Raw genomic sequence first — 57325 nt, 5'->3', positions numbered from 1 at the left:
GGACAACAAAGCGGCGGAGGAGAAATTCAAGGAAGCCTCCGAGGCCTACGAGGTGCTATCCGACAAAGACAAGCGCCAGATCTACGATCAGTATGGTCACGCGGGCATCGATCAGCAATTCGGCAACGGCGGTTTCAACTGGGATAATTTCAGCCATTTTGAAGACATCAGCGACCTCTTTGGCGGCGGTGGCTTTGGCTCCATCTTCGAAACCCTCTTCGGCGGGGGATTTGGCGGACGAGGCGGAGGCCAGCAACGCTCCAACCGGGGCAGCGACCTGCGCATCGAGCTCTCACTCAGCCTTAAAGAGATCGCCCTCGGCACCGAAAAAACCGTCAAGATCAACGCCAAGGAAGCTTGCGACGTCTGCCACGGCAGCGGCAGCGCCGACGGCAACACCGAAACCTGCAGCCAATGCCGCGGCACAGGCCAGGTGCGCACCGTGCGCCAATCGCTGTTCGGGCAGATGCAGACTGTCTCCGAATGCCCTTCCTGCCGCGGTGAGGGCAAGATCATCCGCAACAAGTGCAGCAAATGCTACGGCGAGGGGCGCATGGCCAAGACCAAAGAGATCAAGGTCAAGATCCCCGGCGGCATGGAGGAGGGACAGATCCTGCGGGTGCGCGGACAGGGCCATATTGGCCCGCGTAATGGCCCCCACGGCGATCTGCTGGTACAGGTGAACGAAAAGCAGGACGACCTCTTCGAACGCCACGGCAACAACGTGGTCCTCGACTTCCCTGTGCATTTCACGCAGGCGGTGCTGGGCGACGAGATCATCGTGCCCACCCTCACCGGCAAAGCCAAGATGAAGATCCCTGCCGGAACGCAGAGCGGACGCGAATTCCGCCTCAAGGGCGAAGGCATCCAGGGCTTGTACAGCGATTCCCGCGGAGACCTCATCGTGCGGATCAACGTGCACACGCCCAGCCGGCTCTCCCGCGAGGAAAGCGACCTTTACAAACGTCTGGCGGAGCTGAACAAAAAGCGCGAGCTCAAGCCGGGCAAGAGTTTCAAGGAAAAACTGAAGGATTTCTTCACTTAAAAGGCTTGGCGCGATGCCTTCGGTTTACTTTGCCGGACTCGAAAAACTGCATGCTGGCGAGCTGGTCAGGCTTGAGGGCGAGGAATTCCATCATCTGGCGCGGGTGGCCAAACGCAGGCTGAATGAGACGTTGCTTCTGAATTCAGGCCAGGGCGCTCTCGCGCAGGCGGTGGTGGAAAGCCTGGAGCCGCGCTCGGCCCAGCTGCGGATCACAAAAATCGTGCTTCAGAAGGAGCGGCGGCATCCCTACGCGATAGCTTTCGCCCTCCTCAAGAACCGCCACGACGAGCTTTTGGTGGAGAAATGCACCGAACTCGGCGTTGCGGCCTTGTTCACTCTCATCACGGAGCATTCGGTGCGCCAGGCCGCGGACAACACGGTGTCGCGCTTCGGCAGGATAAGCCTCGCAGCCGCCAAACAGTGCGACAACCCCTGGCTGCCCGAGATACATGAACCGCTCAAGCTTGCAGCCGCGCTGCCGGCCATTCGCGCTGCTGGCTATACTCCCATCCTTTGTTCCGAACGCCGTCCAGATCGCTGGTTGCATCATCTGAGCGGGGAAGAGGTAGGCCGGCCCTGTTTCCTGATCGGTGCTGAAGGGGGATGGAGCGAGGCGGAATTCAGGCTGATGGAGGGTTTGACGGAGATCACTTTGGGCAAACTGGTCACCCGCGCGGAGACTGCCGGAATCGTGATCGCCGCGCAGTGGCAGGCTTTCGCCGATCGCTGGGATCAATAGCCCCAGAACGTGCTTACAGGCTAAGCTTCATCTTCAACAGCCTCATCAAACTGTCCTCTTCCTCGCACACCAGATCCATTCTCAAAGCCACCAATTCATCCCTCAATTCCTTGTGCCGTGCCAGTTTGGCCAGGTCCTTTTCCGTGCAGAGCAGCTTTCCGACCCCGTATTTCTGCGCCAAACGCTTCATCCGCCTGACTTCTTCACTGTTCGAGAAGGCATGGTGGTCGGCAAAGCGGAAGTGGTGCAGCCAGTCCAACCCCAGCGCTTTCACGGTCTCTTCAAACGAGTCAGGATCAGCAATGCCACTGATCAGCAACAGCTTTTCCCCCTTCAGAGAGCTTGTCTGCTCCACCTCGCCCTCCGCCGTGATCCCGTCCCGCGCCTGCAGCTTGCAGTGGACCAAAGGCTGGGGGAAACCCGCCCAACAGCCACCATTGGCTTCTGCCCAGCTGCAGGGGCGTTTGTGAATTACAGCAAGCATGGAGGCCGCGTTTAACGCAGAGAGCGGTTCGCGCAGATATCCCGCGGGCAGCAACCGGCCGTTGCCACAGCCGGTTTCGGCGTCGAAGCAGACAATATCGAGGTCGCGGGCGATGCTGAGGTGTTGAAAGGCGTCGTCCAGCAGCACCGCTTCAAGGTCGGGATAGTGGGCCAGCAATAGCGAAACCGCGGCCGCGCGCCGTTTTCCCACCACCACAGGAATGCCGGGCAAACGGTTGGCGATCAGCTGTGCTTCATCGCCAGCCTCTTCCACGCCAAACAGGATGCCATTCCTGTCTGAGATAAGCGTGGGAGTGTTTTCCAGCCTGCCTTTGTAGCCCCTGTGCGAGATTCCCACCTTGTATCCGGCCGCTTGCAGGCTGCCGGCCAGGTGGATGGTGAAGGGTGTTTTGCCGCTGCCTCCGCTTACGATGTTGCCGATGCTGACCATCTTGCAGGGCGGACGCCAGGCATGGGCGGAGAGCAGGCGGCGGCGTTGGGTTTGATAGGCGGCGTTGAGCTCGCCGAGGGGGCTTAGCAGGTCGCTGAGAAGCGTGCGGCGTTTAAGATGTCGGCTGGCGAAGTCCGTAAATCACCTTTCCGGCTCAAGTTTGCTTTCGATCAGCGCGATCAGTTTGGCGATGTCGAAGGGTTTGAACAGAATGTCCTGCAGGCCGTCGGTTTTGGCCCGCACCAGCACGTGATTGGGGTCGTAGCCGAAGCCTGTCATCATGATCACGGGCAGGCCGGGAGCGTGGTCCTTGATTCGCCAGAACAGCTCATAGCCGTCCATGTCCGGCATGGCGATGTCGGTGATCACGAGGTCGATGCCACCGGCAATGATCTCTCTAAGGGCGTCCAGGCCGTTGCTGAACCCCATCACTTTCCAGGCGGGGCGAAGCGCCTCGAGCTCCAGCTTCAGATCAACGATGAGGCTTTCTTCGTCGTCCACAATGCAGATTATTTTTGGCATTGATCGTCTCCGATGATCAGGTCGCGAATCTGCCGGTATTTGTCCAGCGCTTTTTGCACGATGTCTTCCGGCAGACGCGGCGCGGGGGGCTGTTTGTTCCAGCCGCTGCTAAGGAGGTGATCGCGCACGATCTGCTTGTCGAAGCTGGCGGGGCTTTTGCCAACTTCATACAGCGAGAGGTCCCAAAAGCGCGATGAATCTGGTGTCAGGGCCTCATCAGCCAGGATTATCTGGTTGCCGAAGGCGCCGAACTCGAATTTGGTGTCGGCCAGCACAATGCCTTTGTCCAGCAATTTCGCATGGGCCCAGTGATAGAGTTCGAGTGATTTTGCCTGGATGAATTCAGCGATGGCGGGATCCATACGCTGCTTCATCTGCTCGAAGCTGATGTTCACATCGTGGCCGGATGAGGCCTTGGTCGATGGCGTGAACATCGGTTGGGCAAATTTCTGGCTTTCGCGCAGGTCTTCGTCGATGGGCCTGCCGCCGATGCTGCGTGACTGCTGGTATTCGCTCCAGGCGGAGCCGCTGATGTATCCGCGCACGATGCATTCCACAGGGATCACCCGCAGTTTCTGCACCAGCATGCTGCGCCCTTCCAGCCAGCTCTTATAGGATGCAAATTCAGGCGGAAAGTCTTCCACCCGGTCGGTGATGAAGTGGTTGGGAACGATTTGCGAGGTGGTTTTGAAGATGTGCGCCGCGATCTGGTTGAGGATCACGCCCTTGCCGGGCAGGGGATCGGGGAAAACCACGTCGAAGGCGGAAATGCGGTCGCTGGTAACGATCAGCAGTTTGTCGCCGAGGTCGTGAATGTCGCGCACCTTGCCTTGATGGCTGCTGATCACAATATCCAAATTATCTATTTGATCGTACATTGGCTATCCTTTATGATGTTTTACGTGATATTCATAGAGCAAACGAGCCTCATCGGTATCGTTGAGGTTGATCGCCAGCAGTTCATTTTCCCGGTAGGAGTCCAGCGCGTTCACGAATTCGTATCTCACCCCTTCATATACGCACCAGCTCAGGAGTCCGTTTTCAACGCCGAAATCCTCTTCGCTGAAGCTCAGGGACTTGGTCACATAAAGAAAACCCAGCCAGTCGCGGTACTTCGCAAGTTTGTCGATCTCCTCGTCGAGCAGGTCCGCCTTGGCGAACTCGAGGTCATCGAAATAGCGGTCACGTTCTTGGGAAACCATCTCCAGGATGCCGTTTTGGGGATGCAGATAAGTTTCGCGCAGCAGGGTGTCGAGTTTGGCCAGATCAGGTTTTTCAGCTTCAGGCAGATTTTCCGCCAAGGCAAGGCACCAGCCCTGGCAAGCCCCGGTTTCGTGTTTCACGCAGGGATGGCTGTCTGTTTCACAGTAGGGGAGCTTCAGAATGCGCGCGAAGGTGTCCATCACATCGGTGAGGAAAAAGCGGCCGCGCCAGGGTCCCAGATAGCTCCAGTCGTCGTTGGTGTCTTCTTTCACGCAGACGAAGGGGAAGCGATGGCCGTCCAGGGCCAGGTAAACATAGTCGCGGCTGGTCCGCATGACGTGTTGAAAGGTCACCTGATGCAGGCGCAGAAATACTTTGAAGCGGATCAGGGCGTCAATGGCCCGCGGATATGTTTCGATTTGCAAAATGTCGGCGGCCGCTGTGTTTTCCCCGTAGCGGGGATCACTTTCAGCTTTCTGGCGGACCACCTTCAAACGCTGGGCCAGATTGGGCGTGATGCCGCACCATAAGGGTTGGTCGCCTTGCCGGAAACTGTAAAAGACCCAGCCCGAAGGCAATTCAATGTTCTTCGGACAGCGGTTTTTATCCCATTTTACGCAAATCATGCGCCCATCGTTTTCCCGGTGCTGTTTGTGTCAATAGAATATTCCGGCTGCTTGGGTGAACGCTCCGATCGCGCTTCCATCTGTCACTCCACCAACAGATTCGCCCAATTCATTCCGGACTTTCCACCGGCGGTGTCAGTTGAAACCGGAATAGGTCAACGCTATCGGAGCGGGAAGGGAGGCTGTGGCCTACATGTCATCGCAGCTTCATCAGAGGATCACGCCCCCTCCCAAGAGGATGTCGCCATCATGGAAAACGGCGAACTGGCCGGGGGTTACGGACATTTGGGGGGTGTCGAAGGTCACTTCGACCGAGCCGTCCGGCAGTGGTCTGAGTGTACCGGGCGCGGGTTTGTGGGCAAAGCGGATCTTTGTTTCGGCGCGGCTGGTGGCGCTGAGGGGCGGGGCCGAAACCCAGTTGACGCTGGAAACTGTGAGTTTGTCTTTATAGAGAAAGCTTTGCGGGCCCACCCGCAAGCTATTGCGGCAGGTATCAAAGCCGATCACATACCAGGGCTCGGGCCTGCCGCTGAGACCCAGATGCCTGCGCTGGCCGATCGTGTAGTGGATCAGGCCGCGGTGCCGTCCCACCACTTTGCCCTCGGGATCGATCATGTCTCCTGCTTTGATCTGCGCACCCGCAAACAGGCGGGGATGGTCCTCCTCGCTTAGGAAATCCTGGCTTTCGGCTTGGCTGAGCAGAAAATCCAGTCCGCGTTTACGGGCTGTTTCCCGCACCTCTGCCTTGGTGAGTTCACCCAGGGGAAAAAGCGTGGTGGAGAGCTGGTTTGAAGACAGCAGACAGAGGAAATAGGACTGGTCTTTGAGGGCATCGCGGCCTTTGAGCAGCTGCCAGCGTCCGTTTTCTTTACTGAAGCGGGTTCTGGCGTAGTGGCCGGTGGCGTAAAAGTCAAACTCCACGCCTTGGTTTCTCAGCGCCAGGGGCAGCAGGCCAAATTTCAATCTCTGGTTGCAAACCACGCAGGGATTGGGAGTGCGGCCCTGCAGATAGGTGGCGCGGTAGTAGTTCAGGACCTCGTTTTCGAAGGACTGGCTGAGGTCTGCTTCCAGGATCTGAATGCGGAGTTGTTCACCCACCCGTTCCAGCATTTGCCGGTTGAGCGGTTCCCGGGGGCCGAAACAACCACTGTGAATGCCGTAGCGGCCTCCCTCCGCGCCGCGCAGGCGCATCGTTGCGCCCAGCACCTCATAGCCCTGGTCCTGCAGCAAGACGGCGCTCACGGCGGAATCGATGCCGCCGCTCATGGCCAGCAGCACCCGCTTCATCCATGCACCTCGAAGAAACTCTCCAAACGCAGCAAAGTCCTGCTGTCCAGCGTCTCCGGTTGATCACCCTCGAGGGTGAGGAAAGGCAGGTCGATGCGTTTTTTCAGCAGAATGTTGTCGATCTGCAGATGGCAAAAAGACTGCGTGTAGCTGATCACGACGTCGATGCGGCGTTGGCTGAGCTGGGGGAGGATGTCCTCCAGGCGCTGGAAAACGCTGTAGGGATAGGTATAAACGAGGTATTGGTCGATGATGTCAGGCAGCAGCGAAGGCATGGCGAACTGGCGCTGCACCTCGTTGAAGAGCACATCCGCACCCTGCTGCGCGATCCTGTCGTAGATGTCGCGGTAGATGGGAGGCACGCCCAGATAGGCGCAGCGAAGTTTTGTGGGGATGGGGTCGCGGTTGGCGGCCTCGCCTAAAAAGGTGTCGAGCTCTTCCTCGAAGCGGTCGGGATCGCCCCTAAAATCGGAGGAATTAACCAGCCAGATGTGGTTTTCCCTGCCAGTCACAAGGCGTTCGCACCAGGTCCATTCATCCAGGGTTTTCAGTTTGGCGCGAATGGCGTCCAATCGCCGTTTGACCTTCATCACCGCATCCCGGCTCACTTCAAAGTGCGCTTCCAGCTTGCTTAGCTCGGTATCCAGGGCCTCGCGCGTGCGTTCCTGCGGAAAGGAAAAATGCCAGACCGGCAGGCCGGCTTCAGCCAGCATCGCGGTGAGCGAAGCGCCGTTTGAACAATCGCCCTGCACGATGCCGATCACTTCGTCCAGATCGGAGCTGAGAGCGGCATCGTAGTTGCCCTTGATCCAAGCGCAGATGGTGCGCGGAAATCCCTTCAGTTCTGCTTTGCGGACATGCGCGGCGGAATCGCCCTCCACAAAGATGTTGTTCAGGTCCACCGGCCTGTGTCCGGCCGCGAACAACACTTCCACGGGGAAAGAGGTGGTGAAGCCGATCCGCTTACTCTTCATAGCTTTGCCTCAGGTACTGCTCTTCCCACGCGGCGATCTGGCTTTCCACGCTTCCGATCTCGATTTCGAGCTCCGCCATTCGCGCTTGCAGGGTGCTGAGGCGGCCTGGCTCGGAATAGGTTTCCGAGCGCGAAAGCTCCATGTGAACGGATTCGAGCTCTTTTTGCAGATCCGCGAGGCGTTGTCCGCCCTGTTCGATGCTCAGATGGATCTGTTCCAGATACCAGGGATTGATCTTCTTTTTGCGCTCGCGGGCCGGGGGCGGGACCTTGGCCAGCTCCGGATCCTCGAAAGCCAGTTCGATCGCTTTCTGCCATTCGCAGTCGGGTTCCTCCACAGTGGTGTAGATGCCCGCGGGAGAGGCTTTTTTGCGGAAAACCCAAAATTTGGTGGCCAGTTCGCTGAGGAACCAGCGGTCGTGGGAAACGAAGATGACGGTTCCTGTATAGGCTTTCAGGGCTTCCAGCAGGGCGTCGGTCATATCGATGTCCAGATGGTTGGTAGGTTCGTCGAGGATCATCAGGTTGGGGTTTTCGTGGATCATCTGGCAGAGGAAAAGCCGGGAACGCTCACCGCCGCTGAGCACGCGGACTTGTTTCTCCACGTCGTCGCCGCGGAAGCCGAAGCGCGCCAGCCAACTGAGCACATAGCCCTGCGGTGCCTGCGGTACAAGCTGCCAGATGGTTTCCATCACCGTGAGGCTGTCATCCAGCAGCACCTGATGCTGGTCGTAATAGCCGATATCGAGGCTGGCCCCGGTTTTGAGGCTGCCCCCCATGATCTCGTGTTCACCCAGGAGGATGTTCAGAAGTGTGGTCTTGCCGCAGCCGTTGGGCCCCAAAACGCAGATGCGGTCCTGATATTGGGCCCTGAGGTCCACCTCGCGGGCGAGTTCCAGCTCAGGCGGGATGCCGAAACTGAGGCCGGTGAGCGTGTAAACGTCATTGCCGCTGCGTTTTCCGGCCGCCACGGGCAGGCGGAGCTGTCTCTGTTGGCCCGGTTTTTTCACGATCTCCATCCGCTCAAGCATCTTTTGGCGCGAACGGGCTGAACTGGTACGAGTTCCGGCGATGAATTTCTGGATGTAGGCCTGGGTTTCCGCGATCAGCTTTTGCTGGCGCTCAAACTGGCGTTCCTGGCTGAGGCGGGCGATCTCGTCGGCAGCTTTGAAGGAGCTGTAATTGCCCTTGGTAACGCTGATCTGGCCCTCACGCAGGCACCAGACGCTGCTCACGGTGTTGTCCAGGAACTGGCGGTCGTGGGATACGACCAGAAAGGGTTTGCCTTGTTTCAGCAGATATCTTTCCAGCCAGGCGATCATTTCCAGATCGAGGTGGTTGGTGGGTTCGTCCAGGATCAGCAGGTCGTGCTCCAGCAGCAGGATGGCGGCCAAACAGATCCGGGTTTGCTCACCGCCGCTGAAATCGCCGCAACGCTTGTTCCAGGTCTCCGGCGGCAGGCTCAGTGAAGTGAGCACATACTTCAGTTCGTTCTCAAATTCGTAGCCCCCCAGGCTGGTGTAGCGCTCCACGCCAAGGTTCAACCGGGCCTCGGTTTCCTGGTCGTGAGCGGTGGCCAGGCTTTGGGAAAGGCGGTCGATCTCATCCGCTAGGGAGATCAGGTCCAGGCGGGAAGAGCGCACATGCTCCAGCAGAGTTATGGCGGGATCGAGCTTGAGGTCCTGCGGCAGCCAGGCCACCCGGCAGTTCCGGGCGCGCAAAACCTCACCTGAAACGGGTTGCAGTAATCCCAGGAACAGGCGGATGAGGGTGGTCTTGCCGGAACCGTTCGTTCCGATCAGGCCCACCCGGCTGTTCTGCTCCAAACTGCAGTTCACCTTGTTCAGGATGTAGTTGCCGCCAAATTCCAGCGACAGATCTCGTGCGCGGATCAAACTCATGCTGTCATCTTTTTCCTTTCTGAAACTTGGCGCGAGTGGCTTCATTGCTCACTTGCGCCTCTGAATTGACCATCCTTTCCAAAGGGGCGGGGATGTCAAATACAAATTTTGCTTGTCAAAAACAGGGGCTGTTTTTTTTAGGTTCCAAGGTCCGGGATGTAGCGCAGTCCGGCTAGCGTACTTGAATGGGGTTCAAGTGGTCGCAGGTTCAAATCCTGTCATCCCGACCATCACTATCAGACCCGGGTGAAAGCCCGGGTTTTGTTTTTTCCCCTGTTTATCCGCCCTTGACCCCTTCCTGTTCACCCCTCCTTCGCCTCCCCTTGAGTTCCCAATGCCCGGGCGGGAACTTAATGGGAATTAGATGAGAGGCGGACAGGAAAGGGCTAAGGGCGGTTTGAGGGCTGAAACCGGTTAAATACTCGCGCAGTGAAGGTTTTGAGGTGTGCGGGGGTTTGGATGTGAAGGCGGTGGTGGAGGAGGGATCAGTTCAGATGCCAGAGCGCGAGTTCTTTTTGGCGCCTGATCTCCGAGGGTTTGGGCACGTGGATGGGCTTGCCGGTGTAATAATCCAATCCTGTGTAGTACATGCAAGTGCTGATCGTCATCGGGGTGGGGGTGAATTCCTGCACCTGTTCCACCCGGAGGTGGTTCCGCACCAGCCATTGGCGCAGTTCAAGCGCGTCCTCGATGGTGGTGCCGGGATGCCCGATGATGATGTAGGGGATGATCTGGCGTTTGAGGCCGGCTTGTTTGCAGGCCTGGAAGAACTCGCGGGAAAACTCCTCAAAGCTGCTCGTATCCGGCTTTCCCATCAGGCGCAAAACGGCTGGGACGCTGTGCTCCGGGGCAAGTTTGAGCCTGCCGCCGGTGTATTTGGTGGCCAGGGCGGAAATGTAGGCGGGGCTGCGCAAAGCCAGGTCGTGCCTGATCCCGGAGGCAATGAAAACGTGATTGACCTGCGGCAATCGCTCCAGCTTATCCAGCAGTTTCAGCTGTTCCTGATGCGCGGGCTTGAGCCGGGGGCAGATCTTTGGATAAAGGCAGGATGGGCGTTTGCAGCTGTCGGGCCAGTCAAGCTCACAGCTGGAGGCATACATATTGGCCGTGGGACCGCCCACATCGCTGAGGGTGATGGCTCTTTTTCGGCGCGCGGAGAGGGTTTTGGCCTCATTGACGATGGAATCCGCGGAACGCGACCGGATCGCCCTTCCCTGGTGGGAGGAGATGGCGCAGAAATTGCAACCGCCGTAACAACCGCGGTGGGAAGTGAGCGAATCCCTGATCTGCTCGAAAGCGGGGATCTTGTGCTGGCCGTAACGTGTATGGGGCGCGTATTCAAAGGGCAGGGCGTAGAGCGCGTCCTGGTCCTTTTGAGACAGCCCCGCCGCGGGTGGATTGTGCCGCAGCCAGCGGCCGCCGTTCAACTGGAAGAGGGTTCTCGTATGCTGGTTTTCCTCGAAGAGGTGGGTCATGCGGTGAAAAGTGGCTTTGTCCACGCAGGCAAGGTTGTCCGGCAGCACCAAGTCCTCCGCGTCAGGCGGTTCCGGGTTGAAGGCCACAGTTCCCGGGATTTCCCTGAGTTCGCTGATCTGTTTGCCATCCCGCAAAGCCCGGGCTATCTCCACGACCGCGTTTTCGCCCATGCCGTAAACCAGAAGTGAGGCTTTGGTATCCGCCAGCAGGCTGGCACGGACTTTATCCTGCCAGAAATCATAATGCGCCAGGCGCCGCAGGGAAGCCTCGATGCCTCCCAGCACCAGCGGGACCTTTTTGTAAAGGCGTTTCAGTACGTTCGCGTAGATCAGGGAAGCGCGGTCCGGACGCAACCCGGCTTTGCCGCCTGGGCTGTAGGCGTCGTCATTGCGTTTCTTGCGCTGGGCGGTGTAGTTACAAACCAGGGAATCCATGTTGCCGGCCGTTACGCCGAAAAAGAGGCGGGGTGCGCCCAAGGCCATGAAGTCCGCGTCTGTAGAGGGATCCGGTTGGGGAATGATCCCCACGCGGAACCCGGCCGCTTCCAGCTGCCGGCCGATGATGGCCGCGCCGAAGCTGGGATGGTCCACGTAGGCATCACCGGAGACGATCACGACGTCAAGTTCGTGCCAGCCGCGGGCCTGGGCTTCTTGCAGATTGGTGGGCAGAAAGGGCATGGACTTAAAAGTTCAGGGGCAAAAGCTGTGCGCTTCCGCCCCTGAAGACGATGTGGTCAGGACCGAGTTTAGCCGGTGACCCTGATGATGTTGATGGCCTGGGTGCCTTTGTCTGTCTCCATCAGGTCAAAAGTTACGATCTCGTCCTGCTCGAGCACCTTAAGTTCGCGGGGGGAATTGGTCACGATGGACTTCCAGTGCACGAAATACTCTTTGTTGTCGTCGGTGATAATAAAGCCGTAGCCTTTATTCTTGTTAAACCACTTAACTTTTCCTCTCATTGGTACCTCATAAATATTGGTGATTCCACAAATAATATAGTCCGAAATCAGTCAACATAAAAATGCTAATTTGACCAAAAAGAGAGAATCGCGGCGCGGGATAATTTTTCATTGACGGTTTTGCGATGATTTCTGAAGCTGCGATGCGGAGTGAAAATGCTTTCCGGTCCGGTTGCCTGAACCCGGCCTGAGGAGGCACGGTGCAAATACGCCAAGGTGGTAAAATGAACACAAGGATCCTGCTGGTTGACGATGACCGGCTTCTGCGGGAAGTCATCGGTGACTTTCTGCGCTCAAGAGGCTATACGGTGGACATCGCCCAAAACCGCAGAGAGGCCGGGGAGCATTTGCAAAAGGAAAAGTATGGCCTCGCCCTGATCGACCACGGACACAAGCAGGCCAGCGGGATCAGGCTGATGCGTGAGATACGGCAGGCCGATCCGAACGTGTTTTGCCTGATAATGACGGGTTTTTCCGGCCTCAAAGCGGTGGCCGCGGCGATGGAGGAAGGGTTCACGGATTATATCCTGAAACCCTTTCAGCTGGAGGAACTGATCAACATCCTGCAAAAATATCTCTGACACCATGTATGATTTGAGCCTGCGCGCCCCCTCCGAACAAGCTTTGACCGCTCCACCCATTTGGATCGACCCGCGCTTCATGCTGGCGGTGGAGGAACTGCATCAGATCGAGGCACTGCAATTGCTTTGCCACAAAGGCGACCAACTGGTGGCGGCCATGCCGCTGTATGAAAAAAAGAGCCTGGGTCTGAGGCGGCTGATCTGTCCCATGAGCGCTTACTATCAAGGTTTGTGGTTCTTCTGGCAGCCGGAGCGGGAGCCGAACCGCAATCTGCTGGATGAACTCAAAGTCTCCACGGAAGTGGCGGTTTTTTTGCAGGCTCGCTATAAGCGGATGCAGTTCAACCTCGCCCCGCACAATTTTGACGTGCGCGGCTTCACCTGGCAGGGCCTGAAAGCCGTGCCTTACTACACTTTCACCTACGACTGCGCCCGGGAACTGCGGGTGCTGAAAGACGAGCGCAAAAAGCTGCGCGCCGCCCGGGAACACGACTACCGGCTGGTGGAGGAGTTTCGGCCGCGGGAGTTTATCTCTTTGCTGAAGGACCTTTATAACCGCAAACAGAAGAACCTGGGCGTATCCTACGCGGCTTTTCGAACTTGGATGGAGCGCTTGCACCGGGACGGGCTGATCGCCCAGTTCAATCTGCTGGAGCAGGACAGGATCGTGAGCACCAACCTGGTGCTGGGCGGTGCCAACGACCAGCGCGGCTATTCGATCATGCGCAGCACCCGGCCCCAGGACCTGAAGAGCGGGGCCAGCGCCCAGCACAGCCTGTTGCTGGTGCAGCTGCTCAGAGACAGATTTGCCGGCTTGGATTTCTGTGGCGCCAACTATCCCGAGGTGGCGCGGTTCAAGGCCGCCCTGGGTTTCGATCTGGAGCTCTTTTTCAAGATCGTGGGTTGAAGCGGTTTGAGTCATATTGCTGAAAATAACAGAGGAAGCATGGAAAGAATAACAGTGTTGAAAGGCGGTGATTCCCCCGAGCGGGAGGTTTCGCTGGTGAGCGGAGCCGCGATCGCCAACGGGCTGCGCGGATCAGGGCTTGAGGTCACGGAGCTGGATCCGGCTGATTTTTCGAGTCTGGATAAACTGATCGACAGGCTGAAGGAATTGGGCACAGGGCTCATCTTTCTGGGCCTGCACGGGGGTTCCGGCGAAAACGGACAGCTGCAGGCCGCTTTGGATCTGGCAGGTTTGCGCTACACGGGATCCGGCTTTCAGGCCTGCGCCCTCACCATGGACAAGTATGTGGCCAAACTGCTGGCCAGGGAGGAAGGGGTGCCGGTGGCGGACTGGGTGCTGCTGCGGGGTGACCAACTGGGCGATTATGAGGACCCGCGTGACCTGCAGGGCATCGTGGACAAACTGGGCCTGCCACTGATCGTGAAACCCAACGCTGGCGGCTCCTCCGTCGGCATCAGCAAAGTGGAGACCACCGACCAGCTTCGGGAAGCCACCCAGCAGGCCCTCAAATACTCTTCCAGCGCGCTTTTGGAGCGCTTCATCCCCGGGCGCGAGCTAACAGTTACGGTGCTGGACGGCACAGCCCTGCCTGTGGTGGAGATCAAACCCCTTAGCGGCTGGTACGATTATGCCAACAAATACAAAGCCGGGCGCTCCGAATACCTGGCTCCGGCCCCCATCGAGGAAGCCGTGGCCCAGTTGATCCAGATGTACGCGGCAAGGCTGTGGCAGGTCTTTGGCCTGCGGAGCTACGCGCGCATAGATTTCCGTTACGATGGCGACCAACCCTATTTCCTGGAAGTGAACACCCTGCCCGGAATGACCCCGCTGAGTCTTACCCCGATGGCTGCAAAGGCTGTGGGGATCAGCTTCGCGGACCTGGTGGTCAAGATCGCCCACCTGGCCCTGAATCAAGACGAAACAGAGGAATCATGAGAAAAAAACTGATACTGACAATTGTCCTGTTGCCAGCGCTGGCTATGCTATGGGCCCAGCATCCAGACATCACGCCCTGGTTCACACCCAGCACGATCCACGTAAACTCCTTCAAGACGGCCAGTTTTGATCCCACCACGCCTTGGAACCAGCCGATCCTGACGTCTTTGCTGATCACCAACCATTCCGACACTGCTTTCCGGTTCTATCTAAAGCTGGAGATCGGGTGGAGCGGAGTCAGCGAACCTCTGGTAACGGCCAAATACATTTCCGAGGAAGCGATCCCCGCCCAGGGCCAGTTTCCACTGCTTACCAACCAGGACCTGATCACCAATCAGGCTTCCACCCTGTTCAACCGCGTGGGCAGCATCGATTTTTCCTTGGATGAGATCACCAGCCGCAGCCCGGTACTCCGTGAAGCAGTGCTGGCGGGCTATTTTCCGGACGGCGCGCTCAGCCTGCGGGTGCTGGTGCAGCCGGAAAGCGCCGGGCACGAGAACTGGAACGGGGCCAGTGACGCAACCTTCACCATCCGGGTGGCCAGTGCCGGCGCCATTTCGCTGATCAGCCCAGGCGCGCCGGCAGGTTCCAGTCCGCCACTGCTGGACCAGAATCCGGTGAACTTTCTCTGGAACAGCATCGATACCGAGATCAACCTATACCGGCTCACGATCCGGGAATATCCGCAGAATCTGCCCCCGGAGATAAACAGCCTTGTGAATACCGGCACCGTGTTCTTTGACAACTATGTCTACACAAATCAATTCGCGGAATTCCTTCCTTTCACTCCGGGCAACCATTATGCTTGGCGGATCAGCACCAACCGCTGGACTGAACTTGATCCTCTGGTGCTCCCCGGTCCCTGGCGCGACGACGTTCCCGGCCTGATCAGCAGCGGCTGGAACATCTTCCAATACACTATGTTTGAAAGCGGGGAAGACCCCGTTCATCAGATCAGCGCGATGCTCAACTCCCTCAAGGAAGACAAGCTGGAAGCCATCTTCAATGAAGGGTTCCGGCCCACGGGCGAGATCATCTGGAACGGCCGCAGCTACAGCGGCCAAAGCGCCATCGACCTGATCGGGCAGCTGCAAGGCCAAAGAGCCGTGATCACGGTTTGGGAGTGAAGATGAACAAGACAGTGTTTTGCATCGCAATGTTCCTTGTGGGCGCGTCCCTGCTCTCCGCCACCGGCATCGCCGTGATCTCCGGCCAACAGGGCAAAGCTACCCTGCGCCGGGCGAACAAGAGCGTCAAATTCGCCAACGGCAGCATCTTGGAAAGCAACGACGTGCTCGAGACCGGCAGGAAATCCGGCCTCGGCTTCAAGTATGCCGATGGCCTGGCCGCGCTGCACCTCTTTTCCGAAACCCAGGCCAGCCTCACTGCCAAAGCCGTTCTGACAGGCTTAAATAAAGAAGTGGAACTGCAAAAAGGCAGCCTCTACGTGAAACAGCAGCCCGGCGGCGGCACCCTGGCCGTGGTGTTCGGAAAGAGCCAGGTGAGCGCCGAAGAAGCTTCTTTCCTGATTCGCACGGACGGTGGGGGAAAGGCCTGGATATCTGTGTTTTCGGGAACGGTGAAGATCACCAACACCAATGGGGCGATCGCCACGCTCGGGGCCCAGCGCAGTGCCGACCTTTCGGCCCGGGGACAGGTGAAGGCGCGCCCCGCCAGGAATGCCGATCTCACCACGGATGAACTGGCCGTGGTGAATCCCAGGCCGGAAGAGGATCAGCGCAAGATCACAGTACCCATGGCCGACAGCCAGGGGCGGATCAAGTATGTGGAATTAGTTTGGTGAGGCGCATCATGAAAAGGACTTTATTGCTTCTCTGCCAGATCGCCCTTGCCGCTCTGCTGCCCGGTATCGTGGCCATACACGAACCGCCCCGCATCTACGTGGCCGGCTCCAACGTGGACCTCAGCCTGGATATTCCGGCTGAAGCGGAAACGATCGCCAGGATCAACCTCTGTTACCGGCCCTCCGGAGGCACGGGTTTTTCCGTGAAAACCCTGGAAATGCCGCTGCCCGGCACCCAAACCTTCACGGTGCAGCTGCAACCGCAGGAACTGCAGGGCCAGGATCTGGAGTATTGGTTCGAATTCCAGCTTACTGACGGCTCCACTTTTTCCTATCCCGATGAATCCCTGGGCGGTGAGCTTTTCACGCTTAAAACCGAGATCCAGAGCAGCAAGGAAGCCGTGGGTTTCGTGCTGCTGAGCACAGAGGAGGATTTCGCCCAAAAGGGCGAATATGTGCTGGTGGTTTCCTACTTTGCCCTGGCCCAACAGATCGATCCCGCCACCATCGAGGTCTGGGTGAACGACCGCAACGTAACTTCAGCTGCCGTGATCACGGAAAACCTGCTCAGCTACCGCGATCCCAAACCCAAGGCCACAAACTACGTGGCGGTGGTCACCGCGCGGGATTTCCAGGGCGGGCTGATCAAATCCGCCGTCTTTTCCTCCAAGGTGGATCCCAAAGCCGGCAAAGCCAGGCTGGATACCTGGGGCGGCCTCAACTTCGCCTCCAATTTCCACCGGCATCAGGCCCCTGATGAGTACGTTCCCGATCTTCCGGAATTTCCCCGGAACAACTATGCCGGCTGGATCGACCTCTACGCCCGCTACAAGCAGCTCAAGCTGAACGTGAACGCCCTGCATTCCAATCTGGAAGATCCCAACCGCCAACCCGTGGACCGCTATTGCGTGGGGTTGCAACTGGGCTTTCTGAACATTCAGGCTGGCGACCAAGTTCCGCAGCTGAGCCCTCTGGCGATGAGCAGCAAAATGATCCGCGGCCTATACGGCAGCCTGACGGGAAAATACATCGGGCTGGAGCTCACGGGAGGGGAAATGGTGCGCAAAACCCTGGCCGGAGGCGATCCCGGCAGTGTCACGGCCTTTCGCCAGCAAGCCCTGGGCGGCAAACTGCGCCTTGGCTCCGAGCAGGGGCTATCGATGTCCCTCACTCTGGCTCGCAACCGTGATGTGATCGACTCGTTGGATCCCGCGGAGTTCATTTATCTCGATCCCGAAACCGCGGACACCCTCTTTGTGGTGGCCCCGCAGGACAATCTGGTGGCCAGTTTCGACACCAGGATCAACATCCCGGCCCTGAACACCAATCTGGGCGTGGAAGTGGCCGGCAGCCTCTACAACCGCAACACCTGGCCGGGTCCCATCTCGGCAGAGGAGATCAGCCAATATGTGAGTGGTTTCGATTACATCGATCCAGCCGATCTGGCCGAGGTTTTCGTGATCAACCGCAATATGGAGCCGATCCTGCCCGGCCTGCCGAACTGCGCCGCGAGGGGATACCTGCGCACCAACATTCTGAACAACATCATCGCCGTGGATGCCTCAGCCACCGGCCCGGTTTACCATGCCCTCAGCACCTGGGGACAGAAACCCGATACCAAGACGCTTACGGTTTCTGACATGTTCAACATCGGCCGCTCCCTATTCATTTCCGGAGCGTATTCCTGGCAGCAGGACAACCTCTTCGGCACTTCGGCCAGCACCAACAACAACAGCTTCTGGCATCTGCAGGGCACGCTGCGCCTATTCAAGTATTTCAGCCTGCGCGGTGCTTACTTCAACAGCGACGCCACCAATGCCCTAAACACTGACGTCGGGGAAGGTTTGGTCTTCATGCCCTGTCTTCGCAACTCCCATTCCTATACGGTGGGGGCGGGGTTCAACAACCCGCGGGTGAACTACCTGCCCTGGCTCTGCGAACTCAGTTACCGCAATGGAACGGATCTCAGCAATACCGTCCTATTCGGTGATTACCGGAACAGCAACAACAGCATCAACCTCAGCCTCGTCAGCAAGTTTGGCGAAATCCCGCTGCGTCTGCAGATCAACGCTTCACTGGCCGGGATGGTCAAAGGATCGCCGGAGAACGACACTGAGACAACTTATAACAGCCTGAGCTATAACGCCCGGCTCAGTTACTCGCTCTTCAGGGACAGGCTGATCCCCTGGCTGCAGTACCTTCGCTCGGATTACGACGACGTCAACACCGGGGACAAGAGCAACGACCATCTGAGCCTCGGCCTGGAGGCCTATCCCTGGAAAAACATGAGCGTCAGCACCAGCTTGAACCGCTTGACCAGCGTGGATAAATCAGACAGCGGGCAAAACAGCCAGACCCTCACCTGGAGCCTGAGCCTCAGTCAAAGATTCTGACCTTGTCCCTGGTCTGATTCCACTCGGGATGCCTTTCTTATTTATCCCCGGTTATCAGATTCTCGACGGCCTCCCGCATGATCCCCGCCTCTCAGGCGGGCATTAGGCGGGTGGCTGGCCGGAGAGTGAACTTCGGGGCTTAAGCTGGCTTGGTGACCCCATCCGGGGCTGACTTTAGTTGTGGGGATGGGAGGTCCACATCCCCAGGCCGTGTTCTTCGAACCAGACGTCCGTCCGGCTATAGACCAAGGCTTTCTGTTCCCCCGAGAGTACCTGGTTCAGATTATTCCAGTTTCTCCCGCCTTGATCGCTGCCAAGCGCGCTGGAGAGCACGAACCAGTACAGGGCTTCCAGACTATCCCGCTCCACTCCGCGGCCGTAAAGATAGCACTCCCCGAGTTTGTTCTGGGCTTCCGGATGTGTTTGCATAGCGGAGAGCCGATATAGGTAGAAAGCGCGTTCAAGGTCCAGTGTTACCACTTTTCCACTTTCATACATGGTGCCCAGCCAATAACGCGCTTCGCTGGAACCTGCCGCCGCTCCTGAAGACAGCCATCTGAGGGATTCCGGGGGATTCGGCCAGGTACCTTGGCCTTTCAGATACATCAGGCCGAGATAGCCCTGAGCCTGCGGGTGGCCTTGTTCCGCGGCCAGCTTGAAGTAACGGAAGGCCTCCACGCGCTGGACACCGATACCTTTGCCGTGATAATAGCAAAAAGCCAGGCCATACTGACCAGGCGGGAAAGTCAATTCCGCCGCCCGTCTGAACCATTCCACGGCTTCCTTCTGGTTGGCCTTGATCCCTTCGCCGCCGCATTGCAGATAGTATCCCAGCTGATAGCATGCCTCGGGCAGGTTCTGTTCCGCCGCCAGGCGATAGAGGCGCAGGGCTTCTGGCAAATTCATGTGTAGGCCCCGGCCTTTGGCCTGGCACTCAGCCAGTCTGAACTGCCCCCAGCTGTAATCTTGTTCCGCCGCGAGAGTGAACAAGCGGACCGCCTCTTCCTCGTTTTTCGATACTCCCGCGCCTTCCAGACAGCAGACCCCGAGATTCACCTGGGCGGGTGGATGGCCCTGTTCCGCTGAACGGCTGAACCACTTTGCTGCCTTCGCCACATCCGGCTTGAAGCCAATTCCCTCTTTGTAGCAATGGCCGAGAGTGTTCTGAGCTCCGGGATCGCCTTCCGAGGCAGCCTGGCGCAGGTATTCCAGTGCCCCGCTAACATCAGGTTCATCCTGTTCCAGCAATCTCACCCCGATGATGCCAAGAGCTCTGGGCTCACCTGCGGCAACAGCTTTTTGGTACCACTTGAGGGCAAGATCGGCATCGGCGCGGGTGCCAATGCCTTTCCGATAAAGATCTCCGAGCGCCGTCATCGCCTTGGGTACACCGGCGGCAGCGGCCAGATGAAACCTGTAAAACGCCTGCTTTTCATTTTTGCCCACACCCCGGCCATGGAGGTAACAAAGCCCCAAATAATACTGCGCCTCGTTCACTCCCCCGTCCTTGGCCTGGCGGAACAGCTTGACCGCCAGGGCGGGATCCTGCTCCCCGGCTCCAACCTGATACAGGTTCAGGGCTTGTTCAAAAAGCTGATCAGCGGTAGCCGCGGATCCAAGAGCCAGACTGGCGGACCAACAGTTAACGGCCACAAGACAGATCAGACAAGCCGGCATGATCAAAAAAGTGCGCATTGCATACCTCCCACGCAGCGAATATTCCCCTATTTGCGGAAAGCAATAATGTCAAGCAAAAACTGCGTTTCTGACCAAGAGAAATCGCTTGACGAAAAAGGGACTTACAAAAAGAGTGGCACAAAATAGACTAATCTTATTGATAAAAGCAAGGAGAAATAATGGTCAAGCTGAGACTGAGAAGGATGGGAGCGAACGACCAGCCCTTTTACCGCATCGTGGCAATGGACTCCCGTGTGAGCCGTGACGGCAAATACATAGAGAGCATAGGCTGGTATGATCCCAAGCCCAATCCTTCCAAAATCCAGATCGAAAAAGATCGCGCCCTGTACTGGCTTGGAGTCGGCGCGCAACCAAGCGACACCGTGCGTTCGCTACTGCGCAAGGCCGGCGTCCTGCAGATCCAGCACGAGCAGAAAATAGAAAGCAGAAAAGCAGCTGAAAACACACAAGAGGTAACAAATGAAGGAACTGATTGAGTTCATGGTCAAGGCCCTGGTTGACGACCCCAGCGAAGTCAACATCACAGAGATCCAAGGCGACAAGATCACTCTTTACGAGCTTCGCGTTTCCAAAACAGACATTGGCAAGGTGATCGGCAAGAGAGGCCGCACCGCGGGCGCCATCCGCACCATCATCAATGCTGTCAGCACCAAACAGGGGAAGAGAGCCGAGCTCGAGATCATCGAGTAGATGAAGGTTTCGGACCTGACTGCCATCGGCCGGTTGGGCGGGATCGACGCGGACGGTTTTTACCAGGTGATGGTGAAGCCGCGTTACCGCAAGATTCTGGCCGAGACGAGCGAAATTTTTCTGATCTTTAACAGCGATAGAGTGTTTTTCGTAACCATTAGTGATAGAGACATATCCGATCGTAAGCTGCGGCTGAAATTTGCCGAGGATGGCATCGCCGAGGAACGCAAACTGCACCACGAGGTGATCCTGGCGTTGCATCCCGAGGAAGACGAAGCCGAAGAACCGGAAGAACTTATGGGCTACACGGTTGTTTTCCAGGACCGCGAGGTCGGCCAGGTAACGGATTATTTCCACAACAACGCGCAATACGTGCTGGTGCTTACCGCTCCCGACGGAGCGGAGCTCATGATCCCGCTGGTGGACCATTTTGTCAGCGAGATCATACCGGATCCCGGCGTGATTGTGCTGATCAACGCCGAGAGCCTGCTGGCGACGGACGCCAAATGAAGATCGACGTCCTTACCCTGTTTCCGGAAGCGTTTACCAGCATTCTGGACAGCAGCATGATCGCCCGCGCCAGAGCCGGCAAGGCTTTGGAGGTGGAGTTCACCGACTTCCGCGCCTACAGTGGAAACAAATACAAACAGGTGGACGACTACGCCTTTGGCGGATTCGCCGGCATGGTGCTGCGCGCCGAGCCGGTCTATCAGGCCATCGCCGCATTGGTGAAGGACAGCTGGGCCCCGGTGGTTTATTTCACCCCCCAGGGGCGCAAACTCGATCAGGCGGTGCTGGAGTATTATTCCAGCCTGCCGCGCGTGATCCTGCTCTGCGGCCACTACAAGGAAACCGACCAGCGCCTGCGCGATCTGGCCGTTTGCGACGAACTCTCCCTGGGAGATTACGTCCTTTCCGGCGGCGAGATCCCCGCCCTGGCTTTCATCGATGGCGTGGCCAGGCTGTTGCCCGGTGTTTTGGGCGACATCTCTTCGGCCACCAGCGATTCCTTCAGCACAGGCCGCGGGGAACTGGGATTTCCCTGTTACACCCGGCCCGTGAATTGGATGGGGCAGAGCGTCCCGCCGGTGCTGCGCGAAGGCAATCACGCCAGGATCGCAGCCTGGGCCGAGGACAGCGCGAAACAGCTGACGCGGGTGAGGCGGCCAGACCTGAAGCGGGGCGAATGAGCGCCCTGTACATCGCCCTGGCGCATCACCCTGTGCTCAATAAAGCCGGCGAGACCGTTACCACGTCCATCAGCAACCTGGACATACACGACATTGCCCGGGCCGCCGAGACCTACGGAGTGAAGGCTTATTACATCGTGCATGCCGACCCCCGTCAGCAAGAGCTGCTGGAAACCATCAGAACTTTCTGGCAGGAACCGGGACTGCCCTACAATCCACAGCGCAGCCAGGCCCTGGCGCGGATTCGCACCAGCGCAACGATCGATATGATGATAAACGAGATTACAACGCAGGAAGAAAAGCGTCCGCTCATCGTTACCACGACAGCGCGGAAGCTGCGAGATCAGATATCCTTTGGCTATCTGAAGACTCTGACCCTAAACAACCGGCCGGTTTTGCTGATCTTTGGCACCGGCCATGGCTTATGCGATGAAGTTCATCAAGCGGCGGACCACATTCTCGAGCCGGTCACCGGTTCCGGGGATTACAACCATCTGTCCGTCCGCAGTGCCGTGAGCGTCGTATTGGACCGCCTTTCTTCCGAGTACATATATGGGAGGAACCATGGATATTCTGCACACAGTTGGCAGAGACCAAATCAGAACCGACTTTCCCGAATTTCGCCCCGGCGACACGGTGAAGGTCCATTATAAAATCAAAGAAGGTGCCAAGGAACGCATACAGGTGTTCCAGGGGATCGTGATCCAGAAACGCGGATCGGGTATCTCCAAATCCTTCACGGTTCGAAAAATATCGAACGGCGTTGGCGTGGAACGTATTTTCCCGCAGAATTCGCCGAACATCGACAAGCTTGAGATCGTCCGCTTCGGCCAGGTGCGCAGGGCCAAACTCTTTTACCTGCGCCAGGCCAAAGGCAAGGCGGGCCGCATCAAGGAACGCAGGCGTTTCACTGCCTAGTTGCGAAACACTATCCCTCAGAGCCCCAGACTCGTTTCAGAGAACGGGGCTCTCGTTTTTTCAAGCAGTTTGAACATCCGAGGTAAAGCATGGCTGAACAGCAAATTGGCTACGTTGAATGGGAGGCATGGGGCCTGGAACTGGTGATGGAGCGCGGGACGCTCCGCAAGCTCTTGTTTGTGGACAAAGGCAGAGCTGCAGAAGCCCCGGAGCCAGAAATGGCCGTAGCCCGCCTGCAGCTGTTGGCCTATCTGCGGGGAAGCGCCAAGGGCTTTACGCTGGAGCTGGAGCCCAAGGGCACCAGGTTTCAGCAAGATGTGTGGAAAGCCCTGCGGGAGATACCTTACGGTGAAACCCTCAGCTACAAACAGCTCGCGGAAAGCATCGGCCGCCCCATGGCCTGCCGGGCCGTGGGCCAGGCTGCCCACAGAAACCCTCTGCCCATCCTGATCCCCTGCCACCGTTTGGTGGGCGCCGACGGCTCTCTCACCGGCTATGCCGGCGGTATCGAATTGAAGCGGCGCTTGCTGGATTTGGAACGCCAAAACCAGGAGCAAAAATGATAGTGGGGATCGGCACCGACATCGTTCGGGTGGAGCGTGTGCGCAGGTTGCTGGAGCGCTATCCAAACTTCATTGAACGTGTATTCTGCGCTGGTGAGATCGCCCATTGCCGGGGCAAAGCCAGTCCGGCTCAATCTTTCGCGGCCCGCTTCGCGGCCAAGGAAGCGGTGATGAAGGCTTTGGGCACCGGCTGGGACGGCAGGGTGAACTGGCAGGACATCGAGGTGGTGACAGACGCAAGCGGCAACCCCGGCATCATTCTCCACGGCGGGGCAGGTGAACGTTTGACCAGCCTGGCCGCGGACAGTATCCACCTTTCGCTGACGCACGAAAAGGAATACGCGCTGGCCTTCGTGGTGCTGGAACGGCAGAAAGCTTGACAGCTTGTGAGTGTTTGAATAATTTGCCAAAACTGAGGTGATTTGTATGCAATGTTTCGTATTCTTCGGCATCCAGGGCAGTGGGAAAGGCACACAGGCAGAGCTTTTGAGCGCCAGCCTGCAGTTTCAGCACATCAACATTGGTGACCTCTTCCGCGAGCAGATATCGCGTGAAACCCCGCTGGGCCTGCAGGTGCGGGAGATCATCAGCCGCGGTGAACTGGTTCCGGACGAACTGGTGTTCGAGATCGTGGACAGATCATTGCTGCCGGATCGCCGGGGGATCATCTTCGACGGCTTTCCGCGCACGTTGGTGCAGGCTGATTATCTGGTGCGGCACTTTGAGGTGAGGCAGGTCTTTTTCCTGGAACTGGCAGAAGCAGTCGCCATCGCCAGGATCTCCTCACGCCGGATCTGCCGCAGTTGTGGACAAAACTACAATCTGGTGAGCGATCCCCCCCGCGAGGTAAATGTATGTGACGCCTGCGGAGGTGAACTGGTCATTCGCAATGACGACAAACCCGAAGCGATCTCCCGCCGGTTGAAAGAGTTTTATGATCAGACCCTGGCCCTGAAGGAATTTTTTGCCGGGCGCAGCCTGCTCTCGGTGGTGGATGCAGGCCAGGAGATCGAAGCGGTGGCCGGGGAGATCCTGGAAATTGTGGGATCGCTGCCCTGCTGAGCGAACATGCGTAGAATCCTGAAGCTGATCCTGGGACAGGTGGAAGCGGTGGCTTATCTGCTGGCCGTATGGAGTCTGCTGGCTCTTTTTCTGGAACCTTTGATCAGCTACTATTCAGACTATCAGCGGGTGCAAAGCATCACGGCCTGGGCCAATCTGCTCTTGCTGGCTTTGGCCATCCTGCACCGGCTGCTGCTACGGGAAGGCCACGGCACCCAGAAAGTGGTGATCTTCGACCTGATCATGCTGGGGGTGGGGTTGCTTCTGATGGCCTACAATCCCAGGTTCGTGATCTTTTTCCTGCTGATCCGGCAGACATATTTCATTTTGGATTTCATACTTTTCCGATTCTCCCGGGGCAGGGTTTACAAATGGCTGGCCGGCAATCCGCCGGTGACCGTGATGCTGAGTTTCATGGTGGTGATCTTCATTGGCACCATCCTGCTGATGCTGCCTGTGGCCTCCACGCAGAACAGAGTGACACCCTTCGTGGACGCTCTTTTCACCTCCACCTCGGCCACCTGCGTTACCGGCCTGATCGTTTATGATACTCCCACCTACTTCAGCCAGTTCGGCCAGATCGTGATCCTGCTGCTCATCCAGATCGGCGGTCTGGGCATCATGACCGTATCCACCGCCTTCGCTCTGCTGATGGGCAGAAACATAGACCTGAAGCTGAAGAACGTGATGAGCCAGGTGGTGGGCGGCACCAACAGGATCAACCTGGCCCAGCTGTTGAAAAACATCCTGCTGGTGACCGGCGTGATCGAACTGCTGGGGGCCTTGCTGCTATTCAGCAGATTCTATCATCACCATTCTTTGGCCCGCGCGCTTTACCTTTCCGTTTTCCACTCTGTATCTGCCTTTTGCAACGCGGGTTTCGCTCTGTTTTCAGACAACCTGGCCGGCTACCGTGACAACGCGATAGTGAGCCTCACTGTACCGCTGCTCATCATTTTGGGCGGCTTGGGATTCACCGTCATCATCGACCTCTTCCGCTATTTCTTCAAGGGCGGCCAGGTGCGGAAGCTGAGCCTGCACAGCAAGATAGTGCTGGTGACCACCGGTTTTCTCATCCTGGGTGGCATGATCGCTTTCTTTGTGATGGAATACGCCGGCACGATGCAGGGTTTCGGCATCCATCAGCGCATGCTGAGTTCGTTCTTCCAGTCGGTGACCACGCGCACAGCCGGATTCAACACCCTTGATTTCGGTGCCATGGGTAAAGCGGCCCTGCTGGTGAGCATGATCCTCATGTTCATCGGCGCGTCGCCTGGCTCCACCGGCGGCGGGATCAAAACCACCACCTTTTCCGTGCTGGGGCTCACGATGATTTCGCTGCTGAAGGGCAGAAAAGAGATCAGCGTGTTCAAGCGGCGCGTCCCCTCCGGCAATTTCCGGGAAGCGGCTGGCCTGGTCTTCCTCTCAGCCTCTCTCGTATTTTTCATAGTGTTGATGCTGCTGCTGGTGGAACCTTTTTCTTTTGAAAAGATCGTGTTCGAAGCGCTCTCCGCCTTCGGCACGGTGGGCCTTTCCACGGGGATCACTTCTTCGCTTTCCCCGCTGGGCAGAATAATGATCACCCTCCTGATGTATGTGGGCAGGATCGGTCCCCTGACCATGATCTACGCCTTCGCGATCAGAAGCAGGAAAACCAATATCAACTATGCCGAGGAAACTATAGCCATCGGCTAAGGGAAACATTATGGCACGATACGCGGTAATCGGACTGGGGCGTTTTGGCATGACCGTGGCCACCATCCTGGCAGAAAACGGGATGGACGTTCTGGCCATCGACAAGAACCAGGAACTGGTGGATCAGATCAGCGGCAAGGTCGCGCAGGCGGTGTGCATGGATTCCACGGATGAAAACACCCTGCGGGACATGAATCTGAACGAAGTTGACGCCGTGATCATGGCCATCGGCAGCAACATCCAGGAATCCATCCTCAGCTGCGCGATCCTCAAAAAGATCGGTGTGGGCATCATCTACGCCAAGATAGAAAACCACCTGCACGGCCGCATCCTTGAACTGATAGGCGTAAAACGCACCATCCTGCCGGAAGAGACGGTGGGATCGCAGCTGGCGAACACCCTGATCTCGAAGCACATCCTGGAATACTACAACCTCACCAGCGGCCACGTGGTGATCGAACTGGTGGCGCCTCAGGAATTTGTGGGTAAAACCCTGCAGGAATTGGCCTTGCCCACCGGACGCGGGATCAATGTGATCGCCATCAAATACAACTACCTCGCGGTGACTGATGAAGGCAAAAACATTGTGGAACAGCGGCTGAACGACATGCCCGGCGCCAACGACACCATCAACGAAGGTGACGTGCTGATGCTGATGGGCAGAAAAGAAGCCATCGACCGCCTGATCCGCGATGTGGCCAACCGGAAGGACCTGTTATGAAAAAGTCCCTGATCAAACGTTATCACCTCGCTCTGGCGATCCTGCTGGGGCTGGTGCTGCTGGAAACGGTGGTCATGCTGGTGATCCTTGGCCGCAGCCGCGACTTGAACTCGCTCGTGAACGATCTGCAGACCACCTTGATTGTTTCGGTGCTGGTGATCTTCATTTACACGATCGTGATCTACAACCTGATTCCGGTGATGCTGAAGAGGTCGCTGGGACACACGGGCAAGATCGTATCCGAGATCGCCCATGGCAACTACGAGATCGATATCGACGGCGAGATCGCCGCCAATGCCGACGACAAGGACATGCAGAGCCTGCTGGAAGGCATCAAATCGATGCTGCGCAGCATCCACGGTTTCGACCAGGCCAAGGAAAACAAGATCTACGAGCACGACCAGCGCATCAAACAGCTTATCAACATCCTGCCCCTGGGTGTGGTGATCGCCCTCAACAACGGCGACATCAGCTACTGCAACGACGCCCTGCGCCGCCGCTATCCCCTGCTCAACGAAAGCAGGAACATCCGCGAGCTGAATCTCAAAAGCGATTTCGACCAGCGGATCTTCCAAAAGATATTCGACTCGCTTCGCCAAGGCGACAACCTATACGACAACAGGATCCCGGACACCAGTTACCAGCGGCAGGTGCTGCTGAACGGATCGATCGTGCGCAATGGCAAAGGAGAATCGATCGGCGGAGTTTACACTCTGGCCTTCACGGAGCATGCGTAACAGGATCAAGGTCGTTTACGACAGGGAAGACAGCATCAGGCTGGACAAGTATCTGGTGGACCTGCGGGTTCAGGAACTATACAGCCGCAGCTTCATCGAGAAGCTGATCGAGGAAGACCGCGTGCTGGTGAACAACATCCCGGTGAAAAAGAGTTTTTTGCTCAGCAATGGCGATGTGGTGGACGTTTCACTTCCAGATTTGGAAACCAGCGAGGTGGTGCCGCAGAACATACCCCTGGACGTGGTTTATGAGGACGACGACCTGGCTGTGATCAACAAACCGGCCGGCATGATCGTGCATCCTGGCTACGGAGCTTCCGACCAGACGCTGGTGAACGCCATCCTGTTCCGCTGGCGGGAAGACCTTTCCAGCGGGCGCGAGGCCAACCGTCCCGGCATCGTGCACCGGCTCGATCGCGGCACCTCGGGGCTGATGATCATTGCTAAGAACGATCCCGTGCAGAGAGCGCTTAACGACATGTTTGCCCGCCGCCAGGTGAAAAAGACCTATCTGGCCATCACCTGCGGGATTCCGGACCCTGCCGAGGACATCATCGAAAGCAACATCGGCCGCAGCCTCAGCAATCCGCGCAAGATGTGCGTGACGCCGGAAGGGCGCTGGTCGCTTACCAGATACAAAGTGATCAAGTATTTCCACTGCTTTTCGCTGGTGAAGGTGGCGCTGGAAACAGGACGGATGCATCAGATCAGGGTGCATTTCGCGGAACGCAACCTGCCCCTGCTGGGCGACCTGCTCTACAATACGCGCCGGCAGGTGCATTCCATCGTTCCGGAAAACCTCAAGCGCAAGGTGACGGAACTGCTCACCACGCATCTCATGCGCCAGGCCCTCCACGCCTGGAGGCTGCAGTTTGTGCAGCCAATTTCCGGCAGGCCCCTGGACATCAGGGTGGATCCACCACAGGATTTTTGTTATGCCCTGGCCTGGCTGGAGAATTATTTTGGCATTGACACGGATACCCGGGATTTATTCTCGATCCTGGGCGACAACGAAGAATGGTAAAAATGACTGAATTAAAAGAAAATACACCTTTCTGCCCCATTGCTGAGGCCATCAGGACCATAGCGGAAGGCGGAATGCTGATCGTGGTGGACGATGAGAACCGCGAAAATGAAGGCGATCTGCTGATGGCAGCGGATGCCGTGACTCCCGCCCGGGTGAATTTCATGATCTCCCAAGGCAAAGGCTTGCTCTGCGTGCCCATGGAGGCCGAAGCACTGAACCGCCTGGACCTGCCTCTGATGACCAGGCACAGCACCGACCGCCACGGCACCAAGTTCACCATTCCGGTGGACGTGAAGGAAGGCACCACCACAGGTATTTCCGCTTCCGAGCGGGCGAAGACCATTCTCGCCCTGGCCTCACCCGGCAGCCGGGCCGAGGATTTCATGCGGCCGGGCCACATCTTTCCCCTCTGGGCCGAAACCGGAGGCGTGCTCAAACGGGCCGGGCACACAGAGGCCGCGGTGGATCTGGCCAAGCTGGCTGGCCGGGCTCCGGTGGGCGCGATCTGCGAGATCATCCGCGAAGACGGAGAAATGGCCCGCCTCGACGATTTGATCCCCTTTGCCGCCAAACACGGGCTCAAGATCATCACCATCGCCGAGCTCATCCGCTACCGCCGCCACCGCGAAAAGCTGGTGGAATGCGTTTCCCAAGCCAAGCTGCCCACTCCCTACGGCGATTTCGACATCCTCACCTACGTGAGCACGGTGTCCGACGAATATCACCTTGCCCTTGTAATGGGGGAGATCAAAGCGGAAGAGGAAGTGCTGGTGCGCGTGCATTCTGAATGCCTCACCGGCGACGCTCTGCATTCCCTGCGCTGCGACTGCGGCGAACAGCTAAAACGTTCATTTGAGCTGATCTCCGAGGCAGGCACCGGCGTGATCCTCTACATGCGCCAGGAAGGGAGGGGCATTGGTCTGGTGAACAAGCTGCGGGCTTACCATCTTCAAGACGAGGGCTTGGATACCGTGGAAGCCAATCTGGACCTCGGTTTTCCCGCCGACCTGCGCGATTACGGGATCGGCGCGCAGATCCTCAAGGACCTTGGCCTGAAAAAGATCCGCCTGCTCACCAACAACCCCAAGAAGATCGTTGGTCTGCAGGGATACGGACTGCAGATCACCCAGCGGGTGCCGATCGAGATCCCCGCCCGCGAAACCAACCTGGAGTATCTGCAAACCAAGAAGAACAAGATGGGGCATATCCTGAACCATGTTTAAACCAAGATTTTTTGCGTCTCTGGACTGAGGAGGTCCGATGCTGTTTCTAAAATCTTTGCTGTTCATAGTGCTCAACGTCGGTGTTGGCCTGCTGCTGGTCTATTTTGCCAAGTGGTTTCTGTTCAATCCCACCCAGCGCAAGATCTTTGGACTTCGAAATCCCCTCACGCCGGGCTTTCTGGTCCGCAAACGGGACTGGTTGTTCAACAAAGCCCGCGACCTGTTGCACGATTATCTGGAGCAAGCCGGCGACCCCGCTGCCAGTTCCGGATACCTTTACACCCTGGAAGAGCAGGTGCGGCAGAAGGTGTGGGAGCAAACCGCCTTCGTGGACGACTGGCCGCTGCTGCCCGGAGGATTGAAGGAAAAGCTCCGCAACGCGGTTTCCAACGCCGTGCGCGGCCTTGCCGACAAGATCCTGCGCAAAACCGTGCCCCACTTGCTGGAGCAGTGGCGGGTGGAACACCGCATCGACGATTATGACGAGCAGTTCAAACTGGAATTTTTCTACAAGTACTTCCGCCAATATCTCTACGTGCCCCTGCTAAAAATTGTGGGAGGCATCAACCTGGTCTTTGGGATCATGAACATGGTCCTCTACCTGATCTTGGCCTGAGGCGCCGGCGGAGTTATATTGTCTGTGTATCCCGGCCTTGAAAACCACACCTGCCGCCGGGTATGCTTCCACCAATGATTGATCAGGAGCGCAACATGGAAGAACAAAACAACCGGATCCCCAGAACCCTGCCGGTGCTGCACATCAACAACGTGGTGATGTTTCCGCACCTGCTGATGCCGCTGGTGGTTACCGACGAGGAATCCAGGCTGGTGATCGACCACGCCTTGGCTCACGATAAAACCATGGCCTTTTTCCTGGACCGGGAAAAAACCGGTCCCAGCGACATCGGCCTGAACGAGATCGGCACAGCCGTATCCATTCTGCGCATGCTGCGCAACCAGGACGGCTCGATAAGCCTGCTTCTGCAGGGAACATCCCGCATCCGCCTGCAACGCACCGTGCAGCGTGAACCCTTCATCATGGTGGATGTGGAAACCCTGCACGAGCAAACGGTTGAGGACACCGAGATCCATGCTTTCCGCACTATCGCCATCGAGCTGATGGAAAAGATCGCCTCCGAGAGCACCATCCTGAACAACGAGATGATCGCCGGGCTCAGCAACATCAAGCAATCCGGCCGCGTGGCCGATATCATAGCGGGAAACCTGGACCTGCAGATCGAGGACCGCCAGATCATCCTGGAAACCATCGACCTGAAAAAACGCTTTAAACACCTGAACAACTGCCTGGCCGAGATGATCCGCCAGATGCGGCTGGAAAACACCATCCGCAGCAACATCCAGCTGGAAATGAGCGAAGACCAGCGCCGCTACTACCTGCGTGAGCAGATGGACGCCATCCGCAAGGAACTGGGCGAAAGCGACGAGGTGAGCAAAGAGGTCCTCAAGTGGAAAGAGCTCATCGAAAAAAACAAGCTGCCGGATTATGTGGAGGAGGTGGCCTACGAGGAGCTGGACCGCCTGGCCACCATGCAGCCAGCCGCCAGCGAATACGCCGTGCTGCGCAACTATCTGGACTGGATCGTGAACATGCCCTGGACCACCTACAGCAAGGACAGGCTGGACCTGGCCAGGATCGACAGGATCCTCACCCAAGACCATTATGGCCTGGCCAAGCCCAAGGAACGGGTGTTGGAATACATTGCCGTAAAAAAGCTGAAGGGCAGCCTCAAAGGCCCGATCCTCTGTTTCGTGGGCCCCCCCGGCACCGGCAAAACCTCGATCGGGCAATCCGTCGCCCGGGCCCTCAAGCGCAAGTTCATCCGCATGTCCCTGGGCGGCATCCATGACGAAGCTGAGATCCGCGGGCATCGCCGCACCTACATTGGCGCCATGCCCGGCAAGATCCTGATGGAGATCAAGCGCCAGGGTACGGCCAACCCCGTGTTCATGCTGGACGAGATCGACAAGCTGGGCCGCGATTTCCGCGGCGACCCCGCCTCCGCCCTGCTGGAAGTGCTCGATCCCGAACAGAATCACAGCTTTGTGGACAACTATCTGAACCTGCCTTTCGACCTTTCCGAGGTGATGTTCATCACCACCGCCAATTCGCTGGACACCATTCCTCCCGCCCTGCGCGACAGGATGGAGATCATCGAGTTCACCAGCTATCTGGAGAATGACAAAGTGCAGATCGCGCGCCATTACCTGATCCCCAAGGAAAAGGACGCCAACGGTCTGAAGGAGCACAGGATAACATTCCGCAAATCCGCGCTGCAGGAGCTTATCCGCTATTACGTGCGTGAAGCGGGGGTGCGCAATCTGCAAAGGCGGATCGGTTCCATCTACCGCAAGATCGCCCGCGAAGTGGCCGGAGACGACATCCGCGACCGGGTGATCGATGCCGCCGGCATCAAGGATTACCTGGGTCCCCGCAAATACACTCTGGAACTGGCCAACCGCAAACCCGAGGTGGGCATCGCCACCGGGCTTGCCTGGACCAGTTACGGCGGCGAGATCCTCTTTTGCGAAACCACCCGCATGCCCGGCAAGGGCGCCATCATCCTCACCGGCCTGCTGGGCGAAGTGATGAAGGAATCGGCCCGGATCGCCCTCAGCCATCTGAAGGCGAATCATCAGAAATACGGCATCGATCCCCGCGAACTGGAAAAATTCGACATTCACATCCATTTCCCCTCTGGCGCCGTGCCCAAGGATGGCCCTTCAGCCGGGATCACCCTCACCACCGCGCTGGCTTCCCTGTTCACGGGGCGCAAGGTGAAGCACGACCTGGCCATGACCGGCGAGATAACCCTCACCGGCAAGGTCCTGGGCATCGGCGGCCTCAAGGAAAAGATGCTGGCCGCCAAACGCGCCGGCATCACCCAGCTCATTCTCCCGCGTGAAAACGAGGAAACCATCAGCGATTTCACCCCGGATATTCTGGCCGGGATAAAGATCACCTGGGTGGAAAACGTGAAGGAAGTGCTGGATATGGTGTTGCTGGCCAAACCCGGCCTCAAGGCCCGCAAACCCGCCCAAAGCTGATGGACCGCTTTCCGAACATCCTCATTCTGCTCGATCTGCCGCGGGATTTCATTCCCAAGGCCGAGTTCGTGCTGAGGACGTTCTGCAACATCCTGCGTCTGCATCCCCAATTCGCTTACGGAGAGCGGATCGAAGGGGTCCACCTCTATTACGGGCCGGACCGCGAACGCTCCTATCCGGTGAAGATCCACTTCGATCCCGCCACCCCCGAATTCTTCAGCCAGCTGGAGCTCTATCCCCTGGACCGGGTGGATTTCTGCCTCTATCAGAAGGAATACATACCCTTCCTCTTCTCCCAGCCCGGCGCGATCTTTGCCATTGGGTCGCAAACCATGTCCTTCCGCAAGGACATCGTGGCCAGCGCCTTCTATTTCCTCACCTGCTGGCACGAATACATCCTCAGCCGCCATGGCGAACAGCGCGGACGCGTGGATTACCGGGAATCGCTGCAGTACCGCTGGGATTTCACGGACATCCCGGTGGTCGACGTCTATTGCCAGATGCTGCTCTACGCCATGGAACGGGCCCTGCCCCAATTCATCCGTGAGATCGTTTGGAACGAGGACAGCCGTTTTTGCATCTCGCTATCCCACGACGTGGACTACTGGAACTACTGGGCCGGCACCCAGCAGGCGGACACCCTCAAATACAACCTCCGCACCTGGTTCAAACGCCCCATCACAGCCACTTTCAAGATCCTCGGCCACACCCTGCACAAAAACCTGATCCACAATCCCCGCCGCCAGATCCGCTGGATCGTTCAAAAGGAAAGGAACCTGGGCGTAAAGGCCACCTGGTTTCTCTTTGGCAAGGACGATTTTGAGGACAAGCGGCAGAACTATATCTCCAACCCCAAGGTGCTGAGGCGGCTGAAGGAATTGCTGGCCGGCGAAGAAGTGGGATTGCACGGCAGCCCCGAATCTGCATTCAACGAGGATGTCCTCCGCGCCGAGATGGACCGGCTGGTCCGCTCGGGATTTAAGGTGCGGGGATACCGTTCCCACTATCTCCATTTCGATTATCAAAAGAGTTTCCGCATCCTCGAGAACGCCGGCATCCTCTACGATTCCACCCTCGGCTACTGGGAAAACATCGGTTTCCGCGCCGGCATCTCCTTCCCCTTCCATCCCTTCAACATCGAGGAGAACCGGCCTTTCCGCGTGCTGGAGATACCTCTCATCGTGATGGACACCACGCTCCACTCCAAAAAAGCCATGAACATGAACCCGCTGGCGGCCGGGGTCACCCTGCGCCGCTTGATCGACATGGCGGACAGGTATCAGTCCCACTTGTCCCTGCTCTGGCACAACGTGACTTTCGACCCCATCGATTTCCCCCTCTGGGCCGGGGTTTACTGGAGCACGCTGCGCCATGCCACCGACAAAGGAGGCTGGATCACCTCCCTGCACGAGATCTGGACGGAATGGACAAATTTCGATTGACCAAGGAAAAACCATGATCAACACAATCACCAGCCTTCTCTGGAAAGCCCTCTTCATCATCGTGATGCTGATCCTGCTCATCATCCTGCCCTTGCACCTGCTCGCCAAACTTTTCGTTTCCAGCAGCCGCCACCGCGTTCACAGCTGGTGGGTGGCCAGGGCCTGGGGCTGGTTCACCGTGGTCAGCACCGGCACCCGGGTGAAGGTTTCCGGCCGTGAGAACATCCCCTCAGGTGGACCAATCTGTTTCATCGGCAACCACCAAAGCTACTTCGACATTCCCACCCTGGTCGGCTTCGCGGGCTGCCCCATGGGCTTCATTGCCAAGCAGGAACTGGCCAAGGTGCCGGTGCTCAAGCAGTGGATGATCCAGCTGCCGAGCTTCTTTCTGGACCGCGACAACGCCCGCCAGGCCATCACCGTTTTCCAGGCGGCCTCCCAGGTGATGAAGGAAGGCCAGCCCATGGTCATCTTCCCCGAAGGCCTCCGCGCGGAACGGGGCAAGGTGGGCGAATTCCATCTGGGCAGCCTCAAACTCGCGCAGATGGCCGGCGCCACCATTGTGCCCTTCGCCCTCGACGGCACCTGGCGCATGATGGAGATCGACGGCAACATCCACGCCGCCAAAGTGAATTTCACCCTTCTGCCGCCTGTGAAGCCCGACGATCCCATCTATGCCGACAAGATCGCCCTCGCCAGCCATCTGAGAACTTCCATTGAGGCCTGCCTTACCGATTGAGGGGACCTCCCGCGGACTTCCCGCCTGGGATGCGGGAACTGGGCGGGCGGCGGACAGGGGGCGAAGGTGAGAGGGTAAAGGGCGGAGTCAGCTTTTCAGCGGACCCAGATATTCGATCACCAGGATGGTGGTGTCGTCACGGCTTTTTTGGGGATCGGCGAAAGCGTTGACAGCGCTGATCACGGCCTGAACGGTCCCTTCAGGAGGAGTGCCGTCGATGCCGCGCAACACTTTTTCCAGCCCGGCAGTGCCGAAGAGGTTGTCAGAGGCGTTCACGGCTTCGGTCACGCCGTCGGTGAAAACGAGGATCTTGTCACCCGGAGCGAGCTGCAGAAGCTCGGAAGTGAACTTGATATTGTCAAAAAAGCCCAGCGCGGTGGAGTGGGTGGCGGCAAATCTGCGGAACCCTCCCTGCGCGGAAAGCTGGTAGAGGGGCACGTGGCCGGCATTTGAAAACACGCAGCTGCCGCTGTTGAGATCGATGATCCCGAGGATCATGGTCACAAAGTCGGATTCCAGGTTGTTGCCCACCAAAAAGGTGTTCAGGGTGTGGAGGATTTCCTCCGGACTGTCTTTTACGGGCGAAACCGAGCGCAGCAGGGTGGTCATCATGGTCATGGTCATGGAGGCGGCCACGCCTTTTCCGATCACGTCGGCGATGGCGAAGAGGAAGTTCCCGTCATCCTTGAGGAAATAATCGTAGAGGTCGCCGCCGATCACCCCCGCGGGTTCCAGGATGCCAAAGGTTTTAAGGTTGGGCGGGAGCTTGGAGAGGTCTGAATTTTTAGGAATGAGGTTGCGCTGGATGGCAGACGCGAAGGTAACTTCGGCCATGATGCTGTTCTTTTCCTCGGTCACCTGCTGGAGGTTGTTGATATAGCCGGTGAGGGAGCCCTTCATTTTCGCGAAGTTTTCGGCGATCACCTGGATCTCGTAGGTATTCGAAGCGATCTCCGGGCCGGGCTGCAGATCACCTTCCCCGGCCAGTTTGATGGCCTCCACCAGTTCCGTGAGGGGTTGGTTCAGGGCGTGGGTGCGGTACCAGATGGTGCCGGCCAGGATCAGAAAGGCCATCACGGAAGCGATGGTGAAGATGATGGTGAGATAGCGCAGATCGGCAAAAACCTCATGGTTCGGCACCACCACCACCATGCTCCAGTGATTGGAAGGCAGGGGCCGGAAGGCGACCCAGGTATCCCTGTTGGGCTCATCCATGCGGACGCGCTCGAATCCGCTCTGGCCGCTCACGGCGTTTTTGCTGGTGCGGCGAAGGTCCTGGCGGTCATAACGGTTGGCGAGGTCAAACACGGTGTAATTCATGGCCAGGGAATCGCTGGGATGGGCCACGATGGTGCCGTTGCTGGAGATCAGGAAGGCATAGCCGGTCTTTTTCACCCGGATGGGTTGCACGATGCGGCGCAGGGTTTCCATCGGGGTGTCCAGCCTGATGATGCCCCGATATTGGCCTTTGATGGTGAGCGGCAGGGAATAGGAGCAAACCCCCTCGCCGGAACCCAGGCTGTCGAACCAGGGATCACTCCACCAGGGCCGCTGCGACAGCCAGGGGATCTGGAACCAGTCCTTGTAAAGGTAATCACTGTCTTGCGTGGGGATGCTGCGGATCTGCTGGTTTTCCAGCAGGAAGGTCTGGGTGCGTTTGGGGGAGGGGCTGTCGTAGGCCAGGCAAACCGAGATCAGCCTGGGGCTGTCGATCAGCAGGTGATGGATGTGGTGCTCCAGCTGGCCTTGGTTGTAGATGTCGTTGTTGATCACCGTTCTCAGTTCCTGGGCGATGGTCATGATGTTGGCCAGGTTCTTGTCGATCATCTGCACGTTGGCCTCGGTGAGGTTGCTGATGCTTTCTTCGGCGCTGCTGCGCATCACGTTGTAAACCAAGTGGCGGGTGATGAGAATGGTGAGCAAAAACAGCATCACCATGAAGACGAACATGAAGGAGATGAGCTGGCGCCCCAGGGGTCTGGTTTTCTTACTGGTGATCATGGGGGTAGAAAGTTTGGTAATCCACTGCTTTTGTGATGATGCCGCGCTCCATCAGGATGCGGGTTGCCAGCTCAAAGTCCTGGGGATCGAGGAAACCAAGCCGGGAGGGATCTTCCAGCACGCGGGAGCGCATGTGGTCCAGCATCCAGGCCTGATGTTCCGGATTGGCGGGCAGGTGGCTCTCCCGCAGGTAACGCAGCACCACAGCCAGGGTTTCCTGGGGATGCTGCAAGGCGTAGTTCCAGCCGGCGAGGGTGGCGGCAGTGAAATCGCGGCATTGGCGGGGGTGTCGGTCGAAAAAGGCCTGGGTGGTGTAGATGCCGTCGTCCACCAGATCGAAGCTGTAGTCCGCCAGATCGAAGACGACCAGGTCATCCTCGTCCAGGCCGGACATCAGCACGCGGTGATACTCGTTGTAGGTCATGGCGTTCATCATGTCCACGGCATCTTCCAGCAGCAGATTCACAGACCAGTCGAGGGGTATCGCTCTGATGTCCAGGTTCAGGCTTTCCAGAAAGAAGCGGGTGTGGTCGCCGCCCTCGTCCCTCCAGACGCCGATCTTTTTGCCCCGCAGATCTCCTATCGACCTGATCCCGGAGCTCTTTTTCCCCACCAGCAGGGTGGAGTTTTTCTGTGAAGTCTGGGCCAGCATCACGATGGGATTTTGGGGGTCATAATACTTGAGGGCGGTGATCAGGTTGAAGTTGGATATGTCGGTGGAACCTTCCATCAGCGACTGATATGGCGGATGGTCGCCCCCGCCGGGCAGGATCTCCACATCCAGCCCCCGGTCCTGGTAAAAACCTTTTTCTTTGGCCATGTAGGCCCCGGCGAACTGGGCCTGATGCAGCCATTTCAGCCGGTATCGCAGCTTGAAAAGCTCCGTGGGCCGCTCCGTCTCAGCCTGGGGCAGGGTTTTGCCGCTGCCCTCCGCGCCGCCATCACGCTCCCCACAGGCTGACAACAGCAACAGGAGGGCGGCCAGCCATGCCATGAACCAGATGCCGCGGGTTCGGGCCAGGGGCGGAGGCAGCAATTCGCGCATAAACAAACAAACCATTTCCCAAGCCAAGCCTGGGATCCATAATATATTTAACCAAGGCCATCCTTGTGAATGCCGGGCAGCGGGTCAAGGCATAATATGTCCAAATTGCCACAGATTTGTGGAAATAATTACACAGTTGAGGCGGAAGTCTTTACCGGTCTATTGTTTGGACCTGCCGGAAGAAAAGAGGTGGGCGGCGCGGAAAAAATCCCGGAAGAGGGGATGGGCCTTGTTCGGACGCGATTTGAATTCCGGATGGAACTGCACGCCGAGGTAAAAATCCTTCTCGGGCAGCTCCACTATCTCCACCAGCAGTCCGTCGGGCGAAAAGCCGCTCAACTTCATGCCTTTGGCGGTTAGCTTGTCCCGGTAGGCGTTGTTGAATTCAAAGCGGTGGCGGTGTCTTTCGCTGATCTTGGCACTGCCGTACACCTTTCTGGCCAGCGACCCCGGCTCCAGCTTGCAGGGAAAGGCCCCCAGGCGCATGGTGCCGCCCACCATCTTCTGGTAGAGCTGGTCTTCCATCAGGTGGATCACCGGGTGGGGCGTGTCCGCGATGAATTCCGTGCTGTTGGCGTCTTTGAGGTGGCAAACGTGGCGGGCAAATTCGATCACGGCCACCTGCATGCCCAGGCAAATGCCCAGGAAGGGGATATTGCGCGTGCGCGCGTACTCGGCGATAGCGATCTTGCCCTCGATCCCCCGCACCCCAAATCCTCCGGGGATCAGGATCCCGTCCGCGTCTTTGAGTATTTTCGCCAGGGAGGAGGGCTTGAATTTCTGCTCTGAATCCACCCACTTCACCTGCAGCTTCATGCGGTGAAAGGCCGCGGCGTGAAACAGTGCTTCCTCCACGCTTTTGTAGGCGTCCTGGTGCTTCACGTATTTGCCGCAGACGGCGATGGTGACCTTGTGTTCCCAACTGGTGCTGTTTTGCAGGAATCTGTTCCATTCGCGCAGGCGCAGGGGCTTGCAGTCCAATCCGAAGTGGCGGCAGATGATCTTGTGCAGATCGGCATTCTTGAAGGTGATGGGGCATTCGTAAACGCTTTTCACGTCGATGGCGTTGATCACGTTGGCGCGGGGAACGTTGGTGAAGAGGGCGATTTTGTCGTAGATCTCGTTTTCAAAGGGTTTTTCCGAGCGGCAGAGCAGGATTTCCGGCTGGATGCCGATCTCGCGGAGTTTGTAGGCGCTGTGTTGGGAGGGCTTGGTCTTCAGCTCGCCCGCGGCGTGGATGTAAGGGATATAGGTGAGCATCACGTAGAGGGTGTTTTGCAGGCCAAGGTCCAGCCGCAGCTGGCGCACGGCCTCCAGAAAGGGCAGGCTTTCGATGTCGCCGACGGTGCCGCCGATCTCGGTGATGATGATGTCGTAATCGGCGTCCAGCTCTTTGATCCGGCGCTTGATCTCGTCCGTCACGTGCGGGATCACCTGCACCGTCTTGCCCAGATACACGCCCTTCCTTTCGTTTTGGAGCACCGTTTCGTAGATCTGGCCGGCGGAACAGCTGGAGCGGCGGGTGAGCGCCTCATCCACAAAGCGCTCATAGTGGCCGAGGTCGAGGTCGGTCTCGGCGCCGTCGTCGGTAACGAACACCTCTCCGTGCTGGAAGGGGCTCATCGTGCCGGGGTCAACGTTCAGGTAGGGATCGAATTTTTGGGTCACCACGCGGTAGCCCATGGATTTGAGCAACAAACCTATCGACGCGGTGGCGATGCCCTTGCCCAGTGAGGATAGCACGCCGCCCATCACGAAAATGTATTTTGCCATTGGTCCTCGGTGAAGTTTGGCCCGCCGGGGCTGGCTTTGGGGGCCAATCCCGGCAGGCGGTGTTTTATGGTCAGGCCAGCTTGTTCAGCTCGGCCAGCGATTCTTTGATGGCCTGCACCGTGAAGGCCAGGTCCGCGTCGGTGTGGCGGTGGCAGATGTAGCCGTGATGGTAGGGTTGCAGGAACACGCCCCGGCGGATGAGCTGGGTGTAGAATTCCACCCGCAGCTTTTTATAGAGGCCGGTGGCGTCCTTGGGGAAGGTGATGAAGGGCATCCAGGGCGAACCGGAGAAGCGGGCCGGAATGCCTGATTCCGCCAACACTTTCTCCACATCCTCGCCGAACTTCCTGCCCTTGGCGGCCACCGCGTCCAGCACCTGATCGCGCTGGAGGATCTCGATGGTTTTCAGGGCCGCCACCTGGGCGTCGGAATTGGGGAAGAAGGTGGAGGAGAGGAAGACCTCTTTGCTGAGGACGCCCATGATCTCGCGTTTGCCCACCAGCGCGGCGATCGGATAGCCGTTGGCCATCGCCTTGCCGAAGGTGGCCAGGTCCGGCGTTACGCCGAAATATTCCTGCGCGCCGCCCAGGGAACAGCGGAAGCCGCTGCGGATCTCGTCGAAGATCAGCACGCAGCCATACTGGTCGGCCAGCCTGCGCACGCCTTCCAGATAACCCGGCTTGGGCATCTGCACTTCCGCCCCCAGGGGATGGCCCACCGGGGTCACGATGATCGCGGCCATGTCGTTGGCGTTGGCTTTCAGGATGTCTTCCAGCTGGTCGAGGTCGTTGTAGTGGAATTCGATGATGTCTTCATAGAATTTTGGCGGGATGCCGCCTTTCACTTCCACGCACCAGTCGTGCCAGCCGTGGTAGCCGCAGCGGGCCACTTTCAGCTTGCCGGTGTGGGCCCTGGCCACGCGGATGGCGATGGTGGTGGCGTCGCTGCCGGTCTTCACGATCGCGGCCATGTCGCAGCAGGGGATCACTTCTTGCAGCTTGCGCACCAGCAGGTTTTGGGTGGCCTGGGTGAGCGAGAAGCAGAAGCCTTTGTTTTTGATCTGTTCGATCACCGCGTTGTCGATCTCTTCCTCGCGGTAGCCGATGATGATGGGGCCGTAGGCGCAGAGGTAGTCGATGTATTCGTTGCCGTCCACGTCGCGGATGCGTCCGCCTTTGCCCTCGTCGAAGAAGATGGGGTATTCGCCCTCAACGAAGTTGTAGGGTCTGCGGATGCCGGCCACGCCTCCGGGCACCAGGGTTTGCGCCTCGGCGTAGAGGGCCATGCTTTTGTCCAGTTTCAGCTTGCCGGCCATGTCAGTTTCCCCTTTCCCAGAGGGAGGCGATGCCCATGCCGCCGCCGATGCAGAGCGCGGCCAGGCCTTTGCTGAGCTCGCGTTTGCGCATCTCGTGCAGCAGGGTGACGATGATGCGGGCGCCGCTGGAGCCGATGGGATGGCCCAGCGCGATGGCGCCGCCGTTCACGTTCACCTTGGCCAGATCGAGTTTGCCCACGCCTTCCAGTTCCAGGCCTTTGAACACGGCCAGGGATTGCGCGGCGAAGGCTTCGTTTAGCTCGGCCAGTTCGATGTCTTTTAGGTTCCAGCCGGTATTGGCCAGCAGCTTTTTGATCGCCGGCACCGGGCCGTAGCCCATGATGGCGGGGTCCACGCCCCCGGAGGCGTTGCCAACCAGGGTGGCGAGGATGGGCAGATCCAGTTCCCGGGCTTTCTCTTCGCTCATCAGCAGCAGCAGGGCCGCGCCGTCGTTGATCCCGGAGGAGTTGCCGGCGGTCACGCTGCCGTCGGCCTTGAAGGCGGGACGCAGCTTGGCCAGGGCTTCAACGGTGACACCTTTGCGGGGGAATTCGTCGGTGTCGATCACCAGGGGATCGCCTTTGCGCTGGGGAATGATGATCGGCACGATCTCATCCCGGAAGCGGCCTGTGTTGATGGCGATCTCGGTTTTGTTCTGGCTGGCCGTGGAGAAGAGGTCCTGTTCTTCGCGGCTGATCTGGTATTTTTCGGCCAGGTTTTCCGCCGTCACGCCCATGTGGAAGTTGTTGAAAATGTCGCTCAAACCGTCGCGGATCATCAGGTCGGTGAGGGTTTTGTCGCCCATTTTGCCGCCCCAGCGGGTGTCCATCGACACATAGGGGATCTGGCTCATGTTTTCGGTGCCGCCGGCCACCACGATGTCCGCTTCACCGGCGCCGATCATCAGCGCGCCCAGGGTGACGCTTTTCATGCCCGAGCCGCAAACCTTGTTCACGGTATAGGCTGGTGTATGGTCCGGCACGCCGCTTTTGATGGCCACCTGGCGGGCGATGTTCTGTCCGTGCCCGGCGCCGCAAACGTTGCCGAGGATCACCTCGTCGATCTGCTCGCCGATCAGGCCGGTTTCCGCGAAGATGGCTTTCATCACGGCCACGCCCAATTCCACTGCCGACACGTCCTTGAACACTCCTCCGAAACTTCCGATGGGAGTCCGTTTGGCACTTACCACAACGGTCTTTCTCATGATTTCCTCCATGTTTGTATTTTGTTTTTTCTCATTTTATTGGGGGGGCGGTTTTGGTCAACTGCAATCTGAACTGGGGGCACAGGAGCCGCAAACGTCCGCCGTGTTACAGGAGCTGCAAACGTCCGCCGCGTTACAGGAGCCGCAAACGTCCCCGTTTGCGAAACCCCGCAGGGGTTTGTCTTTTTTATTTCGGAAAGCCCGGAAGGCCACTCCCTTATCTAACAACGTTCCGTCATTCCGGGACGACGCAGTCGGGTCCGGAATGACGCGCGTTCGGGGCAGGTGGATGAGTGGTTCTGGTTGCCTGTTCACGGCCCGGAGATGGCTTTCACCGGGCAACCCTTGAATTCCGCGTTGTTGCCGTTTTTGCAGAGGCCGCAGTTGATGCATTTGGCGGGGTCGATCACCGCCTTGTCGTTCACCATCTTGATCGCGCCGGTGGGGCAATAGATGGTGCAGAGGCCGCAGCCGATGCACTTTTCAGCGTTCACCCGGTATCCAGTCTGGTTGGGAGTGCTTGACTCTAGGGGGGCTTTTGCGGGTTTGGCAGCGGGCGGGGCTGAAGGTTGTTTTTCGGTTTTCAGGGTGGCCGCGGGAGCAGCAGAAACGAAGACCGTATCCCGCACAATTTCCACGGGAGGGCAGATCCCCGCCACGCAGCGCCGGCAGCCGATGCATTTTTTCCTGTCTATCACTGCTTTTCCGCCCTGCATGGAAATGGCGTCCACAGGGCAGACCTCCACCTGCTCCTGCCGGGGAAAGATGTTCAACGCGGCCAGGATCTGCAGGGCGATCACGGCCACAAGCAGGCTGGTGATGATGATCACGGCAATGTTTTTCATTCGCGCTCCTCGCAGCAGGTGCCGGGTTTGGGGCAGCTCTCGGCGCAGATGCCGCAGTGGATGCAATTGCGGTCCTGCACGTATTCCTGTGCGGCGATGTTGATGTTCATGGGGCAGTTCAGCGAGCACAAACCGCAGTCGGTGCAGCGTTCCAGGTTTCTCCTGATCTTTTTGCGCCGGATCCCCACCGCTTCCCCCAGCCACTGGAAAACATTCATCAAAGCGGCGTAGGGACAGAGAAAGCGGCACCATTCCCGCTCTCCGAAGAGGGATCTCAGAAGCACCGCGCCCAAAACGGCCAGGCCCGGGGCGATCAGCTTCGGCAGCAGGGAAAGCGAGTAAAAGGGACAGAGCCGGATGAAGAGATAATTCAGGCCCAGCAGCGTGAGGGCTGCGGTCACCAGCAGGATCGGATATTTCAGCCAGGCCAGCCGGCGTTCCGCGTAAAAAGGGGTTCTGTGCTTCATCCGGTGGCGTTTTCCCCGCAGGGAATACAGCAGTTCCTGCGCTGTTCCCAGCGGACACAGCCAGGCGCAGAACTGGCGTCCCTGAAACATGGTGTAAACCAGCACGGCAAAGCCGAAAACGATGGCCCCCGCCATCGCCCAGCCGCCCAGCCGTAAAAAGGTTCCCCCGCTGAGCCCGAAACAGACCAGCGCGTAGGGGCAGGCCTCATGGATGCTGTGTTTTCCACCCCAAACCACCAGCGCGAGAAACCCCAGCGCCAGCGCCAAACTGGCTGTCTGAACGATCCTGCGCCTTATCTGGGTTTTGCTTTTTGGCATTGTGGCCTTCCCTGGTGTTTGTAGCCGTGAGAAGCGCTTACGGCGCTTCCACACTGGTATCCTCTTCTTTCCACGCCTGCCTTCTGTCAATGAAAAAGTCCGCGGCCGGGCAGGCAGGGTGATGTTCCGGCCCAGCAGGCGGGGCAATGTTCCGGCTAGGTACTCGCATTTTCATACGGATTCACGGATTGCACGGATTTACGGATTTAAACATCCTCCGCCACGCCGCAAACGCACGTCATTCCGGTCTTCACCCGTCGGGGTCCTCGCCGGACAACTTGTTGGCCGGTGGGGTGAATCGAATCCAGAAACCATCCCCCACCAAGTCCCAGAGTGTCATTCCGGGGTAGTCGCGCCAGCGACTGGGGCCCCCGACGGATCTCCGGCGCTGAAGCACCTGCGTCCGGAATGACGTGGGTTTAGGGAAGGGAGGGGGATGTTCTGCTGCAGTCGATGCTCGTGACTCGCTTAACTCGAGCAAGGTTCGACTCCAGTATGGTTTTTTTGAATGACGCGTGGGTTGGGCTTGGTTTGGGAAAGGATCCCCGGCCGGGAGTAACTTATTAAACGCTGAGTTTGGCGATGAGGTCCTGGCAGAGTTGGGTGGAGCGTTCCAGGGAGGGGCTTTCCACGTAGATCCGGATGATGGGTTCGGTGCCGCTTTTGCGCACGTGGATCCAGTGGTCCGGGGCGGTGGCTTTGACGCCGTCGCGCTGGTCGAGTTCGTAGGCTGCCAAAAGGCCGGGGAGGCTGGCCATGGCCGCGTCCATGCGTTCAGGCGGCAGTTCAAGCCTGCCTTTGGCAAAGTAGAAGCGGGGCAGATCATCCACCATTTGGGAAACGGTTTTGCCGCTTTCGGCCAGCAAACCGAGGATGAGGGCCATGCCGGCGACGGCGTCGCGGGTGTAGTTCACTTCGGGGCAGATGATGCCGCCGTTGCCTTCGCCGCCCACGGGGGACTTCAGTTCCCGCATGAGCTTGCCCACGTTGATCTCGCCCACTTTGGCGCGGTGGACCTGCACTCCGAAACGGGTGGCAATGTGGTCTGAAAGCATGGAGGAGGAAAGGTTGACAACGATGGGGCCGGGGTTTTTGGGCAGGATGAAGAGTTCCGCGAGGGCCACGGAGTATTCCTCACCGATGCAAGCGCCATGTTCGTCCACGATGGACAGGCGGTCCACGTCGGGATCGGTGGCGAAGCCGAGGTCGGCCCTGTTTTTGCGAACCTCTTCCTCGAGCTGGGCCAGGTTCGCGTTCAGGGGTTCGGCGGGATGGGCGAAAACGCCGGTGGGGGCGGAATTGATGGCGATGACCTCGCAGCCCAGGGCTTTGAGCAGCAGGGGCGAAATGAGGCCGCCGGCTCCGTTCACGGAATCGATGACAACCTTGAATTTGCGGGCGCGGATCCGGTCCAGATCCAGCCAGGGAATGCCCAAAACCTTGTCCAGGTGATGGGCGGTGCCCTGCGTGTCCCCGCTCAGCAGGCCCATGTCCTGCCAGCCGTTCCAAGCCACAGGTTCCGCCACCGAGCTCAGGAAAGCGGCGGCTTTTTCGGCGGCCAGGAACATGCCGTCGCCGTCCACGAATTTGAGGGCGTTCCACTGAGGGGGGTTGTGGGAGGCGGTGATGCTGATCCCGCCTTGGGCGGAGTGTTTCAGCACATTCAAAAGCACGGTGGGGGTGGCCACGATGCCCAGGTCGATAACGTCGCAGCCCACGCTGAGCAGGGCGGCCGTCACAGAGTTCAGCATGGCCACGCCGGTGGTGCGGGAATCCCTGCCCACCACGATCCTGGGTTTGGAGCCGCGGGCGGGGGAGAGAGAATTTTGGGAAATGAAGCTTCCGAAGCGTGCCGCGTAGCGCAGAACGACTTCGGGGCCCAGGGTGTCGCCAAAGACTCCCCGGACCCCGCTAACGCCGGTCATCAACTTGCTCATGGGCTTTTAATAACCGTATATATACCTGTTGTCAACTATCTTGGCATCCTTGCGGAGCTGCTGGAACCAACGGTTGAAGGCGGCTTCTTCCAGCCTGTCGCGGAGCTCTTCCTGCTTGGCTTTGTCGAAGGCCTGCAGGTTCGGTTTGTTGCGGCTTTCGGCCAGGATGAGGAAGGGGCCTTCCTTGGTGGTGATGAGGGTTGACCAGGCCCCGGAATTGAGGGCGAGGGCGGCTTTGTCGAAATCGTCCATCTGGGCGTTCACGGGAGCGGCCAGGCGGGATTTGGCTTTGTGGTCTTTCAGGTCGATCACTTTCCAGCCTTCCTGCACGGCGGCGGTGAGGTAGTTTTCCTTGGCCACGCGCTTCACGAAGTTTTCGGCCTTGGCCTTCACGTGGGCGATCTTTTTCTGCTTCTCGAGGTCGAATTTGATCTGGAGTTTTTTCTCGGCGAAATCCTCGTAATAGACTTTCTTGTTGTCGGTGATCTGGGCGATCACATAGCTGTCTTCGCCGTTGATCTTCATCAGATAGGGATCGGAGACCTTGCCGGCCTTTTTGGATTTCATGAACTGGTAGAGGCCTCCGTGCTCGCCGAAACCTTCCATCTGGGGATTGTCGTGGGCCAGCCAGCGCGAAGTGGTTACTTCCAGCTTCAGTGCTTTGGCCGCCTTGTCGATGCCCTGTTTGGAGATCAGTTTGGCGGCGTCTTTGGCCTGGTCCCGCAGGTCGTTGCGGGTGGATTCGGTGGTGTTCACCTTGAAGAGGATGTGGCTGGCGGAAAGCTCTTCCTGTCCGGCCGGGGCGGGGAAGATGGTGTCGCAGCGAACGATGTGCCAGCCGAACTGGGTTTTGAAGGGCTTGGAGATCTGGCCGGCCTTGAGGGCAAAGGCCACCTTATCGAATTCGGGGACCATCTGGCCGCGCTTGAACCTGCCCAGGGAGCCGCCCCTTTCGGCAGAGCCGGGGTCCTCGGAATATTCGAGGGCCAGGTCGGCGAAATTCTGGGCGTCGCGCACCAGCCGGTTGTAGATCTCATCGATCTCCAGCTTCACGTCGTTGTAATCCTGGTCGGAGGGTTTGATGGGGATGGTGACGTATTTGAGGCGCGAGGCGGGGCCTTTCTTGAATTCCTTGTCCTTGTTGGCTTCGTAATATTTTTTCACCTCGGCGTCGGTAACCTTCACCGCGGAGCTGTCGGCCAGGTTGAAATCGAACCAGACGGCCTTGCCGGTTACGCTGTCCGAATCCTTGATGTATTCGGCCTTGAGGCTGTCGGCGGTGATCTTGGCTTCTTTGCGGATCTTGTCCTGCAGCTTCTTTTTGGGCAGATATTCCTGCATGCTCTGATACATGGCGGCGCGGAGCTCGTAGTTGTTGTTCAGGGCCGCGAAGTATTTGCTCTTGTCGAACCTGCCGTTGGTTTGCAGGTTGGGGTTTTGCTGCAGTTCCGGCGGGATCTCGTTTTCCATGGCGTTCTTGATCTCGGTTTCGGAAACCTTGATCTTGTGTTTCTTGATCTGCTGCTGCCAGATGGCGTTGTCCACAAGCTCCTGCCAGGCAGTGTTGTAAACATAGGTCATCATGGTCTCGTCCACGGTCTGGCCCTGATTCTCATAGCGCTGGACCACTTCCTGGACCTTGGCGTTGAATTCCTGCGGGCTGATCGTGGTTCCGTTCACCTTGCCCAGGTATTTTCCTCGGAACGATTCCATCAGCTGTTCCCCGCCGAAGATGCCGCCGGCACCCAGGCTGAGGATGAAGGCCGCGGCCACGATGTAAACGATCATTTTTTGGTTTTTTCTAAGGCTGTCGAGCATTTATCTCCTCCCATGATGGGTAAAATTCGGTTTGAAAAGCCAATATTTTCAGAGGCTGTTTTTCTACAAGGTTTTTTTTAGATCTCGGCTTTGCGGAGGAAGGCCAGGCCCAGCAAAGTGAAGAACAAATTGGGCAGCCAGGCGGCCCAGACGGGCGGGATGACGCCGCTGTAGCCCAGGCTTTGCACCACGCGCACCATGATCAGGTAGAGGAAGCAGACCACCAGGCCCAGCAGGAACACCAGGCCGCGGCTTTTGGAGCGGGTGTTGGAAGTGGCCACGGGGATGAAGAAGAAGATCACGATCAGGTTCGTGAGGGGGAAGGCCAGCTTCATGTGCAGGTCCACCGTCTCGCGGTTGGCGGGCTCGCCCATCTTGTTCAGCCGGGCGATGTAGTCCCGCAGCTCGGGGAAGGTGAGGGAGAGCGTTTTTTTGGTGATGCGCACGAAATCCTCGGGCTTCACCTCCAGCAGGGGCAGGGTGGTGCTGGGGTAATAGGCGTGGTAGGTCTGTTTGCCTTTGTCGAAGCGCCGGATCTCGCAATCCTGCAGCAGCCAGCGGTCTTTCTGCCAAACGGCGGAGGAGGCCGTCACCCGCTCGGCGATCTCTTTGTCCTTGGGGTCGAGCTTGGTGAGGTCGATCACGCGGATGGTGTTTTGATAGCCATCGAAGAAGGCGAAATAGTAAAAGTCGTTTTTAGTGCCCTGATAGTGCACCCTGGCCTTGAGCAGGTTGTCCTCCGCCTGCGCGCCCTGGATCTTCACGTCGTAAACGTAGTTGCGCGTTTTTTCCGCCCAGGGCAGCACATATTCCCCAAAGACCGCCACTCCGAGGCTGATCAGCAGGCCCAGGGCAAAGAGGGGCAGCATCGCGCGGGTGACGCTAACCCCGGCGGCGCGGATGGCCACGCTTTCGTTGTGCCTGGCCAGGGAATTCATCAGGAACAGCCCTGTGATGAGCATTGTGACGGGAGAGGTGAGCACGATCAGATAGGGCAGGCGCAGCAGATAATACAGGATGGCCAGCTGGAGCGTGGCGCCGCTGCGCATGAGGGGGGCAAGGTTGTCGATCACGTCGATGACGATGAAGACCACGGAGAAGGAGAGGAAGACGATCAGATAGGTCTTCAGGAATTCCCGGATCAAATAACGGTCGAGCACGCGCATGTTCGCCTCAGTGGATCAGCTCGTCGGGAGCGTTTTGCAGCTTCACCTTGCGGTGGGAAAGCCGCCAGCTGAGCAGGTTGAGGTTGACAAGGTGTTTTTCCCGCAGGGAAAGGAAGATGAGCAGGGCCCCCAGGACAATGAACACGATGTTGGTGAGCCACATGGAAAGGAAGGGGCTCATCAGGGCGCGGTCCGCCAGCTCTTCTCCGCCGGTGAGGGCCACGTAGTAGATGAGGAAGATCACGCTGGACACCGAAAAGGCCATGCCGATGCCGCTGGTGCGGGTCATCAGGCCCAGGGGGATGCCCACCAGCACAAAGATGACGATGGCGAAGGAGAGGGCGAATTTCTTGTGGTACTCCACCTGCAGCGAGCGCAGGTTTTCGTTGATCTGCCTCTGTTGGTCCTCCGCCTGGGTCTTCATGATGCCCAGGCGCCTCTGTTCCACGCCGCTGGCGTAGTCTTTGGGCCTGCCTTCCAGCTCTTGCAGGCGCCGGGACAGGTTGCCCAGTTCCCTGTCTTTGTCCGCCAGCTCGGACGATTTGGCCCGGATGCCCGCCATCAGCTGGGGATAGGTCATTTCCCGGTCGCTGCGGTAAGCGCTGTCCGCGAAATCCAGGTTTGTGGCCAGGTCCCTGATATACACGGAAAAGGTTTCGAAGCGCCGCAGCTGGTATTTGCCCTGTTCCCGTTCGTTGCGTTCGTGCATTTCGCCGCTGTGGAGGATGATCTGGAGGCTGTTGCCGTTGTCCAGCTGCACCACCTCGCCGGTTTCGGCCATGATCACGCGGGGCAGCTTGGTCTGGCTGCGGTCGTAGATCAGCACGTCGCGCAGCTCGTTGTTCTGGTTGTCCTTCACGAAGATGGTGTAATCCGTGAGGGTGGTGAAGGCGTTGGGTTTGATGATGGTCATGGGCCGGTAGTAGGCGATCTTGACGGTGAGGTTCTTCAGCTTGTGGTTGGCGTTGGGCAGAAAATAGTGGTTGAACCAGGCCATCACCCCGGTGAGCAGCAGGGCTGTGAGCATCAGCGGCCCCAGCAGGCGGTAGAGATTGATGCCGCTGGATTTCATGGCAATGGTTTCGCGGTCCACGGTCATGCGCCCGAAAGCCAGGATGGTGGCCACCAGCACGGCCATGGGGATGGAAAGCGCGACCATGTAGGGCAAGGAAAGCCCGAAGAGCTGCAGCACCGTGTTGGCGTCCAGCTTCTTCTCGATGATCAGGTCCAGCAGATCGATCACGCGGTCGATCAGCAGCACGAAGGTGACCACCAGCAGCGACAGGAAAAATGGCGCGACATGTTCCCGAAGAATGTAGCGCGAGAGGATCTTCATCGGCCGATCAGCTCCAGGAGTTCGTTTTCACTGATGATTTGGATGGAGGGTATCTTCTGGGCCTTGGCCAGTTTGGAGCCGGGTTTGGCGCCCACCACCAGATAGTCCAGGCCGGCGCTCACGCCGCTCACGATGCGGCCGCCGTGGCTGCGGATGATTTCTTCCATGGCCTTGCGGTCGTGGTTTTCCAGGCTGCCCGTAAGCAGAAAGGTCTTGCCGGCCAGGCTTTCCGACTCGCGCCGCTGCTCGAAACTGAAGCGCAGGCCCTGGGCACGCAGTTTTTGCACCAGCTCCAGATTGGCGGGGTTGCCGGACCAGGCTTTGAGCGCGAGGGCGATCTTGGCCCCAACTTCCGGCACCTGGGCCAGGGTGTCCTCGCCGGCCCGCAGCAGTGCGTCGATATTGCCAAAATACTCTGCCAGATGGCGCGCCGTGACGGAGCCCACATAGCGGATGCCGAGGGCGAAGAGCAGCCGATCGAAATTCCTGGTTTTACTGGCCTCGATGGAGTTTTTGAGGTTGGCGGCGGATTTAGCGCCAAAGCGGTCCAGCTGGGCGAGAGCCTCATAATCCAGCTGAAAGATGTCCTCCAGCCCTCTGATCATTTCTTTCTCCAGCATTCTGGCGATCAGGCTGGCGCCCAGGCCGCCGATGTCCATGGCGTCGCGGGAGGCAAAGTGCTCGATGCGGCGCTGCAACTGGGCGGGGCAGGAAGCGTTCGGGCAATAGCTGATGGCGCCTTCCTCGTCCCGCTCGAGCCGGCTGGCGCAGACCGGGCAGTTGTCGGGAAAGCCCACCGGAAAGGCGTTTGGAGGCCTATTGGCCGCTACGGCTTCCAGGATCTTGGGAATGATCTCGCCGGATTTGATGATGCGTACGGCATCTCCCAGATGGAGGTCCAGCCGTTTGATCTCATCCTCGTTGTGCAAAGTGGCGCGCGAGACGGTGCTGCCGGAGATGTAAACCGGCTCCAGAATGGCCACCGGGGTCACCGCGCCGGTGCGTCCCACCTGGTATTGCACCTCCAGCAGGCGGGTTTCCTTTTCCTCCGGTTTGAATTTGAAGGCCACCGCCCATTTGGGGCTTTTAGCGGTGTAGCCCAAACGCTTTTGCAGCGCCAGTTCGTCCACCTTCACCACCACTCCGTCGATCTCGTAGGGCAGGCTGTAACGCTCATTTTCCCAGCGATCGCAAAATTCCCTCACCTCGGCATAACTGGCGCAAACCCTGAACTGGCCTGCCGTGGGAAATCCCAGCCCAGCCAGCCAGGCCAGCAGTTCGGATTGCCTTTGCGCGGGCAGCCCCGGGCTGTGGCCCACGCTGTAAAAGATGGCGTTCAGATGGCGCTTTTTCACCTCTCCGGGGTCCTTGAGCTTGATGGAGCCGGCCGCGGCGTTGCGGGGATTGGCGAACAGCTTTTCCTCGTTGGCGGTGCGTTCCTCGTTGAGCTTCAAAAAATCAGCCACCGGGATGTAGATCTCACCCCGGATCTCGATGGGGGAGAGGTGCCGGATCCTGTCTGGAATGGCGCTTAGGGTGCGGATGTTGGTGGTCACAACCTCGCCGGTGACTCCATCGCCCCGGGTGGTGGCGTAGCGCAACTCGCCGCCTTCGTAAAAGAGGTTGATGGAAAAGCCGTCGATCTTGAGCTCTGTGGTCAGGTCAGGAAAGAAACCCAGTTCGGAGGCCAGTTTGGCGCACCACTGCTCCAGTTCCTCGGCGGAATAGCTGTTTTCCAGGCTGTACATCCTCTGCAGATGGGCAATGGTCTCCGCTCCCGGCCGCAGGTCGCTGCCCACCCTCTCCAGGGGCGATTCGCCGCGCTCATCCCCTTCCAGCCTTGCTTCCAGCTCTTTCAGCCGCAGCACCAGCTGGTCGTAGTCGTAATCGCTGATGGAGGGATTGGCCAGCTCGTAGTAAAGCAGGTTGTGGCGCTCGATCTCGGCCCGCAGCCGCTCCATTTCCTGTTTCAGTTCGTCATTCATGGTTCGTAGAGGGCTGGGCGCCGGTCAGTGAAAGCATTGTTCAGCGGCGTCACCTGCTTGTCCAGAGCGAGGTCCGGGTCGATCTCGCAGGTGCGCACCCCGGTTTCGCTCTCGTTCATCCGGACAAGGATCTCGCCCTTGGTGCCCAGGATCTGGCTCTGGCCGGTGAAATCGAGGCTTACATCCCCATTGCTTTCCTCACCGGTGCGGTTCGAGGTGATGGTAAAGACCCGGTTTTCCAAACTTCTGGTGATCATTGCCTGCTGGCACCAGGGAAGAACCAGGTTCGAGGGATGGCAGATGATCTGCGCGCCTCTCAGGGCCAGGGTCCGCGCCGCTTCGGGAAACTGCCAGTCGAAGCAGACCATCATCCCCACCCGCACATCCTGTTTGGCGGCAAACACGTTGAGGCCGGTGTCGCCGGGGGTGAAAAAGAGTTTTTCGCGGTTGAAGAGGTGGGTTTTCCGGTAAACGTGGTAACTACCGTCAGGATTGATCAGGGCCGCGGAGTTGTAAAACCTGTCCCCGCTGCGTTCGGCAAAGCCGTACACGATGCTGAACTTGTTTTCCCGAGCCAAGTTGCCGAAGGTTCCAAAAGCCGCTCCGGAAGGCACTTCCTCGCTTACGGAGGCCACTTCCTCGCGGGAGAGGAACACATATCCGGAGGCGCAAAGCTCCGGCAGCACCACCAGATCGGTCTCCAATCCGCTCAGCAGCCGCGTCAGCCGCTCCAGATTGTCCCTCGGGTCCAGCAGGCGCGGCTCATACTGCAGCACGGAAACGCGGTAATTCATGCCTGTCCCCTTCTGGGGGCCGCATCTGAATGGCGTTTCCTTCCCGCCTTCGCCGCCTCGCATATCAAAACCGGCAAGCTCATTCCATTGCTCCCAAATTTGTGTTTTTTTCCACAAAACCTCCCTCCGCCTATTCGGTCAAGTTCTTTTCGGCGATGGCCGCCCCCGATAATTTTCTTGACGGAGGAGGGCGGTTCAAAACACACGTATATATCTGAGAATTTTCACCAATGAGGTACTAAATGAACTACGATGTATTGATAATCGGCGGCGGACCCGCCGGGCTGAGCGCGGCCATCTACGCGGCCCGCGGCGGACTCAAGACCGGTCTGTTTGAAAAAGGGATCATCGGTGGCCAGATCAACGTGACCGACGAAGTGGAGAACTATCCCGGCTTTCCCGAGCCGCTTTCCGGCTTTGACCTCACCGATAAAATGCGCCAGCAGGCCGAGCGCTTCCAAACCCGCTTCATCGATGAAGAGGTGACCGCCATTGGCCTGGAAGGGCTTTGCAAGATCATCGAGACCCGCGAAAACAGCTACCGCGCCAAAGCCCTCATAGTTTGCACCGGCGCCCATCCCAGGCTGCTCAACGTGCCCGGAGAAGAGCGCTTCACCGGCCGCGGCGTTTCCTACTGCGCCACCTGCGACGGCGCGCTCTACCGCGACAAGGTGGTGGCCGTGGTCGGCGGCGGCGATTCCGCCATTGAGGAGGGGCTTTTCCTCACCCGCTTTGCCAAAAAAGTGATCGTGATCCACCGCCGCGACGAGCTGCGCGCCCAGAAGATCATCCAGGAACGCGCCTTCAACAACCCCAAGATGGAATTCATCTGGGATACGGTGGTGCAGGAGATCCACGGCGACGGCAAGATCGAAAAGCTGGAGCTGGTGAACCGCAAAACCAACGCCATTTCCTTCATTCCCGTGGACGGGATCTTCATCTACGTGGGCATTTTGCCCAACTGCGAGCTGTTTGAATCGCGCCTGAAACTGGACGGCGGCGGCTTCGTGATCACCGACGACCACATGCACACCAACGTCCCCGGCATCTACGCCGCCGGCGACATCCGCAGCACCGTGCTGCGCCAGGTTGTAACCGCCACCAGCGACGGCGCCGTGGCCGCCTGGAGCGCCGAAAAATGGATCATCGAAAACTATGACCAGATCGAGGGACTGGGAGAAACGCCAAGTGCCGACAAGTAAAGAGATCCGCCAGGCCTTCATCGACTTCTTCCTGGAGCGGGGCCACCAGTTCGTCCCCTCCTCGCCCGTGATCCCGGAGGACGATCCCACCCTGCTGTTCGCCAATGCCGGCATGAACCAGTTCAAGAACGTTTTCCTGGGCCTGAAGGATGCCGAGGCCAAACGCGCGGTGAACAGCCAGAAATGCATCCGCGCCGGCGGCAAACACAACGACCTCGAGGAAGTGGGCCGGGACGGCTATCACCACACCTTTTTCGAAATGCTGGGCAACTGGTCCTTCGGCGACTACTACAAAAAAGAGGCCATCCTCTGGGCCTGGGAACTGCTAACCGGCGTCTGGCAACTGCCCAAGGCCAAGCTTTACGCCACGGTGCACGAGAGCGACCAGGAGGCCTTCGAGCTCTGGAGATCCGTCACCGATATCGATCCCGCCCACATATCCTATCAGGGCGACAAGGACAATTTCTGGGAAATGGGGGATACCGGCCCCTGCGGACCCTGCAGCGAGATCCACATCGACCGCGGCCCGGACCACTGTTCCCAACAGGGCTTGGAAGGCCACGTCTGTGAGATCTGCGGCGACTGCGGCCGCTACATCGAGCTCTGGAACCTGGTTTTCATCCAGTACAACCGCGAGGCGGACCGCTCCCTCACCCCCCTGAAGAACAAATACGTGGATACCGGGGCCGGCTTCGAGCGCCTCGTGCAGGTGCTGCAGTCAAAGCACAGCAACTACGAAACCGACCTTTTCCTGCCCATCATCGAGCGTGTGGCCGAACTCAGCGGAGTGCCTTATACCCCTGAGACCGGAACCTCGCACCGTGTGATCGCGGACCACGTGCGCTGCCTCTGCTTTGCCCTCGCCGACGGCGGCTTCCCCTCAAACGAAGGCCGCGGCTACGTTCTGCGCCGCATCCTGCGCCGCGCCGCCCGCCACGGGCGCCTGCTGGGCTTTGCCGAACCCTTCATGTTCCATCTGGTGGACAGCGTTACCGCCATCATGGGCCACCACTTTCCCGAGCTGGCGGGCAAGGAAGCCTATATCCGCATGGTGATCAAGGCCGAGGAGGAACGCTTCACCGCCGCCCTGGACAAGGGTTTGGAGCAGCTCGACGAGATCTGCGCCCGCCTCGACGGCGACCTCATCCCCGGCAAAGATGCCTTCATGCTTTACGACACCTACGGCTTTCCGCTCGATCTCACGCTGATCCTGGCTTCCGAAAAGAATTTCCGGGTGGATACCCGCGGCTTCGAGGAAGAGATGGAAGCCCAGCGCGCCCGGGCCCGGAAAAGCTCCAAATTCTCCCTGGCAGCGGATTCCGCGGATTGGGTCGAACTGGAACCCTCGTCTCCAACGGTGTTCCTGGGCTATGAGGAACACTCCGCCACCGCCCACATCCAGCGTTACCGCGTCAGCGAAGACGGCTTCCTGCACCTGCAGCTGGACCGCAGCCCCTTCTACGCCGAATCCGGGGGCCAGCTGGCCGACACCGGCCGCATCCACAATTCCGGCTTTGAGATGCGGGTGAGCCAGGTGAAAAAGAACGACGACCGTTTCATCCACATCGGCGCCCTCATCAGCGGGGCCGTGAATCACGATCCCGTCACCGCGGAGATCGATCTGCCCCGGCGCCAGGACATCATGCGCAACCACACCGCCACCCATCTGCTCCACAAAGCCCTGCGCGCCGTTTTGGGCGAACACGTGCAGCAGAAGGGCTCGCTGGTGGGCCCTGATCATCTGCGCTTCGATTTCACTCACATGCAGGCCCTGTCTCCCACCCAGGCCAATTCCATCGAAAACATCGTCAACGCCGCCATCCGCGACAACCGCCCCGTGTCGGTGGAAGTGAAAAGCATCGCCGAGGCCCGCTCTGAAGGCGCGATCGCCCTGTTCGGGGAAAAATACGCCGAGCGGGTGCGCGTGGTGAGTGTGGCCGGCTTTTCCAAAGAACTCTGCGGCGGCACCCACGTCGCCGCCAGCGGGGAAATCGGCTTTTTCAAGATCATCTCCGAAAGCTCTTCCGCCGCCGGGATCAGGCGCATCGAAGCTCTCACCGGCCGTGCCGCGGAACAGTTTGTGCTGGGGCTCCAGCACCATCTGGCCCTGCTGGCCGAAAAGCTCCACGTTCCCGAAAAGATGCTGGACACCAAGCTCGAAGCCCTGCAAAACCGGGTGCTGGAACTGGAACAGCAGCTCAAACGGCTGGACGCCCAACAGTGCGGGGCCGAGGCCGCGGAACTGATCCGCGGGACCCTGGACCTGGGAGATTTCAAGCTGCTCAGCGTGAAGCTCGATGCCGATGCCGCCAAACTTCGCGAACTGGGCGATTCCCTCAAAGACCATGCCGCCGACGCCATCGCTCTGCTCTTCTCCGTGTCCGCGGGCAAGGTGACCCTGCTCTGCGTGGTGGGGGAGGCCCTGCGGCCCAAATTCCACGCCGGAAACATCGTGAAAGCGGTTTCCGCCCGGCTGGAAGGAAAGGGTGGAGGCCGGCCAGATTCCGCCATGGGTGGCGGCAGCCGGCCCGAATTGCTCGACTCTGTGATCGCCGACCTGCCTCAGATCATCCGCTCCGCTTCCCAGTAGTATCCGCTGTTGTCAGCAAGCGTCCTGGCTGGGAAAACGAACCAGGCATGACCAGCAGCGCCGATACGAACCGAGTTTGTTCTGGCAATCTCTGAAGGCATTGACCATGAGGCCTGGTTTCCGGGGTCCCTGAATCCAGGCCTTGCGGGAACAGCCAGCCAAAACGCAAAAATCAAAAAATCAACCTCCCATTCCAGCCAGGGCTCCAAATATCAATACGGTATCAATACGGAATCATTACGGATGAAATCCGTATTGATTCCGTATTGATACCGTATTGATATTGCAGGCTGCTGACAAAGGCCGTTTTTTCAGAACGGATTTGGACAAAACATTGAAGAATCCAGAAGATCAGCCAGGAAAGTACCGGAATTTCGGGATTATTTGCATAAATGACCGCAGATGGCAAAGAA

The 57325-nt window shown here is 58.5% G+C and carries 52 protein-coding genes and 1 tRNA gene (1 of these 53 cut by a window edge); 29 read left to right on the top strand and 24 right to left on the bottom strand.

Annotation, left to right across the window (positions count from 1 at the left end; translation table 11 throughout):
• Together dnaJ and LHW45_04780 are read left to right on the top strand one after the other, a co-directional pair.
• Positions 1–1045 carry the 3' portion of a molecular chaperone DnaJ gene (gene dnaJ, locus LHW45_04785; protein ID MCB5284890.1) on the top strand. It extends 113 nt beyond the left edge of the window, so 1045 of the gene's 1158 nt are visible here — the last part of the coding sequence; its start codon lies off the left edge, out of view; its stop codon occupies positions 1043–1045.
• Between the two features lie 13 nt (positions 1046–1058).
• The gene (locus tag LHW45_04780) at positions 1059–1784 is read left to right on the top strand and encodes a 16S rRNA (uracil(1498)-N(3))-methyltransferase (GenBank protein MCB5284889.1); all 726 of its coding nucleotides are present in this window, start codon (positions 1059–1061) and stop codon (positions 1782–1784) included.
• Between the two features lie 13 nt (positions 1785–1797).
• Here the strand turns inward: LHW45_04780 and lpxK are convergent, their stop codons facing one another.
• The 7 genes from lpxK to LHW45_04745 form a co-directional block, all read right to left on the bottom strand.
• Complete coding sequence (lpxK, locus tag LHW45_04775; GenBank protein ID MCB5284888.1) at positions 1798–2808, bottom strand: tetraacyldisaccharide 4'-kinase; 1011 nt, start codon at positions 2806–2808, stop codon at positions 1798–1800.
• A 51-nt stretch (positions 2809–2859) separates the two neighbouring features.
• The gene (locus LHW45_04770; GenBank protein MCB5284887.1) at positions 2860–3240 is read right to left on the bottom strand and encodes a response regulator; all 381 of its coding nucleotides are present in this window, start codon (positions 3238–3240) and stop codon (positions 2860–2862) included.
• On the bottom strand, positions 3228–4118 hold the full coding sequence (locus tag LHW45_04765; protein ID MCB5284886.1) for a phosphoribosylaminoimidazolesuccinocarboxamide synthase: 891 nt from the start codon (positions 4116–4118) through the stop codon (positions 3228–3230). Before LHW45_04765 ends, LHW45_04770 begins: the two co-directional genes overlap by 13 nt.
• Positions 4119–4121: 3 nt before the next feature.
• Positions 4122–5069, bottom strand: a complete 948-nt coding sequence (locus LHW45_04760) for a hypothetical protein (protein ID MCB5284885.1) — start codon at positions 5067–5069, stop codon at positions 4122–4124.
• A gap of 210 nt (positions 5070–5279) precedes the next feature.
• On the bottom strand, positions 5280–6356 hold the full coding sequence (gene mnmA / locus LHW45_04755) for a tRNA 2-thiouridine(34) synthase MnmA (GenBank protein MCB5284884.1): 1077 nt from the start codon (positions 6354–6356) through the stop codon (positions 5280–5282).
• Positions 6353–7330: a 2-hydroxyacyl-CoA dehydratase gene (locus LHW45_04750; protein ID MCB5284883.1), complete on the bottom strand. Its 978-nt coding sequence runs from the start codon at positions 7328–7330 to the stop codon at positions 6353–6355. Before LHW45_04750 ends, mnmA begins: the two co-directional genes overlap by 4 nt.
• Positions 7320–9230 (bottom strand): ATP-binding cassette domain-containing protein, encoded by a 1911-nt coding sequence (locus tag LHW45_04745; GenBank protein MCB5284882.1) that lies wholly within the window; start codon positions 9228–9230, stop codon positions 7320–7322. Before LHW45_04745 ends, LHW45_04750 begins: the two co-directional genes overlap by 11 nt.
• A gap of 152 nt (positions 9231–9382) precedes the next feature.
• Here LHW45_04745 and LHW45_04740 point away from each other — a divergent pair.
• Positions 9383–9460 (top strand) — tRNA-Pro (locus tag LHW45_04740).
• Between the two features lie 255 nt (positions 9461–9715).
• Here the strand turns inward: LHW45_04740 and LHW45_04735 are convergent.
• Positions 9716–11383 carry a YgiQ family radical SAM protein gene (locus LHW45_04735; GenBank protein MCB5284881.1) on the bottom strand — a complete coding sequence of 556 codons (1668 nt, stop codon included), beginning with the start codon at positions 11381–11383 and terminating at the stop codon, positions 9716–9718.
• A 68-nt stretch (positions 11384–11451) separates the two neighbouring features.
• Positions 11452–11664, bottom strand: coding sequence for a cold shock domain-containing protein (locus tag LHW45_04730; GenBank protein MCB5284880.1), 213 nt, complete (start codon positions 11662–11664; stop codon positions 11452–11454).
• Positions 11665–11888: 224 nt separating this feature from the next.
• Here LHW45_04730 and LHW45_04725 point away from each other — a divergent pair, with 224 nt between their 5' ends.
• The 6 genes from LHW45_04725 to LHW45_04700 are packed head-to-tail and all read left to right on the top strand — an operon-like array spanning position 11889 to position 18345.
• Positions 11889–12245, top strand: coding sequence for a response regulator (locus LHW45_04725; protein MCB5284879.1), 357 nt, complete (start codon positions 11889–11891; stop codon positions 12243–12245).
• 4 nt (positions 12246–12249) lie between these two features.
• Positions 12250–13152, top strand: a complete 903-nt coding sequence (locus LHW45_04720; protein MCB5284878.1) for a hypothetical protein — start codon at positions 12250–12252, stop codon at positions 13150–13152.
• Positions 13153–13191: 39 nt separating this feature from the next.
• The gene (locus LHW45_04715; GenBank protein MCB5284877.1) at positions 13192–14148 is read left to right on the top strand and encodes a D-alanine--D-alanine ligase; all 957 of its coding nucleotides are present in this window, start codon (positions 13192–13194) and stop codon (positions 14146–14148) included.
• Positions 14145–15275: a hypothetical protein gene (locus LHW45_04710; protein ID MCB5284876.1), complete on the top strand. Its 1131-nt coding sequence runs from the start codon at positions 14145–14147 to the stop codon at positions 15273–15275. Before LHW45_04715 ends, LHW45_04710 begins: the two co-directional genes overlap by 4 nt.
• 2 nt (positions 15276–15277) lie before the next feature.
• Positions 15278–15952: a FecR domain-containing protein gene (locus LHW45_04705; GenBank protein ID MCB5284875.1), complete on the top strand. Its 675-nt coding sequence runs from the start codon at positions 15278–15280 to the stop codon at positions 15950–15952.
• 8 nt (positions 15953–15960) lie between these two features.
• The gene (locus tag LHW45_04700; GenBank protein MCB5284874.1) at positions 15961–18345 is read left to right on the top strand and encodes a hypothetical protein; all 2385 of its coding nucleotides are present in this window, start codon (positions 15961–15963) and stop codon (positions 18343–18345) included.
• 174 nt (positions 18346–18519) lie between these two features.
• On the opposite strand, the gene LHW45_04695 is transcribed toward LHW45_04700, so the two are convergent.
• On the bottom strand, positions 18520–20040 hold the full coding sequence (locus LHW45_04695; GenBank protein MCB5284873.1) for an SEL1-like repeat protein: 1521 nt from the start codon (positions 20038–20040) through the stop codon (positions 18520–18522).
• Between the two features lie 158 nt (positions 20041–20198).
• Between LHW45_04695 and rpsP the strand changes: the two genes are divergently transcribed.
• The 18 genes from rpsP to LHW45_04605 all read left to right on the top strand — a co-directional run bounded on the left by rpsP (position 20199) and on the right by LHW45_04605 (position 35116).
• Positions 20199–20519: a 30S ribosomal protein S16 gene (gene rpsP, locus LHW45_04690; protein ID MCB5284872.1), complete on the top strand. Its 321-nt coding sequence runs from the start codon at positions 20199–20201 to the stop codon at positions 20517–20519.
• Positions 20503–20733, top strand: coding sequence for a KH domain-containing protein (locus LHW45_04685; protein MCB5284871.1), 231 nt, complete (start codon positions 20503–20505; stop codon positions 20731–20733). Before rpsP ends, LHW45_04685 begins: the two co-directional genes overlap by 17 nt.
• Entirely contained in the window at positions 20734–21243 is a 510-nt protein-coding gene (locus LHW45_04680; GenBank protein MCB5284870.1) for a hypothetical protein, read from the top strand. It begins immediately after the preceding gene.
• Positions 21240–21923: a tRNA (guanosine(37)-N1)-methyltransferase TrmD gene (gene trmD, locus LHW45_04675; protein ID MCB5284869.1), complete on the top strand. Its 684-nt coding sequence runs from the start codon at positions 21240–21242 to the stop codon at positions 21921–21923. Before LHW45_04680 ends, trmD begins: the two co-directional genes overlap by 4 nt.
• Complete coding sequence (locus tag LHW45_04670) at positions 21920–22576, top strand: RNA methyltransferase (GenBank protein ID MCB5284868.1); 657 nt, start codon at positions 21920–21922, stop codon at positions 22574–22576. The genes trmD and LHW45_04670 overlap by 4 nt, the downstream gene beginning before the upstream one ends.
• Positions 22488–22841, top strand: a complete 354-nt coding sequence (gene rplS / locus LHW45_04665) for a 50S ribosomal protein L19 (GenBank protein ID MCB5284867.1) — start codon at positions 22488–22490, stop codon at positions 22839–22841. Before LHW45_04670 ends, rplS begins: the two co-directional genes overlap by 89 nt.
• An 89-nt stretch (positions 22842–22930) precedes the next feature.
• Positions 22931–23404: a methylated-DNA--[protein]-cysteine S-methyltransferase gene (locus LHW45_04660; GenBank protein MCB5284866.1), complete on the top strand. Its 474-nt coding sequence runs from the start codon at positions 22931–22933 to the stop codon at positions 23402–23404.
• Positions 23401–23784, top strand: a complete 384-nt coding sequence (locus tag LHW45_04655) for a holo-ACP synthase (GenBank protein ID MCB5284865.1) — start codon at positions 23401–23403, stop codon at positions 23782–23784. Before LHW45_04660 ends, LHW45_04655 begins: the two co-directional genes overlap by 4 nt.
• Positions 23785–23830: 46 nt before the next feature.
• Positions 23831–24466, top strand: a complete 636-nt coding sequence (locus tag LHW45_04650) for a nucleoside monophosphate kinase (protein MCB5284864.1) — start codon at positions 23831–23833, stop codon at positions 24464–24466.
• A gap of 6 nt (positions 24467–24472) precedes the next feature.
• Complete coding sequence (locus LHW45_04645) at positions 24473–26161, top strand: TrkH family potassium uptake protein (protein MCB5284863.1); 1689 nt, start codon at positions 24473–24475, stop codon at positions 26159–26161.
• 10 nt (positions 26162–26171) lie between these two features.
• Positions 26172–26882: a TrkA family potassium uptake protein gene (locus tag LHW45_04640; protein ID MCB5284862.1), complete on the top strand. Its 711-nt coding sequence runs from the start codon at positions 26172–26174 to the stop codon at positions 26880–26882.
• Positions 26879–27619 carry a hypothetical protein gene (locus LHW45_04635; protein MCB5284861.1) on the top strand — a complete coding sequence of 247 codons (741 nt, stop codon included), beginning with the start codon at positions 26879–26881 and terminating at the stop codon, positions 27617–27619. The genes LHW45_04640 and LHW45_04635 overlap by 4 nt, the downstream gene beginning before the upstream one ends.
• A complete protein-coding gene (locus LHW45_04630) occupies positions 27612–28643 on the top strand; it encodes an RluA family pseudouridine synthase (GenBank protein ID MCB5284860.1) in 1032 nt (343 codons plus the stop codon). Before LHW45_04635 ends, LHW45_04630 begins: the two co-directional genes overlap by 8 nt.
• A 2-nt stretch (positions 28644–28645) precedes the next feature.
• Entirely contained in the window at positions 28646–29869 is a 1224-nt protein-coding gene (locus LHW45_04625; protein MCB5284859.1) for a bifunctional 3,4-dihydroxy-2-butanone-4-phosphate synthase/GTP cyclohydrolase II, read from the top strand.
• Between the two features lie 37 nt (positions 29870–29906).
• A complete protein-coding gene (locus LHW45_04620; protein ID MCB5284858.1) occupies positions 29907–30485 on the top strand; it encodes a hypothetical protein in 579 nt (192 codons plus the stop codon).
• Positions 30486–30580: 95 nt separating this feature from the next.
• Positions 30581–32935, top strand: coding sequence for an endopeptidase La (gene lon / locus LHW45_04615; protein ID MCB5284857.1), 2355 nt, complete (start codon positions 30581–30583; stop codon positions 32933–32935).
• Positions 32935–34377, top strand: coding sequence for a polysaccharide deacetylase family protein (locus LHW45_04610; protein MCB5284856.1), 1443 nt, complete (start codon positions 32935–32937; stop codon positions 34375–34377). Before lon ends, LHW45_04610 begins: the two co-directional genes overlap by 1 nt.
• Before the next feature lie 13 nt (positions 34378–34390).
• Positions 34391–35116 carry a 1-acyl-sn-glycerol-3-phosphate acyltransferase gene (locus LHW45_04605; GenBank protein MCB5284855.1) on the top strand — a complete coding sequence of 242 codons (726 nt, stop codon included), beginning with the start codon at positions 34391–34393 and terminating at the stop codon, positions 35114–35116.
• Positions 35117–35203: 87 nt separating this feature from the next.
• Here LHW45_04605 and LHW45_04600 read toward each other — a convergent pair whose 3' ends face one another.
• The 13 genes from LHW45_04600 to LHW45_04540 all read right to left on the bottom strand — a co-directional run bounded on the left by LHW45_04600 (position 35204) and on the right by LHW45_04540 (position 53120).
• Positions 35204–37117: a SpoIIE family protein phosphatase gene (locus LHW45_04600; protein ID MCB5284854.1), complete on the bottom strand. Its 1914-nt coding sequence runs from the start codon at positions 37115–37117 to the stop codon at positions 35204–35206.
• The gene (locus LHW45_04595) at positions 37104–38162 is read right to left on the bottom strand and encodes an ABC transporter substrate-binding protein (protein MCB5284853.1); all 1059 of its coding nucleotides are present in this window, start codon (positions 38160–38162) and stop codon (positions 37104–37106) included. Before LHW45_04595 ends, LHW45_04600 begins: the two co-directional genes overlap by 14 nt.
• 159 nt (positions 38163–38321) lie before the next feature.
• Positions 38322–39935: a CTP synthase gene (locus tag LHW45_04590; protein ID MCB5284852.1), complete on the bottom strand. Its 1614-nt coding sequence runs from the start codon at positions 39933–39935 to the stop codon at positions 38322–38324.
• A 70-nt stretch (positions 39936–40005) separates the two neighbouring features.
• Complete coding sequence (locus tag LHW45_04585) at positions 40006–41250, bottom strand: aminotransferase class III-fold pyridoxal phosphate-dependent enzyme (protein ID MCB5284851.1); 1245 nt, start codon at positions 41248–41250, stop codon at positions 40006–40008.
• Position 41251: 1 nt separating this feature from the next.
• Positions 41252–42454, bottom strand: a complete 1203-nt coding sequence (locus tag LHW45_04580) for an acetyl-CoA C-acetyltransferase (protein MCB5284850.1) — start codon at positions 42452–42454, stop codon at positions 41252–41254.
• Between the two features lie 311 nt (positions 42455–42765).
• Entirely contained in the window at positions 42766–43299 is a 534-nt protein-coding gene (locus LHW45_04575; GenBank protein ID MCB5284849.1) for a 4Fe-4S binding protein, read from the bottom strand.
• Positions 43296–44084, bottom strand: coding sequence for a 4Fe-4S binding protein (locus LHW45_04570; GenBank protein MCB5284848.1), 789 nt, complete (start codon positions 44082–44084; stop codon positions 43296–43298). Before LHW45_04570 ends, LHW45_04575 begins: the two co-directional genes overlap by 4 nt.
• A 563-nt stretch (positions 44085–44647) precedes the next feature.
• On the bottom strand, positions 44648–46021 hold the full coding sequence (gene glmM / locus LHW45_04565) for a phosphoglucosamine mutase (GenBank protein ID MCB5284847.1): 1374 nt from the start codon (positions 46019–46021) through the stop codon (positions 44648–44650).
• A gap of 6 nt (positions 46022–46027) precedes the next feature.
• A complete protein-coding gene (locus tag LHW45_04560) occupies positions 46028–47839 on the bottom strand; it encodes a peptidylprolyl isomerase (protein MCB5284846.1) in 1812 nt (603 codons plus the stop codon).
• A 77-nt stretch (positions 47840–47916) separates the two neighbouring features.
• The gene (lptG, locus tag LHW45_04555) at positions 47917–49005 is read right to left on the bottom strand and encodes an LPS export ABC transporter permease LptG (GenBank protein ID MCB5284845.1); all 1089 of its coding nucleotides are present in this window, start codon (positions 49003–49005) and stop codon (positions 47917–47919) included.
• Positions 49006–49012: 7 nt separating this feature from the next.
• On the bottom strand, positions 49013–50341 hold the full coding sequence (locus LHW45_04550) for an LptF/LptG family permease (GenBank protein ID MCB5284844.1): 1329 nt from the start codon (positions 50339–50341) through the stop codon (positions 49013–49015).
• Complete coding sequence (gene ligA / locus LHW45_04545; protein MCB5284843.1) at positions 50338–52326, bottom strand: NAD-dependent DNA ligase LigA; 1989 nt, start codon at positions 52324–52326, stop codon at positions 50338–50340. Before ligA ends, LHW45_04550 begins: the two co-directional genes overlap by 4 nt.
• Complete coding sequence (locus LHW45_04540) at positions 52323–53120, bottom strand: beta-ureidopropionase (protein ID MCB5284842.1); 798 nt, start codon at positions 53118–53120, stop codon at positions 52323–52325. Before LHW45_04540 ends, ligA begins: the two co-directional genes overlap by 4 nt.
• 242 nt (positions 53121–53362) lie before the next feature.
• Here LHW45_04540 and trxB point away from each other — a divergent pair, with 242 nt between their 5' ends.
• The gene (trxB, locus tag LHW45_04535) at positions 53363–54322 is read left to right on the top strand and encodes a thioredoxin-disulfide reductase (protein ID MCB5284841.1); all 960 of its coding nucleotides are present in this window, start codon (positions 53363–53365) and stop codon (positions 54320–54322) included.
• Complete coding sequence (gene alaS / locus LHW45_04530; protein ID MCB5284840.1) at positions 54309–56912, top strand: alanine--tRNA ligase; 2604 nt, start codon at positions 54309–54311, stop codon at positions 56910–56912. The genes trxB and alaS overlap by 14 nt, the downstream gene beginning before the upstream one ends.
• A 223-nt stretch (positions 56913–57135) precedes the next feature.
• Here alaS and LHW45_04525 read toward each other — a convergent pair.
• Positions 57136–57325, bottom strand: a 190-nt coding sequence (locus LHW45_04525; GenBank protein MCB5284839.1) for a hypothetical protein, incomplete at its 5' end; no start/stop codon positions are given.

This window comes from Candidatus Cloacimonadota bacterium, assembly GCA_020532085.1.
GTDB lineage: Bacteria > Cloacimonadota > Cloacimonadia > Cloacimonadales > Cloacimonadaceae > Syntrophosphaera.
The sequence above is the reverse complement of the archived record's forward strand: the minus strand, read 5'-3'. Positions and strand labels throughout refer to the sequence as shown.

Excerpts from the sequence above, each read along its gene's own strand:
- LHW45_04550 (MCB5284844.1), bottom strand. The coding sequence starts at position 50,341 with ATGAAGATCCTCTCGCGCTACATTCTTCGGGAACATGTCGCGCCATTT.
- LHW45_04685 (MCB5284871.1), top strand. The coding sequence starts at position 20,503 with ATGAAGGAACTGATTGAGTTCATGGTCAAGGCCCTGGTTGACGACCCC.
- LHW45_04745 (MCB5284882.1), bottom strand. The coding sequence starts at position 9,230 with ATGAGTTTGATCCGCGCACGAGATCTGTCGCTGGAATTTGGCGGCAAC.
- LHW45_04585 (MCB5284851.1), bottom strand. The coding sequence starts at position 41,250 with ATGGCCGGCAAGCTGAAACTGGACAAAAGCATGGCCCTCTACGCCGAG.
- LHW45_04650 (MCB5284864.1), top strand. The coding sequence starts at position 23,831 with ATGCAATGTTTCGTATTCTTCGGCATCCAGGGCAGTGGGAAAGGCACA.
- mnmA (MCB5284884.1), bottom strand. The coding sequence starts at position 6,356 with ATGAAGCGGGTGCTGCTGGCCATGAGCGGCGGCATCGATTCCGCCGTG.
- LHW45_04630 (MCB5284860.1), top strand. The coding sequence starts at position 27,612 with ATGCGTAACAGGATCAAGGTCGTTTACGACAGGGAAGACAGCATCAGG.
- glmM (MCB5284847.1), bottom strand. The coding sequence starts at position 46,021 with ATGAGCAAGTTGATGACCGGCGTTAGCGGGGTCCGGGGAGTCTTTGGC.
- LHW45_04660 (MCB5284866.1), top strand. The coding sequence starts at position 22,931 with ATGGCTGAACAGCAAATTGGCTACGTTGAATGGGAGGCATGGGGCCTG.
- LHW45_04605 (MCB5284855.1), top strand. The coding sequence starts at position 34,391 with ATGATCAACACAATCACCAGCCTTCTCTGGAAAGCCCTCTTCATCATC.
- LHW45_04595 (MCB5284853.1), bottom strand. The coding sequence starts at position 38,162 with ATGCGCGAATTGCTGCCTCCGCCCCTGGCCCGAACCCGCGGCATCTGG.
- LHW45_04760 (MCB5284885.1), bottom strand. The coding sequence starts at position 5,069 with ATGATTTGCGTAAAATGGGATAAAAACCGCTGTCCGAAGAACATTGAA.
- LHW45_04770 (MCB5284887.1), bottom strand. The coding sequence starts at position 3,240 with ATGCCAAAAATAATCTGCATTGTGGACGACGAAGAAAGCCTCATCGTT.
- LHW45_04750 (MCB5284883.1), bottom strand. The coding sequence starts at position 7,330 with ATGAAGAGTAAGCGGATCGGCTTCACCACCTCTTTCCCCGTGGAAGTG.
- LHW45_04620 (MCB5284858.1), top strand. The coding sequence starts at position 29,907 with ATGCTGTTTCTAAAATCTTTGCTGTTCATAGTGCTCAACGTCGGTGTT.
- LHW45_04610 (MCB5284856.1), top strand. The coding sequence starts at position 32,935 with ATGGACCGCTTTCCGAACATCCTCATTCTGCTCGATCTGCCGCGGGAT.
- LHW45_04715 (MCB5284877.1), top strand. The coding sequence starts at position 13,192 with ATGGAAAGAATAACAGTGTTGAAAGGCGGTGATTCCCCCGAGCGGGAG.
- LHW45_04655 (MCB5284865.1), top strand. The coding sequence starts at position 23,401 with ATGATAGTGGGGATCGGCACCGACATCGTTCGGGTGGAGCGTGTGCGC.
- LHW45_04600 (MCB5284854.1), bottom strand. The coding sequence starts at position 37,117 with ATGATCACCAGTAAGAAAACCAGACCCCTGGGGCGCCAGCTCATCTCC.
- trxB (MCB5284841.1), top strand. The coding sequence starts at position 53,363 with ATGAACTACGATGTATTGATAATCGGCGGCGGACCCGCCGGGCTGAGC.
- ligA (MCB5284843.1), bottom strand. The coding sequence starts at position 52,326 with ATGAATGACGAACTGAAACAGGAAATGGAGCGGCTGCGGGCCGAGATC.
- LHW45_04640 (MCB5284862.1), top strand. The coding sequence starts at position 26,172 with ATGGCACGATACGCGGTAATCGGACTGGGGCGTTTTGGCATGACCGTG.
- LHW45_04780 (MCB5284889.1), top strand. The coding sequence starts at position 1,059 with ATGCCTTCGGTTTACTTTGCCGGACTCGAAAAACTGCATGCTGGCGAG.
- LHW45_04765 (MCB5284886.1), bottom strand. The coding sequence starts at position 4,118 with ATGTACGATCAAATAGATAATTTGGATATTGTGATCAGCAGCCATCAA.
- LHW45_04560 (MCB5284846.1), bottom strand. The coding sequence starts at position 47,839 with ATGCTCGACAGCCTTAGAAAAAACCAAAAAATGATCGTTTACATCGTG.
- LHW45_04730 (MCB5284880.1), bottom strand. The coding sequence starts at position 11,664 with ATGAGAGGAAAAGTTAAGTGGTTTAACAAGAATAAAGGCTACGGCTTT.
- LHW45_04580 (MCB5284850.1), bottom strand. The coding sequence starts at position 42,454 with ATGAGAAAGACCGTTGTGGTAAGTGCCAAACGGACTCCCATCGGAAGT.
- rplS (MCB5284867.1), top strand. The coding sequence starts at position 22,488 with ATGGATATTCTGCACACAGTTGGCAGAGACCAAATCAGAACCGACTTT.
- LHW45_04575 (MCB5284849.1), bottom strand. The coding sequence starts at position 43,299 with ATGAAAAACATTGCCGTGATCATCATCACCAGCCTGCTTGTGGCCGTG.
- LHW45_04590 (MCB5284852.1), bottom strand. The coding sequence starts at position 39,935 with ATGGCAAAATACATTTTCGTGATGGGCGGCGTGCTATCCTCACTGGGC.
- LHW45_04725 (MCB5284879.1), top strand. The coding sequence starts at position 11,889 with ATGAACACAAGGATCCTGCTGGTTGACGATGACCGGCTTCTGCGGGAA.
- LHW45_04705 (MCB5284875.1), top strand. The coding sequence starts at position 15,278 with ATGAACAAGACAGTGTTTTGCATCGCAATGTTCCTTGTGGGCGCGTCC.
- LHW45_04695 (MCB5284873.1), bottom strand. The coding sequence starts at position 20,040 with ATGCGCACTTTTTTGATCATGCCGGCTTGTCTGATCTGTCTTGTGGCC.
- LHW45_04680 (MCB5284870.1), top strand. The coding sequence starts at position 20,734 with ATGAAGGTTTCGGACCTGACTGCCATCGGCCGGTTGGGCGGGATCGAC.
- LHW45_04735 (MCB5284881.1), bottom strand. The coding sequence starts at position 11,383 with ATGCCCTTTCTGCCCACCAATCTGCAAGAAGCCCAGGCCCGCGGCTGG.
- LHW45_04635 (MCB5284861.1), top strand. The coding sequence starts at position 26,879 with ATGAAAAAGTCCCTGATCAAACGTTATCACCTCGCTCTGGCGATCCTG.
- lptG (MCB5284845.1), bottom strand. The coding sequence starts at position 49,005 with ATGCGCGTGCTCGACCGTTATTTGATCCGGGAATTCCTGAAGACCTAT.
- LHW45_04700 (MCB5284874.1), top strand. The coding sequence starts at position 15,961 with ATGAAAAGGACTTTATTGCTTCTCTGCCAGATCGCCCTTGCCGCTCTG.
- lon (MCB5284857.1), top strand. The coding sequence starts at position 30,581 with ATGGAAGAACAAAACAACCGGATCCCCAGAACCCTGCCGGTGCTGCAC.
- LHW45_04645 (MCB5284863.1), top strand. The coding sequence starts at position 24,473 with ATGCGTAGAATCCTGAAGCTGATCCTGGGACAGGTGGAAGCGGTGGCT.
- LHW45_04570 (MCB5284848.1), bottom strand. The coding sequence starts at position 44,084 with ATGCCAAAAAGCAAAACCCAGATAAGGCGCAGGATCGTTCAGACAGCC.
- LHW45_04720 (MCB5284878.1), top strand. The coding sequence starts at position 12,250 with ATGTATGATTTGAGCCTGCGCGCCCCCTCCGAACAAGCTTTGACCGCT.
- LHW45_04710 (MCB5284876.1), top strand. The coding sequence starts at position 14,145 with ATGAGAAAAAAACTGATACTGACAATTGTCCTGTTGCCAGCGCTGGCT.
- LHW45_04625 (MCB5284859.1), top strand. The coding sequence starts at position 28,646 with ATGACTGAATTAAAAGAAAATACACCTTTCTGCCCCATTGCTGAGGCC.
- LHW45_04540 (MCB5284842.1), bottom strand. The coding sequence starts at position 53,120 with ATGAATTACCGCGTTTCCGTGCTGCAGTATGAGCCGCGCCTGCTGGAC.
- LHW45_04670 (MCB5284868.1), top strand. The coding sequence starts at position 21,920 with ATGAGCGCCCTGTACATCGCCCTGGCGCATCACCCTGTGCTCAATAAA.
- trmD (MCB5284869.1), top strand. The coding sequence starts at position 21,240 with ATGAAGATCGACGTCCTTACCCTGTTTCCGGAAGCGTTTACCAGCATT.